The following is a 57,671-nucleotide window of genomic DNA, read 5'->3' as shown; positions in this document are numbered from 1 at the left end:
GGACCGTGTCGTTGGTTTTATGGTTTCACCTTTACTTTGGAAAAAAGTGGCTCGTGGCTTATCTGCTGGTCGAGTGCAGTCTGTTGCGGTGAAATTGTTAGTTGAGCGTGAGCGTGAGATTAACGCGTTTGTACCAGAAGAATTCTGGGACATTCATGCGAATACGAAAACGAAAGACAAAGCGGACTTTAAACTGCTTGTTGCGCAGAAAGACGGTTCTGCGTTTAAGCCAGTTAATGAGGCAGAAACCAAAGCAGCGATGTCTGTACTTGAGAATGCAAGTTACGAAGTATGTAAGCGTGAAGACCGTCCTACAAAGAGCAAGCCTTCAGCACCTTACATCACCTCTACGCTTCAACAGGCAGCGAGTACACGTCTGGGCTACGGCGTGAAAAAGACCATGATGCTAGCTCAGCGCCTCTATGAGGCCGGTTACATCACTTACATGCGTACTGACTCGACTAACCTAAGTGCCGAGGCTGTGGACGCTGTACGTGACTTTATTGGTTCTGAGTTTGGTGATAAGTACCTGCCAGCGAAACCATTGACGTACGGTAGCAAAGAAGGGGCACAGGAAGCGCACGAAGCGATCCGTCCTTCAAATGTGGGTGTTAAGGCGGAAGACCTGCAAGGTGTCGATGCTGATGCGCACAAACTTTATGCTTTGATTTGGAATCAGTTTGTAGCGTGTCAAATGACGCCAGCAGAATACGATTCAACAACCATCAGCGTAAAAGCGGCAGAATACACGCTTAAAGCGAAAGGTCGTATCCTTAAATTTGACGGCTGGACTCGTGTACAGCGTCCAATGGGCAAAAACGAGGATACAATCCTTCCAGCGGTACAACTTGGCGATAAGCTAAGCTTAGAGTCACTTGACCCTAAACAGCACTTTACAAAGCCACCTGCGCGCTACACTGAAGCAGCACTGGTTAAAGAGCTGGAGAAACGAGGCATTGGTCGTCCGTCGACTTACGCATCGATCATTTCTACGATTCAAGATCGTGGCTATGTGAAAGTTGATCAGCGCCGTTTCTACGCTGAAAAAATGGGTGAAATTGTTACTGACCGCCTTGATGACAGCTTTAACGATTTGATGAACTACGACTTTACTGCGCGTATGGAACAGAAATTGGACCAAATCGCTGAAGGTGAAGTGAACTGGAAAGCTGTGTTAGACAACTTCTTTGCTGATTTTACTGGCGATCTTGAAAAAGCGGAGCTGGATGAGTCAGAAGGCGGTATGAAGTTAAACCACATCGTCATGACGGATATCGAGTGTCCGACGTGTAGCCGTCCAATGGGCATCCGTACTGCTTCGACAGGTGTGTTCTTAGGCTGTTCAGGTTACGCGTTACCACCAAAAGAGCGTTGTAAGACAACCATCAACTTGGGTGACGAAGAAGGTATTATTAACGTTCTAGAAGAAGACGTTGAAACCGCAGCTCTTCGTGCTAAAAAGCGTTGTCCGATCTGTGAAACAGCGATGGACGCATACCTGATTGATGACAAGCGTAAGATGCATGTTTGTGGTAATAACCCGAATTGTGAAGGCTACCTTGTTGAATACGGCGAGTTCAAAGTAAAAGGCTACGATGGTCCAGTTGTTGAGTGTGACAAATGTGGCTCTGATATGGTGCTTAAGAACGGTCGCTTTGGTAAATACATGGATTGTACGAGCGAAACGTGTAAGAACACTCGTAAGATTCTTAAGAATGGCGAAGTCGCGCCACCGAAAGAAGATCCTGTTCATTTCCCCGAGTTGCCATGTGAAAACTCAGATGCGTATTTCGTACTTCGTGATGGTGCTTCAGGTCTATTTATGGCGGCAAGCAACTTCCCGAAATCGCGCGAGACACGTGCTCCTTTGGTTGCTGAACTGGCACGTTTTGAAGAGCGTTTACCTGAGAAGTTCAAATACCTAGCGACCGCACCGCAAGAAGATCCTGATGGTCGTCCTGCAGTCGTACGCTTTAGTCGCAAAACAAAAGAGAACTACGTTCGTTCGGAAGAGAATGGCAAACCATCTGGTTGGACAGCGCTCTTTGTTGACGGTAAGTGGGAAGTCACTGATAAGCGTAAAAAAGCGAAAGCATAATAACGTACGATCTAAGTAATGTAAAAAGGCAGCGATATCGCTGCCTTTTTTGCGTTTTGTTTTTGCGTAAAGGCCACTGTGTTGTTCGTATAGATCTTTGCTGCTTTGACTGAGTTTTGCTGACGCGAGAAGATCCCAGTATCAATATTTCATAGTCGCTGATGTATTTTTTATGTAAAAAATATTCGTTGTAACTTTCATTTTGCATTCACATATTTGTTATACATTGGGCTAAAAAATCGGCGGTGTAGTGAATCCGTTCGTAAATTGTTTTCACAATGTAATCGTTTGCTTTTCCATGTGTGATCTAGATATCGTCTTGAGTACGCAAGAGCTGTATGGTACACAGAATGGCGTATTAAAAATTGTAATTTAGAACCCGCTTAGATAATTTATTACAAAAATTAGTGCAACTGTGTGCATTGTTTGCGTCAAAAAATAAGGAAAGAGTGGACGTTGCATACTGGAAGTGCCGTAGCTTTTTTATCCGTGTTGTAAGAGTTCACAGAAACTCAGAGACGGTTGCTAAATGTATTCGCTTGACTCCCCGAGTATGACTCATTCAAGCGAGTACCAAATCCAAGCTATAACGATATGGAGAACAACAAATGGCTGGTGTTTTGGGAATGATTCTTGCTGGCGGTGAAGGCTCTCGTTTGAGACCTTTAACGGAATCTCGCAGTAAACCTTCGGTACCGTTTGGTGGTAGTTATCGATTGATCGATTTTGCTCTAAACAATTTTGTTAATGCGGATCTGATGCGCATTTACGTCCTAACCCAATTTAAATCTCAATCTTTATTCCATCACTTAAAAAAGGGGTGGAACATCAACGGCATTACAGACCGCTTTATCGATCCTATTCCCGCTCAAATGCGTACTGGTAAACGTTGGTACGAAGGGACGGCGGACGCGATCTATCAAAACCTGCGTTTTATGGAGTTAGAGGAACCAGAGCAAGTTTGTATTTTTGGCTCTGACCATATCTATAAGATGGATATCAAACAAATGCTGAACTTCCACTCAGAAAAGCAGGCTTCTCTGACGGTATCTGCATTGCGCATGCCACTAAAAGAGGCGTCGCAATTTGGGGTTATCGAAGTGGATAGCGAAGGCCGTATGATTGGCTTTGAAGAAAAACCAGCAAATCCGAAGTCGATTCCTGGTGACCCTGATTACGCTTTAGTTTCAATGGGTAACTATGTTTTTGAAGCTCAGGTACTGTTCTCAGAGTTGGTCGAAGATGCGGATAATGAAGCTTCATCACATGATTTTGGAAAGGACATCATTCCAAAGATGTTCCCTAGAGGTGATGTGTTCGTGTATGACTTCAGTACCAACAAAATCAGTGGCGAAAAAGAAGAGGTGTACTGGCGTGATGTCGGAACTATTGATGCGTACTGGCAAGCGCATATGGATCTGCTAGAAAAAGATGCACCATTTTCGCTGTACAACCGTAAATGGCCATTGCATACCTACTACCCACCATTGCCACCTGCGACATTTACCGACTCTGATAATGGTCGTGTGCAGATAATCGATAGTTTAGTGTGTAATGGCAGCTATGTTAGAGGCTCAAGAATCGAAAAGTCGGTGCTTGGTTTTCGCAGTAATATTGCTTCTGCTTGCGATATCAGCGAATGTATACTTCTTGGTGACGTAAAAATTGGCGAAGGATGTGTTTTACGTCGTGTGATTGTCGACAAGGATGCCGATATTGCTCCTGGTACTCAGATTGGTGTGAATCTTCAAGAAGATAAAAAACACTTCCACGTGTCTGAGGAGGGCATTGTTGTTATTCCGAAAGGAGCTCGAGTTGGCTACTAACAACTTATCTATTCTGTTTGTAGCTTCTGAGGTTGAAGGCCTCATTAAAAGTGGTGGCTTGGCAGATGTTGCCAAGGCACTACCGGAAGCCCTTCAAAACCTACAGCAAGACGTAAGAATTACCATCCCTGCGTACAGCAGTATTGATAAACTCGCAGACGCAGAAGTTGTATTAGAAACAGAATTAACATCATGGCCGCATACGGAGTATCGAGTTTTGCGGCTCATGTTAGGTCAAAATCCTGTTTACCTGATTGATTGTCCGCCGTATTTCAATCGACCATCAATGTATGCGGAGAACAACCAAGCGTATACTGATAACGGCGAGCGCTTTGCGTTTTTTAGTGCAGCATGTCTCGATATGTTACCCAAGCTCGCCTTTCAACCTAATATCATACACGCGAACGATTGGCACACAGGTCTTGTTCCATTTTTGCTCAAGCACAGGTATGGCAATGATCCGTTTTTTGCTCATACTAAAAGCGTCATTTCAATTCACAATGCGGTCTTTAAAGGCGTATTTAGTTATGAAGATGTGCAGTGTTTGCCAGAGTTTCATTGTAGAAACGTTCCCGATGCTGCGGTGAGTGCAACGCATATTACGATGCTTAAAGCTGGTGTAATGAATGCAGATAAGATAAACGCGGTTAGCCCTACGTACGCAGAGGAACTAAAAACAGAGCTTGGCAGTCACGGCATGGCTTGGGAGTTTCAGCAACGTGCGCAGGACTTAGTCGGCATCTTGAATGGTTGTGATTACAGCGCTTGGAATCCGGAAACTGATACCTACTTGCCGGTTAATTACTGCGCCGACCAGCAAAGTATGTCGCAAGGGAAGAAAGCTTGTAAAAAAGCATTACAACAACGACTAAATTTGCCCGAAAAAAATGTAGCTATGTTCGGTATGGTTTGTCGGTTGACCCAGCAGAAAGGCGTTCATTACTTGTTGCCTGCTTTGGCCGACTTTTTGAAGCACGATGTTCAGCTAGTTGTCGTTGGGACCGGAGACCCTGTTCTTGCCGCTCAGTTACGAGAGGTTGCCGCGCAGTTTTCTAGCAAATTTGCCTTTGTAGAAGCGTATGACAATGAACTTGCGCATATCGTTGAAGCTGGTTCTGATTTCTTCTTGATGCCTTCTGAGTTTGAACCATGTGGCTTAAACCAAATCTATAGTATGGCTTATGGGACATTACCGATAGTACGCGGTGTTGGTGGCTTAAAGGACAGCGTTAGCGATTATGATGTAAACCCATCTGAAGCAACGGGGTTTGTTTTTTTCGAACCGACACCGCAGGCATTGTTGTTAACGATGCTAAGGGCACTGTTGCTCTACGCTCAAAACGAGCCTGAAGTGAATAAAGTACAGTTGCACGCGATGCAACAAGACTTTTGTTGGCAAAAGGCCGCAGAATCTTATTTGCAGCTTTACCACTCAGCGTTAGTTTGACTTAAAATTGTAACGAAAGGCACCGAATGAGGTGCCTTTATTATCTTGAGTAAGGGGAGTGTGGTAGGATGGCTTTTTACTCAATAGCACGATCTTTTTGATACTCAATATGACCCAGCCGCTACTTTTTCATAAAACCTATTTGCACCCTACTAGTAATGAGTGGGTTGTATTTGTGCACGGTGCTGGTGGTAGCTCTTCTATCTGGTTCAAGCAAATTAAAGCTTACAAGCAACACTTTAACTTATTGCTGATCGATTTAAGAGGTCATGGAAAGTCAAATCAGTTACTTAAAGAGCTCATTGCTAGCCGTTATACCTTTACGGAAGTTACCCAAGATATTTTGAAAGTATTGGACCATTTAAAGATCCAATCCGCTCATTTTGTCGGTATGTCGCTTGGTACTATTATTGTTCGAAACCTTGCTGAATTGTCATCAGAGCGCGTACGTTCGATGGTGCTCGGCGGTGCTGTCACAAGGCTTAACACTCGTTCTCAGATATTGGTGAAATTAGGTAATTTTTGTAAGCATATCCTACCGTACATGTGGCTCTACAAACTGTTCGCTTATATTGTTATGCCTCAAAGAAGCCAACGAGAATCTCGCCACCTTTTTATTCGCGAAGCCAAGAAGCTTTGCCAAAAAGAATTTAAACGTTGGTTTATTCTTGCCGCTGATGTAAATCCGTTAATGAAATATTTTAAAGATCGAGAGTTACCCATTCCGACTCTTTACTTAATGGGCGACAGGGATTACATGTTTATTAAACCTGTCAAAGAAATGGTTGCAGCACATAAGCTCAGCATTCTACGAGAAATCCCGAATTGTGGTCATGTATGCAATGTAGAGCGTCCAGAAGACTTCAATCAACACTCCATCGAGTTTATTAAACAGCAAGCTGTATGTGCTTAAAACTGAGTGCATCCACTGAATAGGAGAGCCGCTATAGCTCTCCTAGTTGATATCCACATTGCCAACATGCACCAAATTGCCCTTCGTTTATTTCATGACATTTTGGGCATTGCCAATCTTGATACTCATGCCTATCGGATTGTTTTCGATATGCTTTTACTATTTCTTCAGCTTTCATCTTTTGTGCAGTGTCAAAAAGCCACACATAAGGATCGGTATCATCACCAAACGGCAGTTCTCCTTTTAAGCCGAAAATACCTTCTCCACGAACTTCACAGTAAATTTGTTCCACTTTAAGCAGCTCACATACAATGTGTGCTTCTGCTGGGTTTTTAGCGATAAATATTTTCATCAAAATACCCACTTCACCAATTACGAGTTTTGCTGACTTGGTGTCGGCCTTACTTTATTCATAACCCATTTAGTGATGATTGGAAATAGTCCCAATAGCGCAAAAGACGCTAATACTGCGGTTGAAACAATGCCCGATAGGCTTTCAATTGTTGCTAATTGAGTACCTGCATTCAGATATACGGCTGTGCCTGGCAGCATACCTATTTGGCTAGTGAGATAAAATCTACCTACAGACATCGGCGTTAAGCCCATCAGTAAGTTGATTAGAAAGAAAGGGAATACAGGGATTAGACGCAAGGAAAATAGATAAAAAGCTCCGTCTTTTTCGACACCTTGATTAATTGCGTTGAGTTTATTTCCGAATTTGTTTTGTACCCAGTCACGCAATAAGTATCGGCTGCTCAAGAAGGCCAGTGTTGCCCCCATAGTGCTAGCGAAAGAAACCAGTAGCAAGCTTGTCCAAAAACCAAATAAGGCTGCACCAAGTAAGGTGACTACTGCCGCTCCTGGGATAGAAAAAGCGGCAATTGCAATGTAGGTAAAAAAGTAAATCGCAGCCGAGAATACAAAATTCTGATCGATGTATGTAGTTAGTGCTTCTTGTTGGGCTTTTGCATTCTCTAAGGTTAAATACTGGCCAAAGTTAATACCTAAAAAGACAATAGCCGCTAGTAGGATGAGACCTAAAATCAGTTTCTTATTCATAATTTTGATTCCAATTTGGGATATATGTAATAAGACAGTAGGAAAACCGAAAAAATTTCACAAAAAAACCGCAGATTAGACTGCGGTTTTACAAGATAGTTTTTAGGCCGACTTTTATTGGAGGCCGTTCATCAACTCATCTCGGCGAGCTTGAGGTACCACACTCCAATGAGTGCCGTTGATAGCCCCTTCTAGTGCCCATAGCAACTCAATGTTGACGGTTGCAGAGTGCGTATCTCTTATCGCTTTATAGGCGTTAAGCGCACCTTCCTCTTCAAGCTTCTCTACGGATTCGATGCCGGCTTTTTTTAGCATGCGCTCGGTAGCCAGTCGTAAGTTAGGCAAATCTTTCAAACGGTTAGGCTTTGTACTTGCTTGTTGTTCTTTCTCAAGCTTTGCCTTTTTCAATGATTGATTCGCTACTTCGATTAAGCGTTCGCTTGATTCCCATAAATCGCTGGAAATAGCGTAGTACTTTGTAACGACTGGAAAGCCACGTTTTTTATAAACGTAAGGCTTTAGCCCTTGTTTCTCGAAGTCAGATGAAGTTTTTTGGTCTGCTCTGATATGAAGCTGATTGTTTACCACTAGTGCAAACATTGTTTCATCAGCGAATAGTCCGAAGCCACCAAACATTGAGCGCGACTTGATATTACCAAGTGCCTCAAATAGCTTCATAGAGTCTTTGAGTATCGGTTTATCCATGTTTTGTTATCTCGGTGTAATTAATATTACGCCACCAAAAGTCAGGTCCGAGAGAGTAGCAAACATGCGTAAAAACAATGTCATTACAGAGTAAAGTCATTGCTTACACACTTGCCATCGGTAACCCCGCTACCTTCCATATCGTAATATGGTTCAGGCCGGAGGCTTTGCGTCCCACTCTTTCGAATGGTTTGCCCTGTGCGTGACACAATGAGCATACTTCTTATATTGAATTAACATCACGGTTTAGCGTTAAAAGTGTGATTTCGGTTCAATAAAAATGATAGATTGAATGCTCTATTTTGCATATGGAAAGGTGCAAATTGGCCTTTGAAAAGGAGTTCTTAATATATATTACATTTATATAAAACAGGGAGTTAACGTTAGTCAATTGTTATTAGAGTGGTGTGAAGTATTAGAGAATGCTTAATTTTTCCAAAAAAATAAGCGCCCCTGTAGAGCGCTTATTTAACACGGTTAAATACAGTGAAATTTAGTTCATTTTTTTCACAGTATTTCGAATTACAAGCTCAGGTTGCATCTCGAAAATTCGTTTTTCGTGTTCTTTATCTTTGATACGCTCAAGTAGAATTTCGAATGCATTTTTACCAACACGACGTTTAGGTTGGTGGATAGTCGTTAGCGGTGGAGAGAAGTATTCTGCAAGCTCGATGTTGTCGTAGCCGATCACTGAAATATCTTCAGGAATTTTGATCCCGTTTTGTTGCAAGCGGCTCATTAGGCCTAGAGCCATTGTGTCGTTAAAACAGAATACCGCCGTCGGGCGCTTGTCCATTGCGGTAATTTTATCTGCAACTAATACGGCCGTATCACATTCAAAGTTACCTTCAAGGATCCAGTCTTCATTTACAGCTAGGTTCGCTTCGCTCATTGCGCGACGGAAACCTGCAATGCGCTCTTGGCAAGCAAGCTTTTCAAAATGACCGCTTAGACAAGCGATATCCGTATGACCATTGTCAATCAGATGTTTGGTTGCAATGTAGCCACCTTCTTCTGAGTTATCCATGATCTTGTCTGCTTGTGAGCTCTCTGGGCCCCAATCCATGACCACTTTAGGAATGTCTGCATGACGGTCAAGCATCTCTTTTAGTTCTTCGGTTAAGTCAGAACACATCACTAGGATGCCATCAACGCGCTTTTCAGCCAGCATACGAATGTAATCGCGTTGTTTTTCGTAAATCCCGCCTGTGTTACATAAAATCAGAGTATAGCCTTGGCGGTAACAGTAGCTCTCAACGCCATCAATCACTTCTGAGAAAAATAGGTTAGTTGATTGAGTTACTAACATGCCAATCGTACGAGTTGAGTTGCATTTTAGGCTGCGTGCAACGGCACTTGGCGCGTAATTCAGCTCGTCGACGGCTTTCATTACTTTTTCTTGCGTTGCTTCTGCAACGAAACGCGTTTTATTGATAACGTGCGAAACTGTCGTAGTGGAAACGCCGGCTAAGCGAGCAACGTCTTTTATCGTGGCCATAAATGGTGTCCTGTATCGAGCTACTGAAATATGTCGTATTGGATGTACCTGATGCTCTAATGGTTTCACACCTAGCAATATAAAATTGGCGCTAAGTGTCTCGGCAGCGGTTGATCCAAGTGCGACAAAAGGGTGCGTAGCAGCATCGGTCGATGAATTTTATCTTTTTTCTATCTGATGAGAAATTGCCATCAACCTGTTAAGAAAACACAAAAACCGCTATATTTCAGCGGTTTACATATAAATCATATTTAATCGTTTGCGCTCACATTTTAGCCCTATGTGGACTGACTAGCAATGTTTTCAGCACGAGATTTGTGTATTTGAAGTCACATTTTGACTGCTAAATAACCAAGCGTCTTTGCGCTAAGTTAAGGCAAACGAATATTATACCCAAGTTACTTACAATTGGTCACTTTCAGGCATACAGGAAGCCCGATAGGCAGGCTCCCTAAAAATAGGCGGCAATTATTCACCAAGAAGGTAGGCGCTGTCTAGTTTACAAAATGCAACTAATAGTTTCGCGACACTCGAGTAAAATCCAAATTCGTCGAATTTTTTACATTTGTCTGAAAACTGAGGTAACCAAGACATCAATTGTTGCTGGATAAAGTCGTTTTGTTTAACGAAGGCTTCTTCCATGTGTTTTTCTTGTTCAAGCTCGTTTGAGCGGATAATCATGTTCCCGAGAAAGTCGAGCTCAACGGCTAAGTGATCCGCAGGTTCCTTTAGGTTTTCGTCTACTTGAACGCCAAATTCAGCCATCAACTTTTCCATTTCCTCAGTTGGCTTGTCATTCAGTAAACCTGATTCACCAATGTACATGGATGCGTAAGGAAGAGCGCCGTATTTTTCTGTCTTCAAAAACAGTTCACAAAAGTCAGCTGCAAGCTCTAGTTGTGCATCTTCACGATCTTGTAACCGATTCAATGCATCAACTAGGCTATCAACAGCTGGTTTCAGCGACTCATTTTCACCTAAACCTGCGAGAAAACTGCGAATTTCAACACTGTGATAGGCTTCCAATTCTTTCTCTGTTAGTTCTTTTGCGAACAAGCTCGAAAACCACCAGTAAATTTCAGCGCGTTTTTCATTAAAAGCTTTCACTTCTTGCATTTTGGGCTCCTGAATGATGCTTCAAGTCATGCATCACAAAGTCAATTAGGGATATCCCCTAAGTGTAATCAATTAAAATGAATAGCAGTAACTATAATTGTTATGTTTTATAGTCAAAAATGACCGTTTATTAATAGCAATGGGCAAGCTTGTTTTGAATCAATAAAAACGCTAAATCTTGCGTTTTAATGTATCTATGACTAGAAATGTTACTAGTTATGAATAGAATACGTCTTGGATAATAAGAAGACAGAAAAGTGGTGTAAATGAGCTATCACGTATTAGTCGTAGAAGATGATGTTGTAACTCGTAGTAAGCTTGCGGGATATTTCCAAAATGAGGGCTACCAAGTCAGCGAAGCAGAGAGTGGCGCAGAAATGCGTGAAGTTTTGCAAGCGGGCGATGTAGACCTGATCATGCTGGATATTAACCTGCCTGGTGAAGACGGCCTGATGCTTACTCGTGAGTTACGTAGCCAATCGGATATTGGTATCATATTAGTAACAGGACGCACGGATAGCATTGATAAAATCGTAGGCCTAGAAATGGGTGCTGACGATTATGTGACAAAACCTTTTGAACTGAGAGAGCTGTTAGTTCGCGTTAAAAACTTGCTGTGGCGTATTTCAGCGGCGCGCAGTGGCAGCTCGAAAGCGAATGAAACCAGTGAAGAGCACATTGTGCGCTTTGGGGAGTGGACATTCGACATTCAACGTCGCGCACTTAGCCGCAACGGTGAGCCAGTAAAACTAACTAAAGCAGAGTATGAACTTTTGGTGGCATTATCGTCTTATCCTAACCAGGTGTTAAGTCGTGAGCGTATTTTGAACATGATCAGCCATCGAGTGGATGCGCCGAATGACCGCACCATTGATGTTCTTATTCGACGTATGCGCGCAAAAATGGAGTTCGATCCTAAGAACCCACAGATTTTTGTAACGGTACACGGCGAAGGCTATATGTTTGCTGGTGACTAGTTGGAACATAACTCAATCGTAAAAAGAAAAAGGAGAGCTTCGGCTCTCCTTTTTTGTGGCTTCAAGATAATACTAGTTTGCTTCAACCATTGGTGTTTGGCCGACAGTATCACGCAACCTTTGCCAAATACTGCCCAAGTACTCATGCCAATAAAGCTCTGTTTGTTCTAAGTAACGCGCTTTAGGTGAGTATTTATCCCAAGGTTGACTTATCTCGCTAATAGCTAAGAAGTTGGTCGGGGCTGGGATTGGTTTAATGCCTGCTGCGTTGAACTCATACAATGCACGGCTCATGTGACTCGCAGAAGTGACTAACACAATCTCCTTTTGTTGAACGAATGCAGCCGCTTGACGCGCCTCTTCCCACGTATCTTTCGCATCTTCTAATAAAATGATATCGGATTTCGCGACTCCCAACGCAAGGGCAACGTTCGCCATCATTCGCGCGTGGCTAATTTCAGATCCGCCAGCATAGCCGGATAAGATTAATTTCGCGCCTGGATACATTCTTAAAATACGAATGCCCTCAGTTAAGCGCATTAATGCTGCACGGCTTAACTGCGAGGTGGGTGGAATTTCGTCATCGATAACATGACCATTCCCTAAAACCATCACGTAGTCGATGGTGCCAGAAACTGGCAAAAAGGCTTTATGCTCTCGCTCTAACGGCATAAGAAGCTTGGTTGAAACAGGTTGGAAGGCAACAAGAAAAATGCCAACAAAAGAGAATAGAACAACGAAGCAGCCAGTTTTACGTTTTGTAGTAAAACTAATGAGAGCAAGACCCAACAAGCCTATCAGCAGCAATGCCGGAAGGGGCATAAGCATGGCTGACACTACTTTTTTCAGCTCAAACATACATAAATAGTCCGAAAAAACATCAATTGATAATAAAAATGAGGGTATCCCTCTTTATTCCTGCTTTCCTTGTGCCAGAATAGCGGCACAATCCGTTATGATAACTCAGCAGAAGTGACAGAAGACCGCAATTTCGACGATATCGCCCACAAATTTGCAAAAAATATTTACGGCTCCGATAAAGGGGAGATCCGCCAAATCATTGTGTGGGAAGATTTTCTACAGATTCTAAGTGAATTAGATGCTGACCAGCAACCCCTAGAAGTGTTAGACGCTGGTGGTGGTTTGGCACAAATGTCGCAAAAGCTTGCTAAGCTCGGACATCGAATCGCTTTATGTGATCTATCTTCGGAAATGCTGCAGTTGGCTAAGCAGGATATTGAAAAAAACGGTTTGCTTGAGCAGTATCGCCTGATTCATTCGCCTGTCCAATCCATCGGTGAACATATGGATGTACAGGTCGATCTGGTTATGTTCCACGCTGTGATGGAGTGGCTGGTTGATCCTAAGGCCGCACTTGAAACAGTTCTAGAACAAGTAAAACCGGGAGGCATCGCATCAGTCATGTTCTACAACCACCACGGTTTAGTCTATAAAAACGTAGTTTGTGGCAACATTCCTCATATATTAGACGGCATGCCTCACCGAAAAAGATTTAAACTACAGCCGCAAAAAGGCTTAAAACCTGAAGAAGTCTACCAGTGGATAGAAAATTCAGGTTTTAATATTTGTGGCAAATCTGGTATTCGCTCATTTAGTGATTACATAGGCAATATGGAATACATGGGTGATTACGAGTTTGAAGATGTGTTGGCGCTAGAAAAACAACTTTGTCGACAAGAGCCATACCTCTCATTAGGCCGCTACATTCATGTGTGGGCTAAAAAGAACGATAAACAGGAATAACAATGAGTGAGATGACTCTCAATGCTGCAGAGCAACCAATCGATGAGCTGGTTGGCTGGGTTAAGCAGCACGATTTCTCGTTGAACCTGACCACAGAGCGATTGGCATTTTTGATAGCCATTGCCGTACTGAGTAATGAAAGGTTCGATGAAGAACTGGGTGAAGGTGAACTGCATGATGCATTTGCCATCGTCACTCGACTATTTGATGAGACCGGCGAAGCCTCCGCTTTTCGTGCGAACAATGCGATCAACGAGATGGTTAAGCAGCGTCTTATGAGCCGTTTTGTCAGTGAAATTACTGACGGAGCGAGCATTTACCGCTTGTCGCCATTAGCGATAGGAATAACCGACTACTACGTGCGTCATCGTGAGTTCTCAAAACTGCGTCTATCTATCCAGCTATCCATGGTAGCGGATGAAATGGCGAAAGCGATTGAGGCAGCACAAAAAGGTGGCACTCCGGGCCACTGGAAGAAGAACGTATACGGTGTTTTAAAATATTCTGTAGGCGAAATTTTCGATCAAATTGACCTCAACCAACGTGTTATGGATGAGCAGCAACAGTCAGTGAAACAACAGATTGCTGACCTGCTAAACAAAGACTGGCGCGAAGCGATCAACAACTGTGAAGCACTTCTGTCAGAAACATCAAGCACGTTGCGTGAACTTCAAGATACGCTGCAAGCCGCCAGTGATGAACTGCAAACTCAGATCCTCGATATTCAAGAAATTGTTTACGGTGACCCTGAGCTGGAGTTTATCGAAGAAGCCTTGTTTGGTCTGCAAATGAAGCTGGACCGAATCACAAGCTGGGGCCAGCAAGCTATCGACCTTTGGATTGGTTACGACCGACACGTGCACAAGTTTATCCGTACTGCAATCGATATGGATAAGAATCGTGCGTTTAGCTCGCGTCTGCGTCAATCTGTCAAAGATTACTTCGATGCGCCTTGGTATCTGACTTATGCAGATGCGGAGAGGCTTTCCGACCTTCGTGATGAGGCCCTAGTACTGCGTGATGACGAGGTCACGGGTCAAGTTCCGATGGAAGTAGAATACGAAGAGTTTCAACAAGTCAATGATGAGTTGTCTGAACGAATTGGTGACATGCTAAAAGCGCATAAAGATCAAGGCACACCAATCGATTTGAGTGTGGTACTGCGAGATTACCTTGCACAACACCCTCATACTCATCACTTTGATTTAGCTCGCATTGTCGTTGATCAGGCGGTACGTCTGGGTTATTCAGAATCCGACTACCAAGCTGTTCAGCCAGACTGGAAAGCAATCAACGAATTTGGGGCAAAGGTACAAGCGAATGTCATCGACCGATACTAATGAATACATGTCAGAGAATCTGGCAAAAGCAATTTCTAACCCTCTGTTCCCAGCGCTAGACAGCATGCTTCGAGCAGGGCGTCATGTTTCAAGTGAAGATCTGGACAACCACGCGTTGTTGTCGGATTTCGAACTTGAGCTTTCTTCTTTCTATCAGCGCTACAACACCGAATTGGTGAAAGCGCCAGAAGGTTTCTTCTACCTCCGTCCACGTTCAACGTCTTTGATTGGTCGTAGTGTCCTTTCTGAGCTGGACATGCTGGTGGGTAAGGTACTGTGTTTCCTTTACCTAAGCCCAGAACGTCTTGCGCACGAAGGCATCTTCACTAACCAAGAATTGTACGACGAGCTACTTGCTCTGGCTGATGAAAACAAGCTGATGAAGCTAGTGACGAACCGTGCGACTGGTTCTGACCTTGATAAAGAAAAGCTGTTTGAAAAAGTACGTACGTCACTCCGTCGCCTGCGTCGCCTAGGCATGATCATCAACATCGGTGAAACCGGTAAATTCAGCATCAGTGAAGCAGTATTCCGCTTTGGTGCCGATGTACGAATTGGTGATGATATGCGTGAAGCGCAGCTACGTCTGATCCGTGATGGTGAAGCGGTAGTGCACACCAAAGAGCCAAGCCAAGGCAGCCTATTGTCTGAAGAAGATCAAGACGACCAAGCCCAAGAAGAAACAACAGAAGAGGGTGAAGCATGAGCATGATTGAACGCGGTAAATACCAATCGCTGACCATGGTCAACTGGAACGGCTTCTTTGCCCGTACGTTTGACATCGATGGTCTGGTCACCACGCTATCAGGTGGTAACGGTGCAGGTAAATCAACCACAATGGCGGCATTCATCACCGCATTGATTCCTGACCAAACGCTACTGCACTTCCGTAACACCACAGAAGCAGGCAGCAGCCAATCGTCTCGCGACAAAGGTCTGTACGGTAAGTTACAGCCGGGCGCATGTTATGCGGCGCTAGATGTGGTGAACTCACGTAACCAACGCCTATTGTTTGCAGTAAAACTGCAGCAAGTAGCGGGTCGTGATAAGAAAGTAGACATCAAACCGTTTGTTATCCAAGGTCTTCCAAGCCATGTGAAACCAACGGATATCTTGGTTGAAAGCGTATCTGCGACTCAAGCTCGTGTACGTCAAATCAATGAAGTAAAAGAATCGATCGCAGAATTTGAAGGCGTTCAATTTAAAGCCTTCTCTTCTATCGTGGATTACCACTCGCAGATGTTCGAATTCGGTGTGATTCCGAAGAAACTGCGTAACTCTGGTGACCGTTCTAAATTCTACCGCCTGATCGAAGCATCGCTTTACGGTGGTATCTCAAGTGCAATCACGCGCTCGCTGCGTGACTACCTTCTGCCACAAAACGGCGGCGTGAAGAAAGCGTTCCAAGATATGGAATCAGCACTGCGTGAAAACCGCATGACGCTAGAAGCGATCAAAACCACGCAAGCAGACCGTGACTTGTTCAAACACTTGATCACAGAGTCGACTAACTACGTGGCGGCGGACTACATGCGTCACGCGAACGATCGTCGTAACAAGTTGGATAAAACGCTGTCATTACGTTCAGAGCTGTTCGGTTCTCGTGAAACTCTCGTTGAGCAAAACAACCTGCTTAACCGTGTTCAAGAAGAGCTAGAACTGCTGATCGAGTCGGAATCTGCGCTAGAGCAAGATTACCAAGCGGCTTCTGACCACTTGCAACTGGTGCAAAACGCACTGCGTCAGCAAGAGAAGATCGAACGCTACCAAGAAGATCTTGAAGAGCTGAGTGAGCGTCTTGAAGAACAGATGATGGTAGTGGAAGAAGCGCAAGAACGCGTGATGATGGTGGAAGAGCAAGCGACCGTTGCGGAAGAAGAGGTGGATAGCCTTAAGACGCAGTTGGCGGACTACCAACAAGCACTCGACGTTCAACAAACTCGTGCCCTTCAATACCAACAAGCGGTTCAAGCGCTGGAAAAAGCGAAGCAACTACTTGGCGATGACAGCCTAACGGCAGAATCGGCACAAGCGCTTGTCTCTGAGCTTAAGAGCAAAGAATCAGAAAGCACCAATGCGTTGCTATCGGTTAAGCACAAACTGGATATGTCTTCTGCAGCAGCAGAGCAATTCGAAACGGCGCTTAAACTGGTACAAAGCATCGTTGGTCAAGTTGAGCGCAAAGACGCGTCTGAACATGCGAAAACCGCAATTGCGAAAGCGCGTGAGTCACAACAAATTGCACAAAACGAACAACAATGGCGAGCACAACACCGTGATCTCGAACGCAGCCTTAACCAGCAGCGTCAAGCACGTGAACTGGTTGCTGAATACAAAAAGCAATATCACGTTGAACTAACCGATGAGGTTACGTTTGAACAAGAACGTGAACGTCATGCGACGCAAATCGAATCACTAGAGATAGCTCAAGAAGAAGTTCGTGATCAGCGTGGTGAACAGCGCCGTCTAGAGCAAAACGCGGTGGCAGAAATCAGTAAGCTTGAAGCAATAGCACCAGCTTGGATTGCGGCGAACGATGCGCTAGAGAAACTGAGAGAGCAGAGCGGTGAACAGCTTGAGGATCGCCATGCGGTAATGAACCACATGCAAGTTGTCCTTGAACAAGAAAGGGAGCTGTCTTTAGCTAAAGATAAGCTTGCTGAGCGCCGTAGCCAGCTAGACTCTGAGATTGAGCGTCTTGCTTCTCCTGGTGGTTCAAATGACCCTCGCCTGAAAGGTTTGGCAGATACGCTGGGCGGTGTATTGCTGTCTGAGATCTACGATGACATCACGATTGATGACGCGCCTTATTTCAGTGCGATGTACGGTCCGGCTCGTCACGCTATCGTTGTTTCTGACTTGTCAGGCATCGAAGAGAAACTGGTAGAGCTAGACGACTGTCCAGAAGACTTGTACATCATTGAAGGTGACATCGATGCCTTTGATGACAGCTCGTTCGATGCAGAAGAGTTAGAGGGCGCGGTTTGCGTTCGTATGAACGATCGCCAAATGCGTTACTCTCGCTTGCCTGAGATCCCATTGTTTGGCCGTGCGGCACGTGAGCAGCGTCTAGAGTTGCTGCGTAACGAACGAGAAGAAGTGGTAGAGAAACACGCAAAAGCGGCGTTTGATTCTCAGAAAATGCAGCGCTTGTACCAAGCGTTTAACCTATTTGTGTCTAACCACATTCAGGTTGCTTTTGACGCCGATCCAGAACAAGCACTGGCAACTATTCGTGATAAGCGTAACCAAATTGCTCGCGTGCTGGCGGATCTGGATGCGAAAGAGCAACAACAACGTTCTCAGCTTCAAACCAGCAAGCAAGCGTTGTCTTCTCTGGACAAGCTAGCGTCACACATGGTGCTTGTTGAAGATGAGTCATTGCAAGCGCGTTTTGATGAGCTAGAAGAGAAAATCGCTCAGCTTGCAGAGGCGAAGAACTTCTTAAGCAACCATGCAAAAGCCGTCGCGCAATTAGAGAATATTGCGTCTGCGCTTGATGCTGACCCAGAGCAATTCGATGCACTAGAAGCAGAATACAAAGCGGCAGACGAGCGGCTACAAGATCTTAAGAAGCAAATCTTTGCACTCTCGGATCTCGTTGAACGTCGTCACTACTTCGCTTACTCAGATTCAGTAGACCTACTGAACAAGAGCAGCGAACTGAGCGAGCAGCTAAAAGCTAAACTGGTTCAAGCTGAACAAATGCGTACACGCTCTCGTGAAGAGTTGAAGCAATCGCAAGGTCAAATGAACCAATACAACCAAGTATTAGCTTCATTGAAGAGTTCACACCAAGCGAAACTGGAAACGGTTCAAGAGTTCAAACAAGAGCTTCAAGAGTTTGGCGTGAACGCTGACGAAGGTGCAGAAGAGCGCGCAATGCGTCGTCGTGACGAATTGCACGAGCGTCTACACACGTCTCGCAGCCGTAAGAGCGAATACGAGCGCACGATCACCTCTACTGAACTCGAGATGAAAGGCTTGGCGAAACGTCTGAAGAAAGTTCAGAAAGAATACGTTGAGCTGCGTACCTTTGTTGTTGCAGCGAAAGCCGGCTGGTGTTCAGTACTTCGTTTGGCGCGTGAGAACGATGTTGAGCGTCGTCTACACAAGCGTGAACTGGCTTACATGTCAGCGGATGAACTGCGTTCGATGTCGGATAAATCACTGGGTGCGCTGCGTCTAGCGGTTGCGAACAATGACGACCTGCGTGATGCGCTGCGTCTATCAGAAGACAACGCTCGCCCAGAGCGTAAAGTTCTGTTCTACATTGCGGTTTACCAACATCTTCGTGAACGTATTCGTCAGGATATCATCCGTACTGATGATCCAGTAGAAGCGATCGAAGAGATGGAAGTCGAGCTGGCGCGTCTAACGGAAGAGCTAACGCAACGTGAAAACCGCTTAGCGATCAGCTCTGAGTCAGTAGCGAGCATCATCAAGAAGACGATTCAGCGTGAGCAAAACCGTATTCGTATGCTGAACCAAGGCCTGTCGAACATCTCGTTTGGTCAGGTGAAGGGCGTACGTCTAAACGTGAAGATCCGCGAAAGTCACGAAGTGCTACTGAACGGTCTAGCGACACAGCAAGAGCAGCACAAAGACCTGTTTGAATCGACTCGCTTTACTTTCTCCGAAGCAATGGCGAAGCTGTTCCAACGTGTGAACCCACATATTGATATGGGTCAACGTTCTCCTCAGGTTCTGGGTGAAGAGCTACTGGATTACCGTAACTACCTAGAGCTAAGTGTAGAAGTGAACCGTGGTACAGATGGTTGGCTACAGGCTGAGTCTGGCGCACTATCAACAGGTGAAGCGATCGGTACTGGTCAGTCAATCCTATTGATGGTGGTACAAAGCTGGGAAGAAGAGTCTCGTCGTCTACGCAGCAAAGACATTGTGCCTTGTCGTCTGCTCTTCTTGGATGAAGCAGCGCGTCTGGATGCGAAATCGATCGCGACATTGTTCGAATTATGTGACCGTCTGGATATGCAGCTTCTTATCGCGGCACCAGAAAACATCAGCCCAGAGAAAGGTACTACCTACAAACTGGTACGTAAGGTGTTTAAAGACCACGAGCACGTACACGTAGTTGGTCTGCGTGGTTTTGGTCAAACGGATAAGCCTAAGACCGAAGCGCAAGAGATGATTGAAGAGTTTGAATCGTAAACTTCGAATCTAATAAAACGCCCGCAATGAACGCGGGCGTTTTTGTATCTGTTTACGAGGCAGGCTTCGAAATACATAAGATAAGCCGAGACTGTAGGACGGCAGTCTCGGCTTATTAACGGAACTTAATGAGGAAGCGACGTTTATTCCTCTGGAATATCGTCCCTGACTTCGATCATTTCAGCAAGCTCTTCAAGTGCTTGGACAGAAAGCTCAGACAAGCGTTGTAGGTGTTGGTCTAAGCTCTCTTGTTCTTCAAGCTCTGGTTCATCATTATTTGTTTCTTTTATTAGCATTTCCCAACCTCTCAAGTTGAGTAAGGGGAGCTCTCATCATACTCAAAAGGCAAAGTAGAAAAGAAACGATCTATGTTGATTTTGTTAGCTCGATCATTGATTCAACTTATATATGAGAAGGATGTGTTTAATAAGGAGAGCAAGTGCAAGGTTTTTGGATGCGGGAACAAAAACGCCAGTAATCATGACAATTACTGGCGAGTAATAACGAACATTAGGTCGGAGGGTTAGAACAACGGCTTCACACCGAACTGCTCTGCTGCGTAAGCGACGCGTTCAATCGGTTTTGGATACTCAGCAGGTGTGCCAAGGCTCTCTATGTGTTTCAAACGAGGAAGCAAGCCTGCACCATTAGCGATTTGGATTGCCAGACCAGGGCGAGCGTTAAGCTCTAAAACCATAGGTCCTTCATCTTTATCCAGCACCATATCCGTACCCATGTATCCCAAACCTGTCATTTCCCAGGCACTTGACGCAAGCTCCAGCAAGCGCTCCCAATGCGGTACTTGAAGGGTCGAAAGGTCTTTACCTGTATCAGGGTGATGAGTAACTGGATGATCGAACTGCACCGCTCTGACGGCTTTACCTGTCGCGATGTCAATGCCTACTCCTACGGCACCTTGGTGAAGGTTTGCTTTGCCGTCGGAAGCCGCTGTAGAACAGCGCATCATCGCCATAACTGGATAACCTTTAAATACGATGATCCGAACATCTGGTACGCCTTCATAACTGAAACCATCAAAACAGTCATCAAACTTGATTAAGTTTTCAACCACAGCAACGTCATTTTTACCACCAAGAGAGAAAAGGCCAGCAAGCGCATTACTAATGTGACGCTCGACCTCATCCCTACCAATTGTAGAGCCGGAGGGTTTGGTATATACCCCGTTTTTGTGAGACGTAACAACCAGAATGCCTTTACCGCCACTACCTTGTGCAGGTTTGATTACAAAACCAGGCCAGTTCTCAACCATTTTGTGGATAGTCTTAACTTCAGCTTGGTTATGAATGACACCGATCAGGGCAGGAACTGTTGCTCCTGCTGCCTGTGCAATAATTTTGGTCTTTAGCTTGTCATCGACAAGTGGGTATTTAGAACGATCATTGTAACGGCCAATATAGCTGTGGTTACGCTTGTTCATCCCCATAATGCCTTTATGGCGAAGCTTAGACGGCGAAGTAAAACTTTCGAACATCGTTTAGTCCTCCGCTAGTGGTTTGAAGCGTCGTAGCTCAGTGAGGCGGTAACCTGTGTAAGTACCTAGTAATAGAATACCGGCCAGAACAATCAACTGTAGACCAATGAAGTTAAAGGTTAAGTGTTGAATGTATGAGTTCGTCATTGCAAGGTAAACTAATACCGCTGTCAGCAATGAACCACCACCTTGCAGGGCAACTTCCTTCGCACCTTCTTCTTCCCATAGGATTGACATACGTTCAATCGTCCAAGACAAGATGATCATAGGGAAGAAGGTAATTGTTAGGCCTTCCGTTAAGCCCATCTTAAACGCAACAACGGTGAACACCGAGATGATCATGATAACGGTAATAATGACCGCAGATATCCTTGCTACCAGCAATAAGTTCAACCTAGACAAATAGCTTCGAATAATCAGGCCTGTACCTACAATTAGCAAGAAACCGACAATACCCGTTAATAGTTGAGTTTGAACAAAAGCAACGGCAATCAACACAGGCATGAAGGTACCGGATGTTTTCAGGCCGATAATCACACGCAAGAACACAACGATCAGAGCACCGATAGGGATGAGCATGATGGTTTTGAACATCGCTTGCTCTTCCAAAGGTAAGCTATGAATTGAAATATTCAGTAATCCATCTGCTTCTATTTTGTTGTTTGTAGCTTGTTGTGGTGTCATTTCTTGCTTAATCATCGAGAAATGCACTTGGCTATTTTTACCACCAACAAGGTCAAGTAAGGATACGTTTGATTCATCCCACACTAACAAGTTGGGTTTCACTGCTTTTTGTTCGGATTTTGGTGAAAACAGTACCCAATCTTTACCTGACCAAACCTGAACCATTGGTTGAATTGTTTGGCGTCGACGACCATCTTCTAGTTCGATAACACCGACGGTTTTGCTTTGTATACCTGCGGTAAGCAAAATATTATGCAGTGCATCAGTACGGCTGAAATCGTTCAGTAGTAGCGACGAGTTTTGGCTATCTGGGTCATTAAGCGCTTTGATAAGCTCACGAGTAAACGTCACATTATCGGCTGAGCGACTCATCGCACGTTCGATAAGGGCATTTGCCGCTGCTGCTTGTGGCGCTGAAAGCGTTGGTGGCGTAATGTCTTCCGTTGGCGGTAAAGGAGTGACTTTAGCCTGAGGGTCCACTAAGAACTGGGCTTTGTAGTATATGGTTTGTGGCCCTTGAGCTTGGCGAATTGACCATTCTGCACGACGGCCTGAATCGTCATTGATGTAGGAAACGCCATAACCTGATGAAGAAGCAGATTCACCGATAAGTGTGTAACCACTTTGCGTATGAGGTGCTGCAAGTGACGCTTTTACTTCGTTGCCGTTAGCATTGAACTCAATACGAGCTTCTACATCCCACACCTGGCGAGTTTCGCCTGGCGTCCAAGGCACGCCGTAGTTTTCATGTCTGAAAACACTCAGAGCAATGCCCGCAATCACCAATAAGATGATAGAAAGGTAAAACGGTATTTTTGACGTCATAATCTACCTTATTATTTTTTATCTTCGTCCGTTTGGATATAGGTACGACTTACATCGACAAGTGCTATGTCGCGCATAAATTCTCTACCCAGTAAAATAGGATGGTTCATATGTGAGCGATCTGCCAACGTAAATTGCGCTTTTTCATGAATTTTTCCAACGCGCACCCAAAGTTCTACCACAGCGCGGCGTTCTAACTCTTCACTGGTAACCTGGCGGATTTTGACGTAGCGAATGACAGGAGCTTCGATCCAAGTACTTTTCTCTTCTTCGGATTTACTGGTGTCTGCTAAGTGGAATCGGACCCATTTTTTGCCATTTCTTTCGAACTCTTCAATATCAACGGCATTTAAAGACGACGTCGCAGCACCAGTGTCGATACGTGCATCAAAAGTTTGCTTAATCGACTCTACCGTGACCTTTTCGATAGAGCCAAGGACAATATCGTGAGTTGGGGTTGGTTCCACAGGAGCGGGAGATTGGACAATAATCGGCTCTTTCGGTTTTTTTACTTCTGCCATTGCTTCATCGCGAAATGTAAGAAGTTCAACCTGTAGTTTATCGACTTGTTCTTCAAGGCTGTCGATATAGTCCGATTGGTTGCTGAGCTGTAGCTCTAGGTTGGTAATGCGATTATTGACATTCGCTTCTGAATTTTGAATCGCCGCTAACGTTTCTTGGTGGTACTGTTCGCCTTTGGTTAGTGAGCATCCAGATAGTAAGGCGATGGCAACAATCGGGGTCAATCGTAATAACATTGAAAACCTTGGGATTGGATTAAGTTGTTTATTTTTTAGGAGTTTAGCTTATATCGATAAAGCCTCACAAGTAAGAATGTTTCTCTATTACTTATTGTTTGAGGAATAGTGATGAAAAGCCAAAAATCAAGGACATAAAAGCGCATCCTTATTTAGAGCGTGCTTATATTTTGACGTGACAAATGGATTCAAAAAACAAACTCGCTCATTACGAGGAAAGAGGGTAATGTCTTAACTCGTAAAATGAGTTAAGACAATGTCAGGAATCTCAGCGAATTATGATTTGCGAGCGACAAGAACCGCGCGGCGAGGGGCAGGGTAGCCTTCTACAGTCTTGCTTGGGTCGTTCGGATCTAAGTAGTCAGGTAGAGAGTTATGCGTCATCCAATCTGTGGTACGTTGTTCATCTACGGATGTGATGTTTTCATCAACGATACGAACATCTTCAAAACCGACCAATTCTAACCACACTTTTAGGGCTTTTGCTGAAGGGAAGAAATAGACATTACGCATTTGCGCGTAACGAGAAGTCGGGACCAGTACTGCATTCTCATCACCTTCAATAACGAGTGTTTCCAATACGAGTTCACCACCAGATACCAATTGATCTTTTAGTTGCACTAAATGATCGAGAGGCGAGCGGCGATGGTAAAGAACGCCCATGCTGAATACCGTATCGAACGCTTCTAACTTAGGTAGCTGTTCAATGCCCAATGGCAATAGGTGCGCACGTTGGTCATCGCCCATTAGTTTACGAATTGCTTCGAACTGAATTAGAAACAGGTGAGATGGATCGATACCGACAGTTAAGCGTGCACCTTCGCCTAGCATGCGCCACATGTGGTAGCCGTTACCACAACCAACATCGAGTACGCTGCGATTCTTTAATGGTGAAATATGCGGAAGCACGCGGTCCCATTTCCAATCACTGCGCCACTCAGTATCAATATGGATGCCGTGTACGTTGTATGGGCCTTTGCGCCAAGGATGGAATGTACGAAGTAAGCTTTCTAGCTTTTTAAGTTCCCCTTGAGGCATGGGCTCATTGTTTGAAATCGTGACAGAATCAACAATGTCGATGTTGTCCGGTCTACCCGCTGGGATTTTGTTCAGGGCTTTCAACCAGCGACCAAAGTCACCGTGCTCTGCATTTTGCCAATCCGTTAGCTGTTGCGGAAGCACATTAAGCCAAGGTTGAAGACGAGTGTCTTGGGCAATCAATTGGTAGAAATTTGCAAAGTTAAACATAGTTAGTTAATCGCTGAGTTGATGGGTATAAATTATTAACAAAAGCCGAAATCGGTATAGTTCAGGCTTTGTATGCATGGTCTATTTAATCGCGAACATGGAGCCGAAGTTAAAGCATTGGAACCAAACATCGTAGCTAGAAAAGCCAATTTTAGCGAAACGCTCTTTATGTTCTTTCTTTGAATCTGGGCGCATTACGTTTTCTATCGCGCTGCGCTTTTGGCTGATTTCTAGTTCGCTATAACCATTCGCACGTTTAAAGTCGTGGTGAAGGTCAATTAACAGTTCGTTCGACACTTCATCTTCGAAGACGAATTTCTCAGATAGAATCAAAATGCCGCCCGGACGAAGGCCTGCGTAAATTTTTTCGAGCAAGGAGTAACGATCTTCTGGAGAGAGGAATTGCAAAGTGAAGTTCAACACCACCACTGACGCGTTTTCAATTTCGATATTGCGAATGTCTGCTTCTACTACATCCACAGGAGTGTCACTGCGGTAAGCGTTGACGTGAAGTTTACAACGCTCAACCATCGCAGGAGAGTTGTCCACTGCGATGATTTGGCAGCCTTCTTGTTTGATATGGCGACGCATAGACAATGTTGCAGCACCCAAAGAACAGCCAAGGTCATAGATGTTTGAGTGAGGTTTTACAAAACGCTCTGCCAGCATACCGATTGCAGAAATGATATTGCTGTAACCCGGTACCGATCGTTGAATCATGTCAGGAAATACTTCCGCTACGCGTTCATCGAACGTGAAATCCCCAATTTTATCGATTGGAGCCGAAAAAATAGTATCTGGATTGCTCTTAGGGTTCATAACTAAGTCTCTGCATACAAGCCGCCTGAAAATGTCAGGCACCAAAAAAGGCGCGTATTTTATGGGAATTTCGCGCCTCTGTCATGTGTTGCGTTAGAACATCTGTAACTGCGAGTTGCCATCGTCAGCTGGGAAAGGTGCTAACTCAGGGAGCGTGATACGCTTTTGTATGTCTTTATATAGGTTTGCGGCCAACTCTGGCGCAATTATATTGTCTGCAGTATGGATCATGACATATGGCTGCTTACCTTCGGCAATCCATTGTGGCAACTTGCTGAGCCATGGTTTAAAAAACTCGTAGTTTTGCTGTTCTTCTGGATGACCAATAAAGCGAATCAAAGGGTGTGAAGCGGTAGCAATGGCGTGAACAGGGACTCGTGGTTTTTTCATTTGTGCATCAATAATCGCCTCATTGTCGGGCTTAGCGGCAAAGACTGGGCGGCTATCCATAATAATGCGGTCAATATTATTCTCTACTAACCATTGGTTAAGTGCTCGCTCTTCTTCGCCTTTGGAGAAAAATGCCATATGGCGAACCTCAACACCGAGAGGGAAGCTAGGTGGAAAGCTCGCACAGAACTTTTTCAGTCGATCAAGGTGCTCAGGACCAAATGCGGCTGGTAATTGAATTGTCCATTGGCCCACACGGTCATGCAAAGGCTCCATGACCTTCATGAAGTCTCTCAGTTGTTCGCTGCAACCTCTTAGCATTTGCTCATGAGTGATGGCTTTAGGAAGTTTGAAAGTAAAGCGAAAATCATCGTGGGTTGCGGCTCTCCAGTTTTGCACTGTATTGAGCGTCGGTGTGGCATAAAATGTCGTGTTGCCTTCCACGGTATGAAACACTTGCGCATACCTTTCTAAACGTTCAGCGGGCTTTGTCCCGCTGCCGTAAAAACTTTGTTGCCATTGATTGTGCGACCACATCGTCAATCCAAGTCGAAGAGGTAAGTTATCCATTATTCTTTACTGCTTGCTACTCGTGTGAATACTTTACGAGAGTTTTGCTGAAATAGGTAATTTCACGCTATAATCCTCCCCAATTTTTTCGCTTTGGTGCGCTTTTGAACATTTGTTGTACTAAAAAGCACCAGTGAATGATAAAACACACGTAATTGTATGTTGAGTAGTCGATTTTCGTGGACATTCAGCGTATAACTGAATCTTTACTCTGCTTAGCAATGAGGCTGACAGAGCGTAGTTAACAACATTTGAGAGATTGGGAATTTCATTATGCGTACCCATTACTGTGGTCACCTGAACAAGTCCCTTGCAGGACAAACTGTAGAACTTTGCGGCTGGGTTAACCGTCGTCGTGATTTAGGCGGTCTTATTTTTATTGATATGCGAGATCGCGAAGGTATCGTTCAGGTAGTTGTTGATCCAGATATGGCGGATGCGTATGAAGTGGCGAACACACTTCGTAATGAATTCTGTATCAAACTAACGGGTGAAGTGCGCGTTCGCCCAGAGAGCCAAGCAAACAAAGACATGGCAACAGGTGAAGTCGAGATCCTTGCGAAAGGTCTTGAAATCATCAACCGTTCTGATGTTCTGCCTCTAGATTTCAACCAAAAGAACTCTGAAGAGCAACGCCTGAAGTACCGTTACCTAGATCTACGTCGTCCTGAAATGAGCGACCGCATCAAGCTACGTGCTAAAGCGTCTAGCTTTGTTCGTCGTTTCCTAGATGACAACGGCTTCCTAGACATCGAAACGCCAGTACTAACAAAAGCGACTCCAGAAGGCGCTCGTGACTACCTAGTACCTAGCCGTGTTCACAAAGGCAGCTTCTACGCGCTTCCTCAGTCTCCACAGCTATTCAAACAACTTCTAATGATGTCTGGTTTTGACCGTTACTACCAAATCGTTAAGTGTTTCCGTGATGAAGACTTGCGTGCTGACCGTCAACCAGAATTCACTCAGATCGATATCGAAACGTCATTCATGACGGCTGACCAAGTTCGTGCAACGACTGAGAAAATGGTTCGTGAAATGTGGCAAGAGCTACTAAACGTTGACCTAGGTGAATTCCCAGTAATGCCGTTCAGCGAAGCGATTCGTCGTTTCGGTTCGGACAAGCCAGACCTACGTAACCCACTGGAACTAGTAGACGTTGCTGACCTAGTGAAAGACGTTGAGTTCAAAGTATTCTCAGGTCCAGCAAACGACGAAAAAGGCCGCGTTGCCGTTATTCGCGTTCCAGGTGGCGCTTCTCTGACTCGTAAGCAAATTGATGGCTACGGTGAATTCGTTGGCATCTACGGTGCGAAAGGTCTAGCTTGGATGAAGGTTAATGACCGTGCAGCGGGCATGGAAGGTATCCAATCTCCAGTCGCTAAGTTCCTAAATGAAGACGTGATCAACGGCATTCTAGATCGTACTCAAGCGGAATCTGGTGACATTATCTTATTTGGCGCTGATAAAGCGGGTATCGTTGCAGAAGCAATGGGTGCGCTACGTTTGAAACTAGGTAAAGACCTAGAGCTAACGGATGAGTCTGCATGGGCTCCACTATGGGTTGTTGACTTCCCAATGTTCGAAGAAGATGACGAAGGCAACCTACACGCGATGCACCACCCATTCACATCGCCTCTAGGTGTGACTGCAGAAGAGCTAAAAGCAAACCCTGCTGCGGCAAATTCTAACGCTTACGATATGGTTCTAAATGGCTACGAAGTGGGCGGCGGCTCTGTTCGTATCCACAACGCAGATATGCAAGAAGCCGTATTTGATATTCTAGGCATCACACCTGAAGAGCAACAGCTTAAGTTCGGCTTCCTGCTTGATGCGCTGAAATTCGGTACGCCTCCACATGCTGGTCTTGCATTTGGTCTAGACCGTCTAGTAATGCTGCTATGTGGCACAGAGAACATCCGTGATGTTATCGCGTTCCCTAAAACAACAGCAGCGGCGTGTCTACTAACAGACGCACCAAGTATTGCGAACCCAGCAGCGCTAGAAGAGCTAGCAATCGCAGTGACTGCAGCGAAAGAAAAAGACGCAGAATAAGCGCACAACATTTGAAGAAAACTCCCGCAACTGCGGGAGTTTTTGTTTAAATAAACCCAAGAAACTTCCAAAGCAATTTCCCAAGCAACGCTTTTTAGAACATGTCTGCTATTAAGCGTCAAAATACATTAAAAGGTGAATTATGGCTGGTCATAGTAAATGGGCGAATATTCGTCACCGTAAAGCAGCGCAAGATGCGAAGCGCGGCAAAATCTTTACTAAATTAATCCGTGAAATCGTTGTTGCGGCAAAAGAGGGGGGCGGTGAGCCAGAAAACAACCCACGTTTGCGAGCAGCAATTGATAAAGCACTGTCTAACAACATGACACGTGACACTGTCAACCGCGCTGTCAGCCGAGGTGCTGGTGGTGAAGGCGACGACAACATGGAAACCGTGATCTATGAAGGTTATGGTCCAGGTGGTACGGCGGTCATGGTCGAATGTATGACGGATAACCGAAATCGTACGGTATCTGGCGTACGCCATGCATTCTCAAAGTCAGGCGGTAATCTGGGGACGGATGGTAGCGTCAACTATCTTTTCGACAAGAAAGGCGTGATTTCATATGGCCCAGGTTTAGATGAGGATGCGGTAATGGAAGTAGTATTAGAAAGTGGTGCTGATGACATTGAAACGGCAGAAGATGGCTCGATTGATGTCTACACGGCCCCAGGCGATTTTGGACTCGTAAAAGATGCTCTTGATGCCGCAGGGTTTGAGGCAGAGAACGCTGAGGTGTCGCTGATCCCATCTACGAAAGCAGATTTGGACGCGGATACTGCGCCAAAACTACTTCGTTTGATTGACGCTTTGGAAGATCTGGACGACGTTCAAGAGGTTTATCACAATGGTGATATCTCTGACGACGTTGCGGCTACGCTAGATTAAACTCAAGGTGTCGGGAGCGGTATTTGCTCCGAAGTTAGCAAGTAATAAAAAGACTGAGGCCGAATTAGGCCTCATTTTTAGGAACATTCATGTCAATTATTTTGGGCATTGACCCAGGTTCGCGCATTACCGGCTATGGGGTCATTCGTCAAAATGGGCGCCACTTGCAATACCTTGGTAGTGGCTGCATTCGTACTTCAGAAAAAGAACTTCCGGGTCGGCTTAAACAGATTTATGCAGGCGTCACGGAAATCATTACCCAGTTTCAACCGGACGTTTTCGCGATCGAGCAAGTGTTTATGGCCAAAAACGCGGATTCAGCGCTAAAACTTGGCCAAGCTCGTGGCAGTGCAATTGTTGCTGCGGTGAATGCGGAGTTGCCGGTATTTGAATACGCGGCTCGTCTTATTAAGCAAGCTGTCGTCGGCACTGGTGGCGCGGACAAAGCGCAAGTTCAGCATATGGTTCAGCAGATGCTTAAATTGCCCGCCAAGCCTCAAGCGGATGCAGCCGATGCTTTAGGTGTGGCGATTTGTCATGCCAATACTAACAAGACTCTCGTTGCGTTAGCGGGCAAAGCAACCAGTGCCAGAAAAGGGCGCTACCGTTAAAATTAACTGGATGTCTATCCAGTTCTTTATTATCCTGTCGCAAATTCATTTCCAAAGAGTATTTATAGTGATTGGACGTCTTCGTGGCATACTGATTGAAAAACAACCACCTGAAGTATTAATTGAAGTTAATGGCATTGGTTATGAAGTCCAGATGCCAATGAGCTGTTTTTACGAACTGCCAAATGTTGGCGAAGAAGCCATTATTTATACTCACTTTGTTGTCCGTGAGGATGCGCAATTGCTATACGGTTTCAACACAGTAAAAGAACGAGCACTTTTCCGTGAAGTGATCAAAGCCAATGGCGTTGGTCCTAAACTCGGTCTTGGTATTCTCTCTGGTATGACAGCAACGCAATTTGTTACTTGTGTGGAACATGAAGACGTTTCTACGCTGGTTAAGCTTCCAGGCGTTGGCAAGAAAACCGCAGAGCGATTGGTTGTTGAAATGAAAGACCGCTTGAAAGGGTGGGGCGCTGGCGATCTATTTACGCCATTTACGGATGCTGCTCCTGCGGATTCTGGTGCAACATCCAACAACGCAGAAGAAGAGGCAATCAGTGCTCTTCTAGCTCTAGGTTACAAGCCGACTCAAGCGTCGAAAGTGGTATCTCAGATCGCTAAACCGGACATGAGCAGTGAGCAAATGATCCGTGAAGCTCTAAAATCAATGGTGTAACGCTGGTTGCACAGTGAACATTTGTTCAAGATAACTCATTCTCTAAGGTTAATGCCAATCGCTTAACGATGTTTTTTGTGTCATTCCAGCGAGCCTGGCGAGACTGGGAATCTAATAGCAGCACGCTGAGCGGTTAATGAAACAATTTGACCATAAATCGCTCGGATAGAAGATCCTGTATCACGCTCCTTCGTCGCTGTACAGGATGACGAGATATAGAAATATGCCACTTGCTGTTAAACGAGCGGCATTATTCTCTCAGGTAACCATTTTTCAAGGTAAAAAGATGATTGAAGCCGATCGTTTAATCGCGCCAGAAAACCCTGCCTTTCGTGATGAAGATGTCATTGATCGTGCTATTCGGCCAAAAAAATTAGCGGATTACCAAGGTCAGGACCATGTCCGTGACCAAATGGAGATCTTCATTAAAGCTGCTCAGTTACGTAGCGAAGCACTTGATCACCTTTTGATTTTTGGTCCCCCAGGTTTGGGTAAAACCACACTTGCGAATATCGTTGCCAATGAAATGGAAGTGAACATTCGCACTACTTCAGGCCCTGTACTTGAGAAAGCAGGCGATTTGGCCGCGCTGTTAACCAACCTTGAAGAAAACGATGTGTTGTTCATCGATGAGATTCACCGCTTGAGTCCGATGGTTGAAGAGGTGCTATATCCGGCGATGGAAGATTATCAACTGGATATTATGATCGGTGAAGGTCCGGCCGCTCGTTCTATTAAGATCGATTTACCACCGTTTACGTTAATTGGTGCGACGACCCGAGCGGGCTCTTTGACGTCACCATTGCGCGATCGCTTTGGTATTACTCAGCGCCTTGAGTTTTATAAGATAAAAGACCTCCAAGATATTGTGCAGCGAAGTGCGGATTGTTTAGGTTTATCAATGGAACCTGAAGGTGCATTGGAAGTGGCGAGACGTGCGCGTGGCACACCACGTATTGCTAACCGTTTGCTACGCCGTGTTCGTGATTATGCGGAAGTAAAAGGCAATGGTCACATTTGTGCCGATGTTGCCGATAAGGCGTTGAATATGCTTGATGTGGACGCCGAAGGCTTCGATTACATGGACCGTAAGCTACTACTCGCGATTATGGAAAAATTTGGTGGTGGTCCGGTCGGGCTCGACAACATGGCAGCGGCGATAGGTGAAGAAAAGGACACTATTGAAGACGTTCTTGAACCTTATCTTATTCAGCAAGGTTATTTACAACGCACTCCGCGTGGAAGAATCGCGACAGATCGTGCGTATTTGCATTTCGGAATTGAAAAATAAGATTCCCTCGCTGGGCCTTTGTTGCCCAGCGCTTCATTAAAGTTGACCAAACTCACATTTTTTGAATTTTTTCTCATACTGGTTTAGTAAGTAAAAAGCATTGATTGTTAACTCGATGTTTGCTTGCAACTGGTTAATTTCTCTCCTGATTACTCTCTCTTAACATCCGTATCCAATACTGGTTGATCTAGAATCAATGTGATGGATTTTTGTGCAAATTCCACGCATAAACATTGATGTATATCAAAGCGCGTTACGGCTATAAACCTTTTGAAACAATCTGTTTTTACAAGTAATATTAGCCCCAGCTATATTAGCTGATGCTTAACAATTAACTAACCAATGAAGCACATTTTTGCAACAATGAGTTGTGATAATTCAACATTTTTCAAGTGTAAATAACACCTGAATATGGATTGCAATATGTAGAGAGTGTCATTCAGCCGACACATAGGAGTTACCATGATTGACGTAGTTGATCTATCGCGGTTGCAGTTTGCACTGACAGCGATGTATCACTTCCTATTCGTACCATTGACCCTTGGTATGGCCTTCCTTCTGGCCATTATGGAATCGATGTACGTAATGACGAACAAGCAAATCTATAAGGACATGACCAAGTTCTGGGGTAAGCTATTCGGTATTAACTTTGCACTTGGTGTGGCGACAGGCCTTACCATGGAGTTCCAGTTTGGTACGAACTGGTCTTACTACTCCCACTATGTAGGTGATATCTTCGGTGCACCGCTAGCGATCGAAGCACTTGTCGCATTCTTCTTGGAGTCAACTTTTGTTGGTCTATTCTTCTTCGGGTGGGATCGTCTATCTAAACGCCAACACTTAGCGGTTACCTGGCTTGTTGCACTAGGCTCTAACTTCTCTGCTCTTTGGATTCTTATCGCAAACGGCTGGATGCAAAACCCAGTAGGCGCAGATTTCAACTTCGAAACCATGCGAATGGAAATGGTGAGCTTCTCTGAGGTTGTACTAAACCCAGTTGCTCAGGTTAAGTTCGTGCATACGGTTGCTTCTGGTTACACTTGTGGCGCAATGTTTATTCTAGGCATCAGTTCATACTACCTATTAAAAGGTCGTGACATTGCGTTTGCTCGTCGTTCGTTTGCTATTGCTGCTTCTTTCGGTATTGCAGCTATCTTATCTACCATCGTTCTTGGTGACGAATCTGGCTACGAGCTTGGTGAAGTTCAAAAAGTGAAACTCGCTGCAATTGAAGCAGAGTGGCACACTGAACCTGCACCTGCCGCATTTACGTTATTTGGTGTTCCTAACCAGGAAACGATGCATACCGATTACGCAATTAAGATCCCTTACGTAATGGGTATTATCGCGACACGCTCTTTTGATGAGCAAGTAACAGGTCTTCGTGATTTACGTGATGAACACGTCGATCGTATTCGTGACGGCATGTACGCTTATGAACTTCTAGAGAAGCTTCGTGCGGGCGACAAGTCAGAAGAAAACATGACTGCGTTTGATGAAGTGAAAGGTGACCTAGGTTACGGTCTACTTCTAAAACGCTACACAGACAATGTTGTTGATGCAACAGAAGAGCAAATCCAAGCTGCTGCGGACGACTCAATCCCAACAGTATGGCCGCTATTCTGGTCATTCCGTATCATGGTTGCTTGTGGCTTCATCATGTTGTTTGTCTTTGGTGCGGCGTTTATCCAAACGTGTCGTCAGAAGATTGAGCAGAAACAATGGATTCTAAAAGCTGCACTATTTAGCATTCCACTACCTTGGATTGCAATTGAAGCGGGTTGGTTCGTCGCTGAGTACGGCCGTCAACCTTGGGCTGTAGGTGAAATTTTACCAGTGCATGTTGCAGCTTCTGCACTAACTGCAGGTGAAATCTGGACTTCACTCTTCGCAATTCTGGCGCTATACACGGTATTCCTGATTGCAGAAGTTTACCTAATGTTGAAATTCGCTCGTAAAGGTCCAAGTAGCCTGAAAACGGGTCGCTACCACTTCGAGCAAAATGCTGACTCTGTTGAAGACAAAGTTAGTCGCCAAGTAGAAGCGTAAGGTAAGGAGATAACAAGATGTTTGATTACGAAATCTTGCGACTCATCTGGTGGGTACTAATCGGTGTTCTACTAGTTGGTTTTGCAGTAACAGACGGCTTCGATATGGGTGTAGGCGCGCTTGTACCTATCATCGGTAAAAACGACACGCAACGCCGTGTCATGATTAACTCAATTGCTCCTCACTGGGATGGTAACCAAGTTTGGCTTATCACTGCTGGTGGTGCACTGTTCGCAGCTTGGCCTTTGGTTTACGCAACGTCATTTTCAGGCTTCTACTTAGCGATGATTTTGACACTAGCAGCGCTATGGCTTCGTCCTCTGGGCCTAGACTACCGCTCTAAAATCGAAGATCCAAAATGGCGCAATACCTGGGATATCTGTATCTCAATCAGTGGTTTTGTTCCGCCAATCATCTTTGGTGTAGCGTTTGGCAACCTTCTACAAGGTGTACCATTCCAATTGAGTGAGTTCTTGATGCCAACATACCATGGCTCATTCTTTGGTCTACTAAACCCATTTGCACTGTTGTGTGGTCTAGTAAGCTTGTTCATGATTTTGATGCAAGGTTCTACTTGGCTACAAATGAAAACAACAGGCGAAGTGCATGTGCGTGCGCGCAACGTTGCTCAGTTGGCTGGTTTACTGACGGTTGCTGCGTTTGTAGCGGCTGGTTTCTGGATCCAAAATATCGATGGCTACGTCATTGTTGGCGGTATCGACACTAACGCTGCTTCTAACCCTCTAAACAAAGAGGTTATCCGTGAAGCTGGTGCGTGGATGAAGAACTTTGAAAACTACCCACTACTATGGGCTGCTCCTGTATTAGGTGTTGCAATGCCGCTTCTCGCTGTATTGGCATCTCGTCTTGAAAAATGTGCGATTTCGTTCATTACTTCAAGCTTGGGTGTTGCTGGTGTTATCTTTACTGCAGGTTTTGCGATGTTCCCATTCATCATGCCTTCAGACTTAATGCCAAGCCACAGCTTAACAATGTGGGATGCAACGTCATCTGAGCTGACTCTGAACCTAATGACAGGCGTTGCGTTTGTTATGGTGCCAATCATCCTTGGTTACACATCTTGGACTTACTACAAGATGTTTGGTCGCCTTGATGACCAGTACATTGAAGACAACAAAAACTCACTTTACTAAGGAGCATTTACTATGTGGTATTTCGCATGGATTCTAGGTGTACTACTTGCTTGTGCATTCGGTATCATCAACGCTCTTTGGCTAGAGCACTCAGAAATGATGGATAAAGACAGTGAGTAACCTCGCTGATAAGGTAGCGAAACTTCACGCACCAATGGATAAGACTCTGCTACGAGTCTTATCTCTCATCCTTGGCTTTATGCACGTAGGATTGGTGATGTGGGACCCTGAAGCTTACCATCAAGCAATTGGTGGTTTTAACTCAATCATCGCACCAGCACTGATTTGGTCTGTATGTTCAAGCATGGTGTATGGGGTGGGCTTCAAGCCAAGAAACTGGTACTGGCAAGTTTTGTTTAGTCCTTATTTCTCGTTAGCTATCTTAATTTATCTAACGGCACTTTATTTCATTTAGGCTGAAATATGCTGTAATAAAGTCGGTTACTAAATCACCGAATAAAAGCTAGGTATCTCGCCTAGCTTTTATTTTTTCTACAAATTTCAAAAATATTTCCTTAGCTCGGTACCAATTGCTGTCGCTTCAGTTATAGTAATTACTTTAAAGAATTGAATATATTGGTACTCCCTTGCAAGGCACATCAAATCTCTTTCACTGGCCGATCACTGTGTACTATGAAGACACTGATGCGGGCGGTGTTGTATATCATTCTAATTATCTAAAATTCTTTGAGCGCGCACGGACAGAGATGTTACGTGCTAAAGGCATTTCTCAACATGTGTTACTGGAACAAAATATCGGCTTTGTTGTCCGACACATGGATATCGATTTCAACCAAGGCGCTAGGCTGGACGAGCATCTGACAGTCGTAACCCGAGTGTCAGAAATAAAACGTGCTTCTCTGCAATTCTGTCAAGAGTTGGTCAATGATCAAGGCAAGATATTGTGCAAGGCCTCGGTTAAGGTAGCATGTATCGATAATAAGAAAATGAAACCAATAGCTATTCCAACCTTTATAAATTCGGAGCTAACAAATAGTGACTGCTGATATTTCCATTTTAGATCTCTTTCTTCAGGCCAGTCTGTTGGTAAAGCTTGTGATGCTGACGTTGCTTGGCATGTCAATTGTGTCATGGGCAATGATCATCAAGCGCAGCAAAGTGCTTTCTCAAGCATCAAAAAATGCAGAGCAGTTTGAAGACAAATTTTGGTCGGGTACTGATCTTTCTCAGCTTTACCAAAAAGTAAAAGCGCGTAAAGACGAAATTGAAGGCACAGAAGAAATCTTCTACGCAGGTTTTACAGAGTTTGCTCGCCTACGTAAGAGCAACGCAAATTCACCAGCTTACATCATGGAAGGCACTGGCCGCGCAATGCGCGTTGCTGTTTCTCGTGAAGTAGATGAGCTAGAAACAAGCTTACCGTTTTTGGCAACAGTCGGTTCTATAAGCCCTTATATCGGCCTATTTGGTACCGTTTGGGGCATCATGCACGCCTTTATTGCGCTGGGTGAAGTAAAGCAAGCTACGTTGTCTATGGTTGCACCGGGTATCGCCGAGGCACTTATCGCGACAGCGATGGGGCTATTTGCGGCTATTCCGGCAGTAATGGCGTACAACCGCCTAAGCAATAAAGTGAGTAAACTAGAGCACACTTACGCAACATTTTCTGAAGAATTCCACAGCATCCTTCATCGTCAAGCGATGGCTGGCCGAGACAGCGCGGATAAGGAATAAAGCATGGCGGGTTATCAACCTAAAAAGCGAAAAATGACAGCGGAGATCAACGTTGTTCCGTATATCGACGTAATGCTCGTACTGTTGATCATTTTTATGGCGACCGCTCCATTTGTGACTCAAGGCGTCGACGTTGATCTTCCGAAAACATCGACCGCAGAATCTATGCAAGACCTTGCTGGCGAGACTGACAGTAGCTTTATTATCATCGAAATTGATAGCGAGGGTAATTTAGGCCTAAGCGTAAATGATGAAGAAGTTCAGCGAGGTTTGTCGTTGCAAGATGTTATTGTGCGAGTGAAAGCGGAGCGAGAGGTTAAGCCGGATTCACCAGTTGCGGTAGGTGGCGACGCGGCAACACCATATGCCGATGTTGTTCTATTGCTAGATGAACTAAGTCGAGCTGGTATCCCTAAGGTAGGTCTAATGACCGATATCAGGGAATAGACATCAATTATCTATGAAAGATCACAAGAAGAAACCCAACCAATACGCCAAACCGATAGCAATATCGGTTGGTTTGCATGCAATTCTAGTTGCAGCCCTGCTTTGGGGGACGGACTTCAACATGTCTAAACCAGAGCCTACAGGGCAAATGGTTCAAGCTGTTGTCATCGATCCAAAACTTGTGCAGCAACAAGCGAAAGAAATTCGCCAGCAACGCGAAAAGGCAGCGAAAAAAGAACAAGAGCGTCTTGATAAACTGAGACGCGAAGCAGAGCAGCTAGAAAAAAACCGCAAAGCTGAAGAAGAGCAAATTCGCAAGTTGAAAGAGCAGCAAGCGAAAGATGCTCAAGCGGCGCGAGAAGCAGAAGCTGCACGTAAGAAAAAAGAGCAAGAGCGCAAGCAGGAAGAAGAACGTGTTCGCAAAGAAAAAGAGCGAGCTGCTAAGCTAGAAAAAGAGCGCAAGGAAAAAGAAGAAGCCGTGCGTAAAGCTGAGCAGGAGCGTTTAGCAAAAGAAGCGGCTATAGCAAAAGCTGAGCAAGAACGTTTGGCTCGTGAAAAAGCAGCAAAAGAAGCGGAAGAAAAAGCACGTCGTGAGCGTGAAGCTGCTGAAAAAGCTGAACAAGAGCGCATTGCAAAAGAGAAAGCGGCAAAAGAGGCAGCGGAGCGAGAGCGTAAAGCGAGAGAAGCAGCTGAGCGTGCCGAGCGTGAGCGTAAAGCTCAAGAAGCCGCGTTAGATGATATTTTTGCGGGTCTCGAGGATGAGGTCAGTAAAAACAGTGCTGCGCGCAATCAATTTATTGACGACGAACTTTCTCGTATGTCATCCATCTATACTCAAAATATTCAGCAAAAGCTGATTAAGGATGACTACTTGCTGGGAAAGGAGTGTAGGGTAAACATCAAATTGATTCCGACAGGAACTGATATGATGGTCTCTGGTGTTACCGTTTTGAGTGGCGATACTCGAGTATGTGCTGCGGCGAAGCGAGCAATAGCTCAGGTAGGGACGTTCCCTAAATCTTCAGAATCAGCGGTCAATGAAAGACTAAAAGACATCAACATAACTGTTGCTTTGGACTAAAAGGAATAAGACGTGATTAGACGCCTTTTACTAGGAATGTTTGTACTGTTTAGCAGTATGACAAATGTGGCGAATGCCGCATTAGAGTTGGTCATTACCGATGGTATTGATTCAGCACGACCAATTGCTGTTGTTCCGTTTAAGTGGGAGGGCACACAAGCGCTTCCAACGGATGTTTCTGCTGTTATCGCCTCGGATTTACAACGTAGTGGTAAATTCAGCCCAGTTCCAACGAGCAAAATGCCACAAACACCGTTCAGTGAATCAGAAGTTAATTTTGATGCTTGGACCAATTTAGGTGTGGATGCGCTATTGACTGGTTCAATCAAGCAAAACGACCAAGGTGACTACGTTATCAACTATCAACTTGTTGATATTGTGCGTGGTCAGTTAACAGGTGGGAAGAGTAAGGCGCTTGGTAGTGACGGTGAATTGGTTCTGTCAAAAGATCATGTGCTGTTCAATAAAGTAGCCACTGTTCAAGGGCCTCGTATGCGTGAGTACGCTCACCGTATCTCTGATTTGGTGTATGAACAGTTAACTGGCGACCGTGGCGCTTTCATGACTCGTATCGCATATGTGGTAGTGAACGATAAAGACCGTTTCCCTTACCAACTTCGAGTCGCTGATTACGATGGCTATAATGAGCGTCTGGTTTTACGTTCTAAGCAACCATTAATGTCACCAGCGTGGTCACCAGATGGTAAAAAGCTTGCGTATGTTAGCTTCCAAAATGGCCAAGCAGAAATCTTCATCATGAACATCTACACCGGTGAACGTGAGAAAATTACTTCATACCCACGTCACAATGGTGCGCCAAGATTTTCGCCAGATGGCAATAAGTTAGCGATTGTTCTTTCTAAAACAGGCTCGCTTCATGTTTATACGTTTGACCTTAACACTCGTAAGCTGACGCAAATTACGCGTGGCAGATCAAATAATACGGAACCGTTCTGGCATCCGGATGGAAAATCGTTGATTTTCACATCGGATAGGGGTGGTAAACCACAGATTTATCAAGTAAATTTGGGCAGCGGTTCTATTGACCGTTTGACTTGGCAAGGCAGCCAAAATTTGGGTGGTCAGATTACTCCTGATGGGCGATTCCTAGTTATGGTGAACCGCAGCAACGCAGGATTTAATTTGGCGAAACAAGATTTGGAAACTGGTGCTCTTCAAGTCTTAACTAAGACCTTGCTTGATGAGTCTCCTAGTATTGCCCCAAACGGTGGCATGGTTGTGTATAGCTCGATTTACAACAAGAAAAACGTACTATCGATGGTGTCAATTGATGGTCGATTCAAAGCTAGATTACCGGCAACAAATGGGCGTGTTCGAGCGCCTGCATGGTCACCGTTTTTGTAGTAATAAGTTTGATTAATAAAGGAAAATAAGATGCAACTGAACAAGGTTCTAAAAGGGCTACTAATCGCGCTTCCTGTAATGGCTGTTACAGCGTGTAGTTCAAGCGACGACGCTGCTTCTAACACTGGTGCAGCAACAAACAACAATGGCGCAGTGGAAACAACAGTAGCTACGCCAATTGATCAAAGCGGTCAGTTGACAGAGCAAGAGCTAAAAGAGCAAGCGCTACGTGAAACTCAAACAATCTACTTTGCTTTTGACAACTCAACAATTGCAGCAGATTACGAAGAGATGCTAGCGGCTCACGCTTCTTACCTAAGCAAGAACCCAGCACTTAACGTAACTATCGAAGGTCACGCTGATGAGCGCGGTACACCTGAGTACAACATTGCTCTAGGTGAGCGTCGTGCACAAGCAGTAGCGAACTACCTACAAGCACTAGGTGTTCAAGCTGACCAAATCTCAATCGTTAGCTACGGTGAAGAGAAGCCACTTCTTCTAGGTCAATCAGATGAAGTTTACGCTAAGAACCGTCGCGCGGTTCTAGTATACTAATTCGAGGTAATCCTCATGTTCAGTAACACTAAGCGCGCTGTTGCGCTTACGTTACTGGCAAGTGCAGCGAACTTTGCGTTCGCTGCACCAGCTCCAGTATCCGATCTCAACAGCACATCATCCGTCTCTAAGAGCCGTTCATCTGAAACGGAAGTAGAACGTCTAGAACGTTTGCTACAAAATCGCAATCGCGTTCAGCTCCAAATGCAACAGCAAATTGACCAAATGTCACAAGAGATCAGTGAATTGCGTGGTCAATTAGAGCGAAATAGCTACGAAATGAAACAAATGTTGCAACGTCAACGTGAGTTGTTTGTCGAGCTGGATCGTGTTCGTGGAGAGATAAAATCCACACCTGCACAAGAAGCACAACCTGTGAAAACAGGTGGCCAGTACACTCCAAATGTTGATGAGCAAACGGCATATCAGAATGCAGTTGACCTCATTCTCAAAAAGCGTGATTACACTGGCGCAATTGCAGCGTTCCAGCAGTTCCAGAAAGATTATCCTGATTCTACATATTCAGCGAATTCTCACTACTGGTTAGGTCAGTTGTACTTCGCTAAAAAGCAGGATGAGGATGCAGTGAAAAGTTTTGCCGCTGTTGTGTCTTATAAAGACTCCAACAAGCGAGCCGATGCGTTGCTTAAGTTAGGCGAAATCGCTGAGCGTAATAACAATGCAGCTCAAGCGAAAAAGTACTACCAACAAGTGGTTGATGAATACCCAGGTAGTGCATCTGCAAAACTTGCCAGCTCTAAGCTGTAAGACGTTATGTTTTGAAAAGGAAGCCTCGGCTTCCTTTTTCTTTTCCATTTTCTGTTGGTGCAGAACGGCTAAGTCGATAGCAATGATGCAGAGCCTCTGACCTTGTGTTGCACCGAATTTCGCTACTCGGAAATGCTACCTGTAACAAAGATATACGGCTAGACCGCTAGAAATCCCCGCGACAAGTTGGTTTTTGAAAATTAACGAGGTTACAATACTCGGATTAAAGGAAGTTGCGTAGAGCAAGAGCAATGAGCCATATATTAGATAAAATCGACACTGTTTACCCATTCCCACCGAAACCAGTTCCATTAAGCGAAGAAGAAAAAGCATCTTACATTGAGCGTATTAAAAAGTTACTCAAAGAAAAAGATGCGGTACTTATCGCGCACTACTATACCGACCCTGAGATTCAAGCCCTAGCTGAAGACACTGGCGGGTTTGTTGGTGACTCGTTGGAAATGGCGAAGTTTGGTAATCGTCACCCTGCAAGTACATTGATTATTGGTGGTGTTCGCTTTATGGGCGAGTCGGCCAAAATTCTGACACCAGAAAAGCGCATTCTAATGCCAACGTTGGAAGCGGAATGTTCGCTCGACCTTGGCTGTCCTGCGGATAAGTTCAGCGAGTTTTGTGATGCTCACCCTGATCATACGGTTGTAGTTTACGCAAATACCTCAGCAGCGGTTAAAGCCCGTGCCGACTGGGTCGTTACATCGAGCATTGCGCTTGAAATCGTGGAACACTTAGACGCTGAAGATAAGCCAATTATTTGGGGACCAGACCGTCACCTAGGATCGTACATCGCTAACAAAACTGGCGCAGATATGCTGCTTTGGCAGGGTGAGTGTGTGGTTCATGATGAGTTCTCTGCTGATGCGCTACGAAAAATGAAGAGCGTGTATCCAGATGCGGCTATTTTGGTTCACCCTGAGTCACCAGCAAGCGTCGTAGAACTTGCCGATGCCGTTGGATCAACGAGTCAGCTGATCAAAGCAGCGAAAGAGCTTCCTCACAAACAAATGATCGTTGCGACAGACAAAGGCATTTTCTTTAAAATGCAGCAACTTGTGCCAGAGAAAGAACTTATCGAAGCGCCAACCGCAGGTGCAGGCGCAACATGTCGCAGCTGTGCACACTGTCCTTGGATGGCAATGAACGGTTTGAAAGCAATTGAGAAAGCGCTTAGTGAAGGTGGTGAAGAGCACGAGATTTTTGTTGACGAAGAACTGCGTGTTAAATCCCTTATACCGCTTAACCGCATGCTAGATTTTGCTGAGCAGCTAAATATGCAAGTGAAAGGTAATGCTTAAAAAGTAGGCGTAACTGAAAGTAAATCTCAAAAACCAGCCGAATATGGCTGGTTTTTTTGTGTCTTACTATCAATGAGTTACTATTGATGCAATCAATGAATATCGAGGTCATAAATTTATGGCGGTGTGGTTAGTAGTTAAAAAGTGGCTTAGTTCCCACCTTTTTAAATTGAGCAACCGAAGCCTTCTCATCTTTAGTGGCTTATATGTGAGCCTTTCATGGTGGCTGCTGGTTCTCGCTGGTGAAACCGCATTAACAGACAGTTTCGCTAACTTTATCTATTACCTCATGGTTACGGCGAGTACGGTGGGTTATGGCGACCATTCTCCTGTAACAGATTTGGGTAAATGGGTTGTCGTACTATTTGTAATCCCCGGCGGTTTGAGCTTATTCGCCGCATTATTGGGGCGTGTCGCTGGAGCAGCGATGGACTATTGGCGAGCGGGTATTTTAGGAAAACGGAGAGTAAGAGTGGAAAACCATATTGTATTGTTGGGCTGGAATGGATCGAGAACGATGCACCTTATTCGCATGTTACAACATGAAGAAGAGGGAAAGCGCCCGATTGTTTTATGCAGCCGTTCAGAAATAGAGAACCCGTTACCTGGCGAAATCAGTTTTATCAAAGTGACCAGTTATACCGATTCGCAAGAGATGAAAAACGCCAATATTGCCGAAGCCGCTTGCATTATTGTGGATAATCTCTCGGACGACATTACCTTGTCAGCCGCTCTGTACTGCGCATCTGTAAACCCTTCCGCTCATTTGGTCGCTTACTTTAAAGATGAAGCGCTCGGCCGACTTCTAAGTCAGCATTGCCCGAAAGCGGAATGCATACCTGCTGTTGGCGCAGAAATGTTGGCAAAAGCGGCGGTTGACCCGGGCTCAAGTGCGCTTCATCAGGAGCTTTTGGCTTCAACACGAGGTATGACTCAATACTCAGTTATTTATCCTGAGGGTCAGTCTGCCACCACTATTGAGAATCTCTTCGTTTTTCTCAAAAGACGCCATCATGCCACGCTGATTGCTTTTGATATTGGCGATGGTATTCAACTCAACCCAGATTTAGATGCTGAAGTACCCGCGAGTACCAAGCTGTTTTACATTGCAGATGAACGTATTGAAGATTTTGCCTGGAAAGAAATGAACAAGGAACAATAATGCACATGATTGCCGGCCTGTTAACAGGCTTCCCAAACTTTTTACTCTATTTCTCTGTTTCTATTATTTTTGTATTGGCGTTTAAGTTCATCTACGTCAAGTTGACGCCATACGATGAGTGGCATCTGATTAAAGAAAAACAAAATACAGCAGCAGCGATTGCGCTAAGTGGGGCTTTCCTTGGTTACTGTCTCGCGATTTCGGGGGCGGCAAAAAACTCGGTCAATATCGTCGATTTTATGGTGTGGGGCGTTGTCGCAATGCTTGCTCAAATTATCGCATTTGCAATTGTACGCTTTATTTTACTTCCGAAAGTGGCAGAGCGTATCGAAAAAGATGAACTGCCAGCCGGTATCGTATTAGCCGCAGTTTCTGTTTCGGTTGGCGTATTGAATGCCGCGTGCATGACCTACTAGGAGGAACGATGAAGCGGAGTTCTAACGTTAAACGTTCTTCCATGGACAAAAGCTTAAAGCTTGGGAAAATTCTTCCCTTTGCTGCCTTTGGTGGTATTTTCTTCTTTGCTACGTACGAGTCAAAAACAGAAGGGTACATTTTTTCTGATGCTGATGAGTGTAAATCTAACTCGCCTGAGTTTAGTGAACAGTGTGACACTGCATACCAAGAAGCTTTAGCTCGTGCCGAACAAAATGCCCCTCGCTACCGCAGCGAGTTCGAATGCGAGAATGATTTCTACGAGGATGATTGTTACTACAGTTCCAGTTCCCGAGCTTATGTACCTAACTTTGGCGGTTTTTTTTACAGTCGCTCATTAAGCGGGTTGAAAGGTTATAACAAGAGCTATTACTCAGAGCCGATGTACCGTTATAAATCCAAATTCTATAATGGAGCAGGACAATTCTTTGGCTCCTACCGAAATCAGCCGACCAAAGTTGCGACGAATAGCCTTAATAAACGTGGTGGCGGCACCATTGGCAGGGCGATGTCTCGAGGCGGGTTTGGTAAAGCGGTGTCGGTCAGTCGAGGCGGTTAAAAAGCACTATGTTTCGACGAGAAATACAAGAGCGCGAAAACTGGCGTGAATTAGCACGCCAGTTTGGTTTTGGTTTCCATACCATGTATGACCAACCGTATTGGGATGAGAGTGCTTACTATCAATTCACGCTGGAGCAAATTGAGCGCGATATAGAAGCGCCCACTGAAGAGCTGAATCAGATGTGCCTGGCTATTGTGGATGAAGTCGTTCGGAGTGAGCGGTTGCTGACGCAATGTGCGATCCCTGAATCTATGTGGGAGCAGGTCGCTTCTTCATGGAGACGAAGCGAACCTTCGCTTTATTCGCGGCTGGATTTCGCGTACAACGGGACCTCGCCAGCAAAATTACTGGAAAACAATGCGGATACGCCAACCAGCTTGTTTGAAACTGGCTTTTGGCAGTGGGTGTGGCTAGAAGATGTTGTAAATAAAGGTCGAGTTCACCAGAGCGCGGATCAATTCAATATTCTTCAAGACTTTTTGATCGAGCGCTTTGCCGAAATAGCAAAATACCAACCAGGACAAACACTTCACTTTAGCTGCTGCAAGTACACTGAAGAAGATAAAGGGACTGTCCAGTATTTAGAGGATTGCGCGCGAGAGGCAGGGTTAGCAACGGCATTCGTGCATGTCGAAGATATTGGAGTGACGGAAGATGGTCTGTTTGTGGATGCTGACGACAGAGCGATTCGTTGGATGTTTAAGCTTTACCCTTGGGAGTTTATGTTTGAAGAGGAATATGCGAAGTACTTAGCGACTGCGAACGTAAACTGGTTAGAACCGATGTGGAAGTCGATTCTATCCAATAAAGCACTTTTACCGTTATTGTGGGAGCGCTTTCCTAACCACCCGAACCTTTTGCCCGCTTATTTTGCTAACGATTCAAAAGTGAACACTATGAGAGATTATGTCATCAAGCCACTATTTTCTCGAGAGGGCGCGAACATCGAGATCGTCATCGATGGAAAACGTTTTGTTAAAACGTCAGGGCCTTATGAATCTAAATTTAATATCGTCCAGCAATACCATCCACTACCTAAGTTTGGGCAAAACCATACGTTAATTGGCAGTTGGTTGGTCAATGATAGAGCTGCCGGTATTTCGATTAGGGAAGACAGTAGCTTAGTGACTCAAGATATGGCGCGGTATATTCCACATGTAATTTTAACATGATCAAAAAAGCTCTCCATTTGGAGAGCTTTTTGTCTATTCAGCCGTTCAATCTTGATGGTCGACAGCGTTGCGTCTATTGTTCTTCAGCTAATGCAACACCGCGCTGGGTAAGACCACATAACATCACTGGCATTGCATTGAAGATTTCTTCAAACTGCTCTAAGCCTTCCATACCTTGTTCGGCCAATGTTTCAATGGTTGTTTCTGGGTCGTAAAGCATAGTAAGAGAAAGTAAAATACCACCGAGTAGGGCATTATCTTCGCTATCCTCAGGCATCAACGTTTCCCAGTCATCACGCGCAAGTTGCCAGCCTTGTAATACACCTTCACAGAAATCGCGAGCCTGACTTGTTACAATGTCTTGCTCATCTAGCGCGCACCCTGCAGGCCACTGCCAAGTGCCTTCTAGGAGAGCGGGACGAGTTTGGTTCCACATTTGTACAATCTCGTCAATGTACTGCTCTAGTTGTTCACCGTCAGTAAATGGCGCTGTTTCTTCTCCACCCCATAAGAATGGCAACCACTCTTGAGGCATTAATACGTTTGGCGCTGCAGCCATCGCTGTTACAAAGCCTTGAGTTTTTGCTAGGTTTAGTAGTTTACCGTCAAGTTCTGGGAGAGAAAGGATGTCTTGTAGTTTCAAAATAGAATACCATTTGTTAATGGGTTGGTTGATTGCGCTCATCTTACCAATCAATTAGTGATAAATCGATATTAGGGAATGATTCACACATCTATGGAAATTCGCTCATCACTTAGAAAAAAAAGCATTCTCGCCCTAACACTTTACCTGTGCTTCTTTATCGCCACTATCGGTTCTGTCGCCTATTTGGTTGTTGAGCCACCGGTTAGACAAAAGCTAGAGCAAAACCTAGAGTTACGTACCCAACTCCTGGCTCTTGAGATAAAAGAGCCCCTCCTCAGTTCTACAGGTGTATTGAGCAGCTTAGTAGGGCTAGCCCAAGGGAATGAAAATATTCAATCTCTCAACACAATAATTCCACATATACTTCAATTGAGTGACAAGATGCTTGTTAGTGGTGGCGTATGGCCTAAACCCGAACTCAAAGCAGAACAATGGAGATATAAAAGTCTATTCTTCAATAAAAACAGTGATAGTGGTATTGACCAAATTCACTCCTACAATAACCCCGAATCTGGCGGTTATGATAATGAACCCTGGTATGTCGCTGCCGCCGATGCTCCGGTAGGTTCTGTTAGTTGGTCTACGGTTTACATCGATACCTTTACTCAGGTCCAGATGATTACCGCGTCTTCTCCGTACTACCAAAACGGTCGATTCGCTGGAGTTGTAACGGTAGACCTATCACTTGATGCACTTTTTCAGTTTATTCGAGAGCACACGAACCAGCATTCTTTGGGGGTAGTGGTTCGCGATGCTGACTCAAACGTGATTATTGAACACAACTTTCAACTGACGGACGAAATTTATGTCAGCGAGCTTGATTTCGGAGAGTTCGATTGGCGCATGGAAGTTGTCAACGCAAAAGCTAAAGTCGCCGATCAAGTGTTTGAACAAGTGATGAGCGTTGAGGGGAGGATCATTCCATTTTTGCTCTTGTGTGTCTTGGTCGGTTACTACTTACTGAATCGCTATATTGTTGAACCAATTGTTCGCATTGCCGCTAAGATTGATGACTCGAAAACTGGTGGGATCATAGATATTGACTACGATAGCGATGACGAAATCGGACAGCTTATCGAGAAGTTCAATGAAAAGACGATCTATTTAGAGCAGGAGAGAATAAAAGCTCAGGCTTCGACAAACGCTAAAACGGCATTCTTAGCCACATTGTCCCACGAGATTCGCACACCAATGAACGGTGTACTAGGAACTGCCCAGATACTGTTAAAAACACCACTTACCGATGAGCAGCGTAAGCACCTGAGAACACTTTATGATTCAGGTGATCACATGATGACATTACTCAATGAGATTTTAGATTACTCAAAAATTGAACAAGGGCATGTTGAGTTTGAAAATAAGCCTTTCCCAATTGAGTCGATTATCGGCAGTATCAAGAGTGTTTATCAAACTCTATGTGCAGAAAAAGGTCTTCGCTTTAGAGTCGTCTCGCATTTACCAACGGGTCGTTGGTACAACAATGACAAAGCCCGTTTGCGTCAAGTACTGTTCAATCTACTCAATAACGCTGTTAAGTTCACCGATCGTGGCATCGTAGAGGTAGAGCTAGCCGAGAAATCGAGTAAGGCAGGCACCAAGCTGATACTAAAGGTAAAAGATACAGGAATTGGTATTTCAAAAGAGGCACAAAAACGCATTTTTCGTCCTTTTGAGCAAGCGGAGTCATCAACGACTAGACGGTTTGGTGGTACAGGGCTTGGTTTAGCAATAGTCAAAGAAATCGCGGAACATATGGGTGGGCAAGTGGTTGTAGAGAGTCAGGAGGACGCTGGAACGACTTTTACTGTCGAAATTGCCCTTACACCTTGCAAGCCGGGTAAAGTAGAGTCAATCAATACACATAAATTGAACTGTAAAGGGTTGAAAGCACTCATTGTTGAAGACAACCGAACAAATGCGATCATTATGGAAACTTTCCTCCGAGCCAAGGGCTTTGAGTGCACAAGTGTCGAAAATGGTCAGCTTGCAGTCGATGAGGTTGCGAGCAAACCATTTGATTTGATACTGATGGATAATCATATGCCTGTTCTAGATGGCGTTGGGGCCATATCAGCCATTCGAGCAATGAGTTCACCTGCTAAGTCGGTACTGATTTTTGGCTGTACAGCGGATGTGTTCAAAGAAACACAAGAACGTATGATTAATGTAGGAGCAGACCACATAATAGCGAAACCAATAGTGGAGTCTGAATTAAATGATGCACTGTATCTTCATGCGACACAGTTATATCAGTACCAATCGGACTTTGATGGAAATGCAGCAGATAGCTTTAATGCTGAAAAGTGGTTACTCAACTTCTATGTCGCTCTAGATAATGGACATCTTAATGAAGCACTTGAGGCTATTTCAGCGATCATTGCGGAGGCTCCCCTTGAACTCAGTGACGACGTTTCTTCAGTCGCTGAACGGATAAGAAGTAACTTAAAGCGTCAGCAATCCCCAGACCAAGATGATATCGATACATTAACGATTTTGCTGGCCTCACCATAACTGAATCAATATGGCGCAACTGTGAATTGTTCTTACTATTCATACGTCATCCAGCTTCGTGACAAACTCTTCTAACCTGCAATGAACAGGCTTGCAGTTTTACTTTTACGAGTAAAGCAGCAAGACCTTCTACTGTGATTATATCGGTAATACTCTGAATTTTCGCAGCTTGGTAGCATAAGCTATAGGAGTGACTGTTTACAGTCCGAGTTTTGTTCTAACTTTACGTCAAAATAATTATCGTAACCCCTTTTTATGTAAGTGAAATCCGTGTTTTTGTACCATTTTTACGTAATTTTAGGCGTTTTTACTCGTCATTGGTGAAAAAAACTACTTTTACTTTAAAAGTTGGTTATAAATTTACAACTTAATTTTAAATACAGAGCCATAAGCTAGTTTTTGTGTGTTCTAATTGCATCACTAACTGGCTTGGTGTCTTTTTAGTGGTTAATAGTTTTATTATTTTTATTAATTGCAGTGTTTGATTTTAAGGGTTTTGTAAATGAAGTCTCGTGGACCATTTTGTATTCGTCACGCCGCAGCGGATACCTTTGCTATGGTTGTTTTTTGCTTTATCACAGGGATGATTGTCGAGATTTTGATTTCAGGGATGACATTTGAGCAATCTCTAGCATCGCGTACGCTATCGATTCCAGTGAATATCGCCATTGCTTGGCCGTATGGGGTTTTTCGTGATTGGGTGCTGCATCAAGGTAGTAAGGTGTCACCGTCTTCCTTTATGAAAAACATCTCTGATCTGGTCGCTTATGTACTATTTCAATCTCCAGTTTATGCGGGTATCTTATTCGCAGTTGGCGCGTCTACAGATCAAATTGTGACCGCAGTGGCAAGTAACGCTGTTATTTCTTGTGGCATGGGTGTGTTGTATGGGTACTTCTTGGATATGTGCCGCCGTTGGTTCCGTGTTCCCGGTTATTCTCAAAGCATGTAAATGCCCCAGTTTTGCTCAATTTAGTTACTTAGTGAGCAATCGATTCGAAAAGGGCGCTTTTTTTTATGTTTAGCCTTGACCATCAGGCACATAATCATTAAATTAGCGCCTCGTTAGCCAATGATGCTAACCAAAATTTGATTCGGTGAGTTGTCCGAGTGGCTGAAGGAGCACGCCTGGAAAGTGTGTATACGGCAACGTATCGAGAGTTCGAATCTCTCACTCACCGCCACATTCTAAAAGGTCTGATTTATCAGGCCTTTTTTCGTATCTACACTAAAGTAATGCGTCATTGAAAGTACACAAGAGTGCTCAAGGTGCAAGCGCCATTCTATCTACAAGCCAACTATTCACATCTCACCTCGATACAACGCCAAAATTGAAGATGCTATACAGAGGCAGCCATAATCTGATTGGTGCGGGTTAGCCTATCCGCTTTAATCTAGAATTTAGCACCCATATCACATGAGGTATGAATACGGCCACAAGAATGAACGTAGTACTACTAGATGCTAAGCAAAACAGCCATGAACACGAATACAACAGCAATCATACCAAAGAGATCTGTGTTTGGATTGAGGTCATCAGGGTTAAATTTTTCAATGCTTTGCGTCGTTTTGCATCTTATCTTCATGTTCTTGTCCTTATTTCATGTACTATTTCAACAGCAACATAACATGCAATTGAGTGTTCACAAGTCATAAAAAGCATAAGTATACTTGAACCTCATTGAGCGCAAAAAAATACTCAAAGCGTTTTAAAGTGGCGGTCTACCTTTTGTAACATCAAATATTCTTTCGGTTTTTGTGCCTGTATCGCTATAGTTGAGAAACGGTTATCTCGTTCTAGTTAGGAGCAAACTACTGGCTGCCGCTACATTCTCTCAGCGTTCCCACTCAGTCGCTTTGGGTAGATACTTTAGTCGTGAGTACTGCAAAAAAAACGCCGCATGAGCAGCGGCGCTTCGTTGAGGAATTCCCTTCCTACTTGTAGCTAAGTTCTGTCGCTTTGCCTTTGAAGATCCGGTATACCACAAAGGTGTAAAGCAATATCACCGGCATAACAATCATTACACCGTAGCCCACGATTATTAATGTCGCAGGTGAGGAGGCCGCTTGTTGTGCGGTCATCAACCCCGGCACAACTTCTGGGAAGAAGCTGTACGCAAGACCTAGAAAGCTCAACGCGAAAATGACGGTGACACCAAAGAAAGGCCAGCGCACACCCAGATCATTCACCATTGGAACCTGACGCAAATAGCGATCAACTAGGAAGATGGTTGCCAATACAATTAACGGAACTGGGGCAAGCAACAAGATTTCTGGGAAGCTGAACCAACGCAAGGCAACTTGTTGATTTACAATTGGGTTTACAACACTCACTACCAAGATACCCAGAGCCGCTAACCAACCAGCACGGCGAGACCAACGCGCCGAGCGTATTTGCAAATCACCTTCCGTTTTCAGTACCAACCATGCGCCACCGATGTAAACGTACGCCGCTGTTACACAAAGTGCGCTTAACCATGCAAAGCCAAATGCTTCGGTTGATTGCTCAAACCCCATGATGTAACGACCCACCATGTAACCCTGAGTTAGTGCGGTGATTAGCGAGCCAATTCGGAAGCACCAATCCCAATGAGGCTTATGATCCGAGTTGGCTTTGGCTCGGAAGTCGAATGCCACGCCACGCATGATCAGTGCGATAAGCATGATGGCGGTCGGCATATAAAGCTCCGTCAAAATCAAGCTATGAGCGGTAGGAAAGGCAATCAGCAGAATACCGACGGCTAACACCAACCACGTTTCATTCGCGTCCCAGAAAGGGCCGATAGATGCTATCATTCGGTCACGTTGCGCTTCATTATCACTTGGCAACAGGATACCGACGCCAAGGTCGTAGCCGTCGAGCACGGCATACATAAAGACCGAGAAGCCAAGCAGCAGAAGGTAAATTTCTGGTAGATAGTCGAGCATGATTAGGCCTCTTGTTGTGTCAGTGGGACTTCATGGGCTGCAACGTCTTTGCACGCCAAATAGAACAGGGTATGGATGTACGCAACCAGCAATGCAGCGTAAATGGCTAAGTACATAATGAGCGAAGTCATCACGCTACTGCTCGCAACCGTGGTGACGGCTTCTGATGTACGCAATACACCGCTGACCAACCAAGGCTGTCGGCCAATCTCAGTAACATACCACCCCGCCAGTGTGGCTATCCAACCAGAGAACGTCATGGCTAATACCGTGTACAGGTAAGGTTTAGGTAGCGATTTTTTACGTGCTAGCTTCACCGCGCCATACCAACTAACCAGCAACATAAGGACACCTACACCAACCATCACGCGGAAACCAAAGAACAAGGGCTTCACTGGCGGGTGGTCAGGCGCAAACTCGTTAAGTCCCTGGATTTCCCCGTCTAAGTCATGCGTAAGAATCAAACTCGCCAACTTAGGGATGCCCACTTCAAAATCATTGCTGCGAGTTTCTTCATTTGGCATCGCAAATAGTAGAAGAGGCGCGCCTTGCTCGGTCTCCCACACACCTTCCATCGCTGCAATTTTTGCAGGTTGATGTTCAAGCGTGTTTAACCCGTGAAGGTCACCGACAAAGATTTGTACCGGGATGAACCCAGCCGCCGCGAACAGCGCGACTTTTAGGCCAAGTTTGGCTGAGCGGTGATCTGACTTTTTCATTATTTGATAAGCCGAGATACCTGCAATCAAGAAGCTGGCAGTCAGCGCCGATGCTAATAGCGTGTGTAGAAGACGGTACGGTAAAGAAGGATTGAAAATAACTTCCTTCCAACTGGTTACATGCACAATACCGTCAATTACTTCATAGCCGCTTGGTGTGTGCATCCAGCTGTTAAGCACCAGAATCCAAAATGCGGACATACTTGTCCCTACAGCAACCAGAACGGTGGCGAGAGTATGAACCCACTCCGGTACTCGTCCTCGTCCAAAAAGCATCACGCCAAGGAAGGTGGCTTCCATAAAGAAGGCGGTCATCACTTCGTACCCGAGCAATGGTCCAGCTACGTTTCCGACTCGTTCCATAAAGCCTGGCCAGTTGGTACCAAACTGGAAGCTCATCGTAATGCCGGATACCACGCCTAAGGCGAAAGTAAGAGCGAATATCTTGACCCAGAAGTAATAAACATCGAGCCATACGGGGGCTTGTGTGCGGTTATATCGCCACTTGAAAAACACCAACATCCATGCCAACGCGATGGTGATGGTCGGGAAGAGAATGTGAAAGCTGATATTGGCCGCGAACTGGATCCGCGACAGCATGAGGGTATCTAACATCTTGGTTCCTCAAAAACGTGCCATACTAAAAATTGTGTCTATCTGTAATTTAGTTACGAAAAGTCGGGCAGTTTGGATTCATGTATCGAGAAATACAGGTGATTCTGTTTTCTTCTAACCATGATTTATATCAACTAAGGGAAAGAAAGGAGTGTAGGAAATTGTCTCAAAATGCCACTAATAGTCGCGAGAAGTGAGTAAAAGAAAGCAAATGTAACTGAAGGAGCATGGATTAAGATTAGTTCGAATTATCCTTATGATGGTTTCGATAATCCTGAAATAAAATTACAGAAACAATATTTTTAGTAAGGAAATTTGCCTTGCCTTCACTTTGAACCTCCATACTATTTATACACTAGTCATGTCGAGATCGTCTCAAACACAGCAAACTTACTGGCAGTTAAGGTGGGAAACTTTAGCTAATTGATAAACTTAAAATTGCACTGCTAATGACATGTGCATCATAAGTTCGTTAGCACTCGACCAGAAGTGCGATAGGCTACATTTTTATACTAGCGAACGATTTGGCGCTAGGTAATTCGGTTTTCACTAGATCAACAAGTCGACTGCGGACCATTTTCGATTCCTGATGAGTTTCAATCCAAACTGACACTTACTTTTCAGCAAGTGTGCTAGTGTCTTTCTTGTTATTTATTAAATAATTAATAAATGCCGATCTGGTAAAGAGAGTTGTGGACAGCTATCTCGAGCAGTAGACTGGCGCTAGCCAGAGAGTCTGACTTTGAGGGGGGCATTCTACATGAACTTTGGATTCTGCCACCGCAAAGCTGATATTGAATTTGATGGAGATGGATAATGAACGACAGTTGGGCTAATTTCTTTCCTTACTTTGCTGGAGCTTTTAAGCTTATTGTATTAGGGATAGGAGCCTACTTAGCCATTAAATGGCATTTTGACGAAGAGCGAAGGGTAAGAGAAGCGGAAGGTGTAGTGTTTGATAACCCAAGTCTCATGAAAAAGTTTGCGAAGACGCTAACTCTGCCATTCCTTTTGTGTCTTCTAGTTCTTCTTGTTATATATGCTACCAACTGGTTCATGTACTGACGGCTTTATTGTTTGTTGTAGTAAAGTTGAATGCTGCCACCTCTGAGAGTCGAGCCGTAGTTGAAGTTAACGCCTATGCCGAAATTGTCCAACCAATCAAAGGGCTTTGGTGCATAAAATAGCCATCCTATAGAAGCTTCGTAGTAATGCGGACTTCCAAGTTCGTCGCTTAAATCATGCGAAAGGTCGACTCTTTTAATCCCAGTAAATAAAGCTTGCTCACCGTGATAAATATTGTAGTAACCGGTGATTTCATTAGATAGGTACCAACCTTTAGGGTTGCCTATATTGCCGTTATTTGCGCTTCCCCAGCTGTGCCCAATGAATGAATTCAATGTCGAACTGGCATGCCATTTCCCCCAACTTGTGGGAGACGTGTATTTGGCTTTAATGGATGGTTGAACTATTGCCGCCCATGCTGAAACGTTAACGGCACGGCCGTCTAGGATTCTTCCAATGATGGATGAAAGTTTATTATCGGTAGAGAATGAGTTTTTATAACGCATAAGGTGAGTCGTCGTTCTGGTGCTAAGGGTGACGTTTTCACTTGCTTTGTATAGATACCCATAACCAATCGATGCACCGTATGTCCTTTCCTTGAGAAGATCCTTACTTGTGCCGAATAGTTTGAGATCATTCTCTGTTTGTATCGTAAACGCCTTAAACGACAGCTCATGTAAGTCCTCGCTGCCCTCTATGTCAAAGTTAGTCGTGTAAGGGAGAACATATACGGATTTGCTTCGACGTTCATTGATTGACTCGTCAGTCCCGAACTCTGGGTTGGCGGTATCAAATAATGCATTCGGATCAAAGTCGCCAATACCAAACGCAATTGCGTCAGTGTCGGACAGCAAAACCGCGATAGAAAAACGTTGTTGGAGAAGGTTGCTAATTTCCTTATCTAGTGGATCCGCTTGAGCTGTGTTAGGAAGAGAGAGTAGGAGAGCGAGCGAAACGACTCGCCACTCCACTGAGGCGAAGTTGGGTTGGAACATTTTGGCTCTTTCAAATGGTTCATGCATGGAGTTTTTGGACGTACCGGTACGCTAACATTAGTTTAATCGCTGAATGGTCGGTGTAACTTTGAGAAATCTATGTTTTCTCATATTGATATGAAAAAGTTCCTTAAACGAGTTTAGCTTCAATGTGTATGCTGCACCAGATTTGTTTAGCAACATCATTCTTTTCTGAAGATGTAGCAAGACTTTGTGACTAGGTTGCATTATTTTCTTTAATGCGTCTCTTGAGAGGAAAATAGCAAACTTTTTTATTGCCTTGGCGCTCAAGAAAATCTGAATCGTTCACTGTGCTACTGGTTAACTTCGAAAACTTGTAAGCATCCTGTTTGCCAACATCACGACTAACATCATCAAGGAGTACCCTTAAATACGTCAGATAAACAATGGTTTTTTGAGCTTTAGAAGAAATGTTCGGACCTTTGCATATTCCGCGGTGGTGCTCAATCCAAGAACTGTGTTTTGTATGTGTTCTCAGTAAATCATTGATTCGATCTATTCTTCAAAATGTGGTCCCTTTTAATTCACTTTCTGTTACATATTTTTCGTTTTGAAAGAGCATTTTAATTTGCATCTTTTGAAAAGGTCTCTTTGTTAAATTTTGTATAAAATCAACTAATTGTTGAAATTAGAACCCTTGTCAAAAAGTCATTAGATTTCATGTTGAATAGCCTCTTTTACCTAATAGTATACTCTATTTGTTTGATATAATTTCCGGCAGTTTGTATACCATAAATAAAGAGAGTCTATTCATGTTCCAGAACTTAACGATCAAGCAGAAGATAGTGATCCCGCTGTCATTGATTATTGGATTGTTTATTGTGAGCTCTGTATTAAACGTTATGACAAGTTGGAAGCAATCTGAATTGAGTGAGACACTCAACGAACAGATCGTGCCGAACTTATTAACGATTGAGGATGCTTATCGCGATCTTTACCAAGCAACATCTGCAATCCAAGGTGTTGCACTTTCTGATACTCAAAACGATATTGATCATCACATCGGTGAATACAAAGACAACGCCTACAAAGCACTGCCACGTATGGAACAAATGATTGAGCTATCACAAGCCGGTGTGATGCCTTCTACACATGGTAATGAAGTTCGAACGCTTGTCTCTTTGGGTGAAAAATGGTTAGTAAGTTATGAAGCGATGCTACGTTTACCTCAATCTCAATGGCGTGGTTACTATAATGAGCACAAACATACCTTTGAAGACCAATTTATCGAGGTTAGAGCGCAGCTTAACGTTGTAAAAGATGCAATAGAAGAAAAGCAAAGCCAATTGAAGGACGAAATATCAGCGGCTGCAACAAGAGCAGAACTCATTCTTGAGGCTGGCATTGTGATTGTTATTTTTGCCGCTATCGCGATGGCTTTTTTGTTGTTACAAACGGTTGTGAAGCCTATCAATGATATTAAAAATGCGATGACAGAAATTGCGTCCGGTGAAGGTGATCTAAGTCAGCGAATCGATGTAAAAACACAAGACGAAATTGGCAATTTAGCAGACGCATTTAACCAGTTTGTGTCCAAAATTCAAGTGACAGTCGCTCAGGTAATTGAAAGCTCAAATACCCTACGTAACGAAATGGCAAATCTTAGCTCGTTGACCAAGACCATCGCGAACTCGACCGTTTCTCAGCAAAAAGATAGTGAGGCGGTAGCGGCGGCAGTGCACGAAATGCAAGTCACCAGTAGAAATGTAAGCGATAGCGCTAACGAAGCCGCGGTTGCGAGCCAAACAGCGAATGATGAACTTACCAATACCAATGTTATTTTGGATCAAACGGTTAGCTCAATTCGCAGCCTCGCAAGTGAAATCGAAAGCGCAAGCCACGTCATTAACACATTGGATCATGATGTGAGTAACATTGCGTCCGTACTGGATGTAATTCGTGGTATTGCCGAGCAAACAAACTTATTAGCGCTTAACGCAGCCATTGAAGCGGCTCGCGCTGGAGAGCAAGGGCGAGGCTTTGCTGTGGTAGCGGACGAGGTTCGTTCTTTAGCCAGTCGTACGCAACAGAGTACGGGAGAAATCCAAACCATGATTGAAAAGCTACAATCTGGTGCAGGACAAGCTGTAGAAGTGATGCGCGGTAGCCAAAATAGCAGTGATGAAACGATCAAGTCCGCTGGCCGAGCGAGTGAATCCCTTTCTGAAATCTTGAACGCGATTTCACGTA

The 57,671-nt window shown here is 44.6% G+C and carries 52 protein-coding genes, 1 tRNA gene and 1 riboswitch (2 of these 54 cut by a window edge); of the genes, 35 read left to right on the top strand and 18 right to left on the bottom strand.

All coding sequences use genetic code 11. The features are described from left to right. From topA to UQW94_RS17460, 4 genes are all read left to right on the top strand, one after another. Positions 1 to 2,098, top strand: the 3' portion of a protein-coding gene (topA, locus tag UQW94_RS17475; RefSeq protein ID WP_005378351.1) for a type I DNA topoisomerase. It extends 533 nt beyond the left edge of the window; only the last 2,098 of its 2,631 coding nucleotides appear in the window; its start codon lies off the left edge, out of view; the stop codon is at positions 2,096 to 2,098. Between the two features lie 608 nt (positions 2,099 to 2,706). Next, positions 2,707 to 3,924, top strand: a complete 1,218-nt coding sequence (glgC, locus tag UQW94_RS17470) for a glucose-1-phosphate adenylyltransferase (protein ID WP_017634726.1) — start codon at positions 2,707 to 2,709, stop codon at positions 3,922 to 3,924. Next, a complete protein-coding gene (glgA, locus tag UQW94_RS17465) occupies positions 3,914 to 5,371 on the top strand; it encodes a glycogen synthase GlgA (protein WP_017820031.1) in 1,458 nt (485 codons plus the stop codon). The genes glgC and glgA overlap by 11 nt, the downstream gene beginning before the upstream one ends. A 109-nt stretch (positions 5,372 to 5,480) precedes the next feature. After that, positions 5,481 to 6,284, top strand: a complete 804-nt coding sequence (locus UQW94_RS17460; RefSeq protein WP_017820032.1) for an alpha/beta fold hydrolase — start codon at positions 5,481 to 5,483, stop codon at positions 6,282 to 6,284. A gap of 31 nt (positions 6,285 to 6,315) precedes the next feature. Here the strand turns inward: UQW94_RS17460 and UQW94_RS17455 are convergent, their stop codons facing one another. The 5 genes from UQW94_RS17455 to torD form a co-directional block, all read right to left on the bottom strand. Then, the gene (locus UQW94_RS17455) at positions 6,316 to 6,636 is read right to left on the bottom strand and encodes a DUF2007 domain-containing protein (RefSeq protein WP_017820033.1); all 321 of its coding nucleotides are present in this window, start codon (positions 6,634 to 6,636) and stop codon (positions 6,316 to 6,318) included. A gap of 20 nt (positions 6,637 to 6,656) precedes the next feature. Beyond that, positions 6,657 to 7,343, bottom strand: a complete 687-nt coding sequence (locus UQW94_RS17450; protein ID WP_322142442.1) for a TVP38/TMEM64 family protein — start codon at positions 7,341 to 7,343, stop codon at positions 6,657 to 6,659. Positions 7,344 to 7,457: 114 nt separating this feature from the next. Further along, complete coding sequence (locus UQW94_RS17445; RefSeq protein ID WP_005378367.1) at positions 7,458 to 8,048, bottom strand: TfoX/Sxy family DNA transformation protein; 591 nt, start codon at positions 8,046 to 8,048, stop codon at positions 7,458 to 7,460. A gap of 116 nt (positions 8,049 to 8,164) precedes the next feature. Further along, positions 8,165 to 8,254: riboswitch (cyclic di-GMP riboswitch) on the bottom strand. Between the two features lie 287 nt (positions 8,255 to 8,541). Continuing rightward, a complete protein-coding gene (gene purR, locus UQW94_RS17440; RefSeq protein WP_005378368.1) occupies positions 8,542 to 9,546 on the bottom strand; it encodes an HTH-type transcriptional repressor PurR in 1,005 nt (334 codons plus the stop codon). Positions 9,547 to 10,014: 468 nt separating this feature from the next. After that, positions 10,015 to 10,662 carry a molecular chaperone TorD gene (gene torD / locus UQW94_RS17435; protein WP_322142441.1) on the bottom strand — a complete coding sequence of 216 codons (648 nt, stop codon included), beginning with the start codon at positions 10,660 to 10,662 and terminating at the stop codon, positions 10,015 to 10,017. Between the two features lie 266 nt (positions 10,663 to 10,928). On the opposite strand from torD, the gene torR reads away from it, so the two are divergent. Further along, positions 10,929 to 11,639, top strand: coding sequence for a two-component system response regulator TorR (torR, locus tag UQW94_RS17430; protein ID WP_005378370.1), 711 nt, complete (start codon positions 10,929 to 10,931; stop codon positions 11,637 to 11,639). Between the two features lie 72 nt (positions 11,640 to 11,711). On the opposite strand, the gene elyC is transcribed toward torR, so the two are convergent. Next, entirely contained in the window at positions 11,712 to 12,497 is a 786-nt protein-coding gene (elyC, locus tag UQW94_RS17425) for an envelope biogenesis factor ElyC (RefSeq protein ID WP_005387893.1), read from the bottom strand. A 114-nt stretch (positions 12,498 to 12,611) separates the two neighbouring features. Between elyC and cmoM the strand changes: the two genes are divergently transcribed. The 4 genes from cmoM to mukB are packed head-to-tail and all read left to right on the top strand — an operon-like array spanning position 12,612 to position 19,915. Next, positions 12,612 to 13,403, top strand: a complete 792-nt coding sequence (cmoM, locus tag UQW94_RS17420; protein WP_025998624.1) for a tRNA uridine 5-oxyacetic acid(34) methyltransferase CmoM — start codon at positions 12,612 to 12,614, stop codon at positions 13,401 to 13,403. A gap of 2 nt (positions 13,404 to 13,405) precedes the next feature. Beyond that, positions 13,406 to 14,743 (top strand): chromosome partition protein MukF, encoded by a 1,338-nt coding sequence (gene mukF, locus UQW94_RS17415; protein ID WP_322142440.1) that lies wholly within the window; start codon positions 13,406 to 13,408, stop codon positions 14,741 to 14,743. Next, a complete protein-coding gene (mukE, locus tag UQW94_RS17410) occupies positions 14,724 to 15,449 on the top strand; it encodes a chromosome partition protein MukE (RefSeq protein ID WP_005450345.1) in 726 nt (241 codons plus the stop codon). Before mukF ends, mukE begins: the two co-directional genes overlap by 20 nt. A gap of 2 nt (positions 15,450 to 15,451) precedes the next feature. Next, the gene (gene mukB / locus UQW94_RS17405; RefSeq protein WP_322142592.1) at positions 15,452 to 19,915 is read left to right on the top strand and encodes a chromosome partition protein MukB; all 4,464 of its coding nucleotides are present in this window, start codon (positions 15,452 to 15,454) and stop codon (positions 19,913 to 19,915) included. Between the two features lie 143 nt (positions 19,916 to 20,058). Here mukB and UQW94_RS17400 read toward each other — a convergent pair whose 3' ends face one another. From UQW94_RS17400 to UQW94_RS17370, 7 genes are all read right to left on the bottom strand, one after another. Beyond that, the gene (locus UQW94_RS17400) at positions 20,059 to 20,211 is read right to left on the bottom strand and encodes a hypothetical protein (RefSeq protein ID WP_005378381.1); all 153 of its coding nucleotides are present in this window, start codon (positions 20,209 to 20,211) and stop codon (positions 20,059 to 20,061) included. A 227-nt stretch (positions 20,212 to 20,438) separates the two neighbouring features. Further along, entirely contained in the window at positions 20,439 to 21,407 is a 969-nt protein-coding gene (locus tag UQW94_RS17395; RefSeq protein ID WP_005378387.1) for an alpha-L-glutamate ligase-like protein, read from the bottom strand. Positions 21,408 to 21,410: 3 nt separating this feature from the next. Further along, positions 21,411 to 22,916: an inactive transglutaminase family protein gene (locus tag UQW94_RS17390; protein ID WP_005378389.1), complete on the bottom strand. Its 1,506-nt coding sequence runs from the start codon at positions 22,914 to 22,916 to the stop codon at positions 21,411 to 21,413. An 11-nt stretch (positions 22,917 to 22,927) separates the two neighbouring features. Then, positions 22,928 to 23,674, bottom strand: a complete 747-nt coding sequence (locus UQW94_RS17385; RefSeq protein WP_005378391.1) for an ATP-dependent zinc protease — start codon at positions 23,672 to 23,674, stop codon at positions 22,928 to 22,930. A gap of 276 nt (positions 23,675 to 23,950) precedes the next feature. Continuing rightward, on the bottom strand, positions 23,951 to 24,922 hold the full coding sequence (cmoB, locus tag UQW94_RS17380) for a tRNA 5-methoxyuridine(34)/uridine 5-oxyacetic acid(34) synthase CmoB (RefSeq protein ID WP_017820038.1): 972 nt from the start codon (positions 24,920 to 24,922) through the stop codon (positions 23,951 to 23,953). An 81-nt stretch (positions 24,923 to 25,003) separates the two neighbouring features. Further along, the gene (cmoA, locus tag UQW94_RS17375) at positions 25,004 to 25,741 is read right to left on the bottom strand and encodes a carboxy-S-adenosyl-L-methionine synthase CmoA (RefSeq protein WP_017635063.1); all 738 of its coding nucleotides are present in this window, start codon (positions 25,739 to 25,741) and stop codon (positions 25,004 to 25,006) included. Between the two features lie 93 nt (positions 25,742 to 25,834). After that, positions 25,835 to 26,701 carry a DUF72 domain-containing protein gene (locus tag UQW94_RS17370; RefSeq protein WP_047100838.1) on the bottom strand — a complete coding sequence of 289 codons (867 nt, stop codon included), beginning with the start codon at positions 26,699 to 26,701 and terminating at the stop codon, positions 25,835 to 25,837. A gap of 273 nt (positions 26,702 to 26,974) precedes the next feature. Here UQW94_RS17370 and aspS point away from each other — a divergent pair, with 273 nt between their 5' ends. From aspS to UQW94_RS17265, 21 genes are all read left to right on the top strand, one after another. After that, complete coding sequence (gene aspS, locus UQW94_RS17365) at positions 26,975 to 28,753, top strand: aspartate--tRNA ligase (RefSeq protein WP_005378401.1); 1,779 nt, start codon at positions 26,975 to 26,977, stop codon at positions 28,751 to 28,753. Between the two features lie 142 nt (positions 28,754 to 28,895). Further along, on the top strand, positions 28,896 to 29,642 hold the full coding sequence (locus tag UQW94_RS17360; protein ID WP_322142439.1) for a YebC/PmpR family DNA-binding transcriptional regulator: 747 nt from the start codon (positions 28,896 to 28,898) through the stop codon (positions 29,640 to 29,642). A gap of 89 nt (positions 29,643 to 29,731) precedes the next feature. Further along, positions 29,732 to 30,253: a crossover junction endodeoxyribonuclease RuvC gene (gene ruvC / locus UQW94_RS17355; RefSeq protein ID WP_005387909.1), complete on the top strand. Its 522-nt coding sequence runs from the start codon at positions 29,732 to 29,734 to the stop codon at positions 30,251 to 30,253. 67 nt (positions 30,254 to 30,320) lie between these two features. Further along, complete coding sequence (ruvA, locus tag UQW94_RS17350; protein WP_005378313.1) at positions 30,321 to 30,932, top strand: Holliday junction branch migration protein RuvA; 612 nt, start codon at positions 30,321 to 30,323, stop codon at positions 30,930 to 30,932. A gap of 286 nt (positions 30,933 to 31,218) precedes the next feature. Continuing rightward, complete coding sequence (gene ruvB / locus UQW94_RS17345) at positions 31,219 to 32,223, top strand: Holliday junction branch migration DNA helicase RuvB (protein ID WP_005378312.1); 1,005 nt, start codon at positions 31,219 to 31,221, stop codon at positions 32,221 to 32,223. A gap of 462 nt (positions 32,224 to 32,685) precedes the next feature. Next, the gene (cydA, locus tag UQW94_RS17340) at positions 32,686 to 34,272 is read left to right on the top strand and encodes a cytochrome ubiquinol oxidase subunit I (RefSeq protein WP_005378311.1); all 1,587 of its coding nucleotides are present in this window, start codon (positions 32,686 to 32,688) and stop codon (positions 34,270 to 34,272) included. Between the two features lie 17 nt (positions 34,273 to 34,289). Beyond that, positions 34,290 to 35,426 (top strand): cytochrome d ubiquinol oxidase subunit II, encoded by a 1,137-nt coding sequence (cydB, locus tag UQW94_RS17335; RefSeq protein ID WP_006742909.1) that lies wholly within the window; start codon positions 34,290 to 34,292, stop codon positions 35,424 to 35,426. Between the two features lie 12 nt (positions 35,427 to 35,438). Next, the gene (gene cydX / locus UQW94_RS17330) at positions 35,439 to 35,546 is read left to right on the top strand and encodes a cytochrome bd-I oxidase subunit CydX (RefSeq protein WP_000270284.1); all 108 of its coding nucleotides are present in this window, start codon (positions 35,439 to 35,441) and stop codon (positions 35,544 to 35,546) included. Continuing rightward, on the top strand, positions 35,539 to 35,841 hold the full coding sequence (gene ybgE, locus UQW94_RS17325) for a cyd operon protein YbgE (protein WP_005378304.1): 303 nt from the start codon (positions 35,539 to 35,541) through the stop codon (positions 35,839 to 35,841). Before cydX ends, ybgE begins: the two co-directional genes overlap by 8 nt. Positions 35,842 to 36,013: 172 nt before the next feature. Beyond that, positions 36,014 to 36,433 carry a tol-pal system-associated acyl-CoA thioesterase gene (ybgC, locus tag UQW94_RS17320; RefSeq protein WP_017820044.1) on the top strand — a complete coding sequence of 140 codons (420 nt, stop codon included), beginning with the start codon at positions 36,014 to 36,016 and terminating at the stop codon, positions 36,431 to 36,433. Then, positions 36,423 to 37,121 carry a protein TolQ gene (gene tolQ, locus UQW94_RS17315; RefSeq protein WP_005378301.1) on the top strand — a complete coding sequence of 233 codons (699 nt, stop codon included), beginning with the start codon at positions 36,423 to 36,425 and terminating at the stop codon, positions 37,119 to 37,121. The genes ybgC and tolQ overlap by 11 nt, the downstream gene beginning before the upstream one ends. A 3-nt stretch (positions 37,122 to 37,124) precedes the next feature. After that, entirely contained in the window at positions 37,125 to 37,568 is a 444-nt protein-coding gene (locus tag UQW94_RS17310) for an ExbD/TolR family protein (RefSeq protein ID WP_005378298.1), read from the top strand. Between the two features lie 13 nt (positions 37,569 to 37,581). After that, on the top strand, positions 37,582 to 38,649 hold the full coding sequence (gene tolA / locus UQW94_RS17305) for a cell envelope integrity protein TolA (protein WP_042522108.1): 1,068 nt from the start codon (positions 37,582 to 37,584) through the stop codon (positions 38,647 to 38,649). 12 nt (positions 38,650 to 38,661) lie between these two features. Next, entirely contained in the window at positions 38,662 to 40,014 is a 1,353-nt protein-coding gene (gene tolB, locus UQW94_RS17300) for a Tol-Pal system beta propeller repeat protein TolB (RefSeq protein WP_005387925.1), read from the top strand. Positions 40,015 to 40,044: 30 nt separating this feature from the next. Then, positions 40,045 to 40,569, top strand: a complete 525-nt coding sequence (pal, locus tag UQW94_RS17295; RefSeq protein ID WP_005378293.1) for a peptidoglycan-associated lipoprotein Pal — start codon at positions 40,045 to 40,047, stop codon at positions 40,567 to 40,569. A 15-nt stretch (positions 40,570 to 40,584) separates the two neighbouring features. Beyond that, positions 40,585 to 41,337: a tol-pal system protein YbgF gene (gene ybgF / locus UQW94_RS17290; RefSeq protein WP_005378285.1), complete on the top strand. Its 753-nt coding sequence runs from the start codon at positions 40,585 to 40,587 to the stop codon at positions 41,335 to 41,337. 251 nt (positions 41,338 to 41,588) lie between these two features. Further along, positions 41,589 to 42,650: a quinolinate synthase NadA gene (gene nadA / locus UQW94_RS17285; protein WP_064367997.1), complete on the top strand. Its 1,062-nt coding sequence runs from the start codon at positions 41,589 to 41,591 to the stop codon at positions 42,648 to 42,650. 118 nt (positions 42,651 to 42,768) lie between these two features. Then, a complete protein-coding gene (locus tag UQW94_RS17280; protein WP_017635053.1) occupies positions 42,769 to 43,812 on the top strand; it encodes a potassium channel protein in 1,044 nt (347 codons plus the stop codon). Next, positions 43,812 to 44,228 carry a DUF350 domain-containing protein gene (locus UQW94_RS17275; protein ID WP_130546634.1) on the top strand — a complete coding sequence of 139 codons (417 nt, stop codon included), beginning with the start codon at positions 43,812 to 43,814 and terminating at the stop codon, positions 44,226 to 44,228. The genes UQW94_RS17280 and UQW94_RS17275 overlap by 1 nt, the downstream gene beginning before the upstream one ends. Positions 44,229 to 44,236: 8 nt before the next feature. Then, positions 44,237 to 44,806, top strand: coding sequence for a DUF1190 domain-containing protein (locus UQW94_RS17270; RefSeq protein ID WP_031781195.1), 570 nt, complete (start codon positions 44,237 to 44,239; stop codon positions 44,804 to 44,806). Between the two features lie 8 nt (positions 44,807 to 44,814). Continuing rightward, the gene (locus UQW94_RS17265) at positions 44,815 to 45,981 is read left to right on the top strand and encodes a glutathionylspermidine synthase family protein (RefSeq protein WP_322142438.1); all 1,167 of its coding nucleotides are present in this window, start codon (positions 44,815 to 44,817) and stop codon (positions 45,979 to 45,981) included. 73 nt (positions 45,982 to 46,054) lie between these two features. Here UQW94_RS17265 and UQW94_RS17260 read toward each other — a convergent pair whose 3' ends face one another. Continuing rightward, on the bottom strand, positions 46,055 to 46,666 hold the full coding sequence (locus UQW94_RS17260; RefSeq protein WP_322142437.1) for a YecA family protein: 612 nt from the start codon (positions 46,664 to 46,666) through the stop codon (positions 46,055 to 46,057). A gap of 51 nt (positions 46,667 to 46,717) precedes the next feature. Between UQW94_RS17260 and UQW94_RS17255 the strand changes: the two genes are divergently transcribed. From UQW94_RS17255 to UQW94_RS17245, 3 genes are all read left to right on the top strand, one after another. Then, positions 46,718 to 49,138 (top strand): hybrid sensor histidine kinase/response regulator, encoded by a 2,421-nt coding sequence (locus tag UQW94_RS17255; protein ID WP_213967404.1) that lies wholly within the window; start codon positions 46,718 to 46,720, stop codon positions 49,136 to 49,138. Between the two features lie 502 nt (positions 49,139 to 49,640). Beyond that, entirely contained in the window at positions 49,641 to 50,090 is a 450-nt protein-coding gene (locus UQW94_RS17250; RefSeq protein WP_005378276.1) for an L-alanine exporter AlaE, read from the top strand. A gap of 144 nt (positions 50,091 to 50,234) precedes the next feature. Further along, a tRNA-Ser gene (locus tag UQW94_RS17245) sits at positions 50,235 to 50,322 on the top strand. Positions 50,323 to 50,595: 273 nt separating this feature from the next. On the opposite strand, the gene UQW94_RS17240 is transcribed toward UQW94_RS17245, so the two are convergent. The 3 genes from UQW94_RS17240 to UQW94_RS17230 form a co-directional block, all read right to left on the bottom strand. Further along, complete coding sequence (locus UQW94_RS17240) at positions 50,596 to 50,724, bottom strand: hypothetical protein (protein WP_017635045.1); 129 nt, start codon at positions 50,722 to 50,724, stop codon at positions 50,596 to 50,598. A 349-nt stretch (positions 50,725 to 51,073) separates the two neighbouring features. Continuing rightward, positions 51,074 to 52,066, bottom strand: a complete 993-nt coding sequence (locus UQW94_RS17235) for a cytochrome d ubiquinol oxidase subunit II (RefSeq protein WP_132936546.1) — start codon at positions 52,064 to 52,066, stop codon at positions 51,074 to 51,076. 2 nt (positions 52,067 to 52,068) lie between these two features. Then, the gene (locus tag UQW94_RS17230) at positions 52,069 to 53,400 is read right to left on the bottom strand and encodes a cytochrome ubiquinol oxidase subunit I (protein WP_322142436.1); all 1,332 of its coding nucleotides are present in this window, start codon (positions 53,398 to 53,400) and stop codon (positions 52,069 to 52,071) included. Between the two features lie 816 nt (positions 53,401 to 54,216). Here UQW94_RS17230 and UQW94_RS17225 point away from each other — a divergent pair. Further along, positions 54,217 to 54,465 carry a hypothetical protein gene (locus tag UQW94_RS17225; protein ID WP_064368010.1) on the top strand — a complete coding sequence of 83 codons (249 nt, stop codon included), beginning with the start codon at positions 54,217 to 54,219 and terminating at the stop codon, positions 54,463 to 54,465. A 5-nt stretch (positions 54,466 to 54,470) separates the two neighbouring features. Here UQW94_RS17225 and UQW94_RS17220 read toward each other — a convergent pair whose 3' ends face one another. Further along, a complete protein-coding gene (locus tag UQW94_RS17220) occupies positions 54,471 to 55,460 on the bottom strand; it encodes a Solitary outer membrane autotransporter beta-barrel domain (protein WP_025766900.1) in 990 nt (329 codons plus the stop codon). A 773-nt stretch (positions 55,461 to 56,233) separates the two neighbouring features. On the opposite strand from UQW94_RS17220, the gene UQW94_RS17215 reads away from it, so the two are divergent. Next, positions 56,234 to 57,671: the 5' portion of a methyl-accepting chemotaxis protein gene (locus UQW94_RS17215; RefSeq protein ID WP_262902145.1), read on the top strand. Its footprint extends 200 nt past the window's final position; only the first 1,438 of its 1,638 coding nucleotides appear in the window; it begins with the start codon at positions 56,234 to 56,236; the stop codon falls past the right edge of the window.

The sequence above is a fragment of the Vibrio sp. PBL-C16 genome, from assembly GCF_034321865.1.
GTDB classification, from domain to species: Bacteria; Pseudomonadota; Gammaproteobacteria; order Enterobacterales; family Vibrionaceae; genus Vibrio; species Vibrio alginolyticus.
The sequence above is the reverse complement of the archived record's forward strand: the minus strand, read 5'-3'. Positions and strand labels throughout refer to the sequence as shown.

Excerpts from the sequence above, each read along its gene's own strand:
- UQW94_RS17250 (WP_005378276.1), top strand. The coding sequence starts at position 49,641 with ATGAAGTCTCGTGGACCATTTTGTATTCGTCACGCCGCAGCGGATACC.
- aspS (WP_005378401.1), top strand. The coding sequence starts at position 26,975 with ATGCGTACCCATTACTGTGGTCACCTGAACAAGTCCCTTGCAGGACAA.
- cmoB (WP_017820038.1), bottom strand. The coding sequence starts at position 24,922 with ATGTTTAACTTTGCAAATTTCTACCAATTGATTGCCCAAGACACTCGT.
- purR (WP_005378368.1), bottom strand. The coding sequence starts at position 9,546 with ATGGCCACGATAAAAGACGTTGCTCGCTTAGCCGGCGTTTCCACTACG.
- UQW94_RS17220 (WP_025766900.1), bottom strand. The coding sequence starts at position 55,460 with ATGTTCCAACCCAACTTCGCCTCAGTGGAGTGGCGAGTCGTTTCGCTC.
- nadA (WP_064367997.1), top strand. The coding sequence starts at position 41,589 with ATGAGCCATATATTAGATAAAATCGACACTGTTTACCCATTCCCACCG.
- UQW94_RS17455 (WP_017820033.1), bottom strand. The coding sequence starts at position 6,636 with ATGAAAATATTTATCGCTAAAAACCCAGCAGAAGCACACATTGTATGT.
- cydA (WP_005378311.1), top strand. The coding sequence starts at position 32,686 with ATGATTGACGTAGTTGATCTATCGCGGTTGCAGTTTGCACTGACAGCG.
- UQW94_RS17230 (WP_322142436.1), bottom strand. The coding sequence starts at position 53,400 with ATGTTAGATACCCTCATGCTGTCGCGGATCCAGTTCGCGGCCAATATC.
- glgC (WP_017634726.1), top strand. The coding sequence starts at position 2,707 with ATGGCTGGTGTTTTGGGAATGATTCTTGCTGGCGGTGAAGGCTCTCGT.
- ybgF (WP_005378285.1), top strand. The coding sequence starts at position 40,585 with ATGTTCAGTAACACTAAGCGCGCTGTTGCGCTTACGTTACTGGCAAGT.
- UQW94_RS17360 (WP_322142439.1), top strand. The coding sequence starts at position 28,896 with ATGGCTGGTCATAGTAAATGGGCGAATATTCGTCACCGTAAAGCAGCG.
- UQW94_RS17260 (WP_322142437.1), bottom strand. The coding sequence starts at position 46,666 with ATGAGCGCAATCAACCAACCCATTAACAAATGGTATTCTATTTTGAAA.
- UQW94_RS17450 (WP_322142442.1), bottom strand. The coding sequence starts at position 7,343 with ATGAATAAGAAACTGATTTTAGGTCTCATCCTACTAGCGGCTATTGTC.
- UQW94_RS17400 (WP_005378381.1), bottom strand. The coding sequence starts at position 20,211 with ATGCTAATAAAAGAAACAAATAATGATGAACCAGAGCTTGAAGAACAA.
- UQW94_RS17255 (WP_213967404.1), top strand. The coding sequence starts at position 46,718 with ATGGAAATTCGCTCATCACTTAGAAAAAAAAGCATTCTCGCCCTAACA.
- UQW94_RS17460 (WP_017820032.1), top strand. The coding sequence starts at position 5,481 with ATGACCCAGCCGCTACTTTTTCATAAAACCTATTTGCACCCTACTAGT.
- cydX (WP_000270284.1), top strand. The coding sequence starts at position 35,439 with ATGTGGTATTTCGCATGGATTCTAGGTGTACTACTTGCTTGTGCATTC.
- UQW94_RS17395 (WP_005378387.1), bottom strand. The coding sequence starts at position 21,407 with ATGTTCGAAAGTTTTACTTCGCCGTCTAAGCTTCGCCATAAAGGCATT.
- mukF (WP_322142440.1), top strand. The coding sequence starts at position 13,406 with ATGAGTGAGATGACTCTCAATGCTGCAGAGCAACCAATCGATGAGCTG.
- torD (WP_322142441.1), bottom strand. The coding sequence starts at position 10,662 with ATGCAAGAAGTGAAAGCTTTTAATGAAAAACGCGCTGAAATTTACTGG.
- UQW94_RS17240 (WP_017635045.1), bottom strand. The coding sequence starts at position 50,724 with ATGAAGATAAGATGCAAAACGACGCAAAGCATTGAAAAATTTAACCCT.
- ruvC (WP_005387909.1), top strand. The coding sequence starts at position 29,732 with ATGTCAATTATTTTGGGCATTGACCCAGGTTCGCGCATTACCGGCTAT.
- ruvB (WP_005378312.1), top strand. The coding sequence starts at position 31,219 with ATGATTGAAGCCGATCGTTTAATCGCGCCAGAAAACCCTGCCTTTCGT.
- UQW94_RS17280 (WP_017635053.1), top strand. The coding sequence starts at position 42,769 with ATGGCGGTGTGGTTAGTAGTTAAAAAGTGGCTTAGTTCCCACCTTTTT.
- UQW94_RS17225 (WP_064368010.1), top strand. The coding sequence starts at position 54,217 with ATGAACGACAGTTGGGCTAATTTCTTTCCTTACTTTGCTGGAGCTTTT.
- UQW94_RS17265 (WP_322142438.1), top strand. The coding sequence starts at position 44,815 with ATGTTTCGACGAGAAATACAAGAGCGCGAAAACTGGCGTGAATTAGCA.
- UQW94_RS17270 (WP_031781195.1), top strand. The coding sequence starts at position 44,237 with ATGAAGCGGAGTTCTAACGTTAAACGTTCTTCCATGGACAAAAGCTTA.
- UQW94_RS17370 (WP_047100838.1), bottom strand. The coding sequence starts at position 26,701 with ATGGATAACTTACCTCTTCGACTTGGATTGACGATGTGGTCGCACAAT.
- UQW94_RS17385 (WP_005378391.1), bottom strand. The coding sequence starts at position 23,674 with ATGTTATTACGATTGACCCCGATTGTTGCCATCGCCTTACTATCTGGA.
- torR (WP_005378370.1), top strand. The coding sequence starts at position 10,929 with ATGAGCTATCACGTATTAGTCGTAGAAGATGATGTTGTAACTCGTAGT.
- cydB (WP_006742909.1), top strand. The coding sequence starts at position 34,290 with ATGTTTGATTACGAAATCTTGCGACTCATCTGGTGGGTACTAATCGGT.
- cmoA (WP_017635063.1), bottom strand. The coding sequence starts at position 25,741 with ATGAACCCTAAGAGCAATCCAGATACTATTTTTTCGGCTCCAATCGAT.
- UQW94_RS17390 (WP_005378389.1), bottom strand. The coding sequence starts at position 22,916 with ATGACGTCAAAAATACCGTTTTACCTTTCTATCATCTTATTGGTGATT.
- mukB (WP_322142592.1), top strand. The coding sequence starts at position 15,452 with ATGATTGAACGCGGTAAATACCAATCGCTGACCATGGTCAACTGGAAC.
- elyC (WP_005387893.1), bottom strand. The coding sequence starts at position 12,497 with ATGTTTGAGCTGAAAAAAGTAGTGTCAGCCATGCTTATGCCCCTTCCG.
- UQW94_RS17445 (WP_005378367.1), bottom strand. The coding sequence starts at position 8,048 with ATGGATAAACCGATACTCAAAGACTCTATGAAGCTATTTGAGGCACTT.
- UQW94_RS17275 (WP_130546634.1), top strand. The coding sequence starts at position 43,812 with ATGCACATGATTGCCGGCCTGTTAACAGGCTTCCCAAACTTTTTACTC.
- mukE (WP_005450345.1), top strand. The coding sequence starts at position 14,724 with ATGTCATCGACCGATACTAATGAATACATGTCAGAGAATCTGGCAAAA.
- tolA (WP_042522108.1), top strand. The coding sequence starts at position 37,582 with ATGAAAGATCACAAGAAGAAACCCAACCAATACGCCAAACCGATAGCA.
- UQW94_RS17310 (WP_005378298.1), top strand. The coding sequence starts at position 37,125 with ATGGCGGGTTATCAACCTAAAAAGCGAAAAATGACAGCGGAGATCAAC.
- UQW94_RS17235 (WP_132936546.1), bottom strand. The coding sequence starts at position 52,066 with ATGCTCGACTATCTACCAGAAATTTACCTTCTGCTGCTTGGCTTCTCG.
- pal (WP_005378293.1), top strand. The coding sequence starts at position 40,045 with ATGCAACTGAACAAGGTTCTAAAAGGGCTACTAATCGCGCTTCCTGTA.